Genomic DNA, 54368 nt, shown 5'->3' on the forward strand with positions numbered 1-54368 from the left:
GCGATCATGCGCCGCCGCCGGGCGGGCGGCTTCACCCGGATCAGGTGAGGCCGCCGCCCCAGCGGCCGTCACCGACTGCGATGGCGGTCGGCGGCCCGCCGGGGCTACCGTGGTTCGGGTGGATCTTCGCCGGGCCGGCGGCGGTTCCACCCCGGGCGGCCCCCGCCCCGTCCGTTCCCCGACACCCGCCCCCGGCCGCGGAACCCCCGTGCCGAGGCCGTCAGGCGGTGGCTCCCGATGGTTCACATGCGCAGGACCCCGCTCCCGCCGGTGGAGCTCCCCAACGGCGACCCGGTGCTCGTCACCCGGCTGGAGCCCCCGCTGGCCCCGGCCGCCTTCCTCCGCCGGGACCGCCTCGTCCGGCGGCTCGACGAGGCCGTGCGGTTCCCGGTCACGCTGGTCAACGGACCGGCGGGCGCCGGCAAGACCCTGCTGGTCGCGGACTGGACCGAGCACGGCCAGCCCCCCGGGCGGCCCGCCTGGCTGACGGTGGAGGCCTCCGACGACAGCCCCGGCTGCTTCTGGTCGTACGTGCTCGCGGCCCTGCGCCACGCGGGGCAGCCGCTGCCCGCGCGCATCGGCGCACCGGCCGACGCCGACCGGGTCGAACCCTCCCTGCTGCTCCGCCTCGCCGACTGGATCGGCGGCCGCGACGAACCGGTCGTGCTCGTCCTGGACGAGTTCGAGCAGATCACCGACCCGCGGCCGGCCGAGCAGCTGCACGAACTGGTCCGCCACACCCGCGGCCGCCTGCGCCTCGTCCTGGTCGGTCGCACCGAGCCGCTGCTGCCGCTGCACCGCTACCGCGCCGAGGGCCGGCTCGGCGAGATCCGCGCCGCCGACCTCGCGATGCGGCTGCCCGAGGCCGAGGGCGTCCTGCGCCGCCACGGGCTGGACCTCGGCCCGGACACCGTCGCTGCGGTCCACGAGCGGGTGGCGGGCTGGAGCGCCGGACTGCGCCTGCTGGCCCTGGCCGCCCAGCACGCCGACGACCCCGACACCTACCTGAAGCAGATCGGGGCCGAACACACCGGCGTGCCGGACTTCCTGCTCGCCGAGGTGCTGCGCACCCAGCCGGCGCACACCCAGGACCTGCTGCTGCGCACCAGCCTCTTCCCGCGGCTGCACCCCGGGCTCGCCGACGCGCTCACCGGCCGGCAGGACGGCGGCCGCATCCTGGCCGGCCTGCACCGGGCCAACGCCTTCGTCGACCTGCTTCCCGGCGGCTGGTACCGGTTGCACCCGCTGTTCGCCGAGACGCTCCGGCTGCACCTGCACGCCGCCGACCCGGGCCTGCCGGAGGAGCTGCACCGGCGCGCGGCCCACTGGTTCGACGAGGACGGGCAGCAGCGCGCCGCCCTGGAACACGCCGTCGCGGGCGGGGCCTGGGACTTCGCCGCCCGGCTGCTCATCGACCAGCTGGCCGTCGGCGAACTCTCCGCCGGCCCCTCCGCGGGCCGACTGCGCGCGCTGTTCTCCCGGATGCCGCCCACCGCGCACACCCCGGACGCCGAGCTGGTCCGGGCGGCCGTCCGGCTCTCCGACGAGGACGTGGCCGCCGGTGTCCGGGCGCTGGACCGCGCCGAACCGCGGCTGTCGCCCGAGGACACCACCGCCCGGATCACGGCCGCCGGCCTGCGGGCCGGGGCGGGCCGGCTGCTCGGCTCGGCCGAGCTGGCCGGCGGCGCCGCCCGGCGGGCCCACCGGCTCGGGCGCTCGGCCCCGGCCGGGCCGCTGCACCGGCACCCCGAACTGCTCGGCCAGGCCGACGCCGACCTCGGCTCGGCCCTGCTCTGGGAGGGCCGGTTCGACGAGGCGGGGGAGGCGCTCGCCGCGGCGGCGGCCGCCCCGGCCACCGCCACCACCGCGCGGCTGCGCCACGACAGCCAGTCCCGCCTCGCCCTCATCGACTACCTGCGGGGCCGGCCCGGCCGGGCGGAGCGCCGGGTCCGCCGGGCGGACGAGGAGGCGGACCGGTGCGGCCTGCCCGCGGAGGCCCGCACCGACCTCGGCGACGTGGTGCTGGCGGGCGCGGCGCTCGAGCACGACGACGTCGCGGCGGCCCGTGACGCGCTGCGGCACGCGGAGCCGTCCGGCGACCCGGTGCTCGCCGTCGGCCTCGGCCTGGTCCACGCCGACCTGCGGCTCGCCCAGGGGGACCCGGACGCGGCGCTGAGCGAGCTGGAGCGGACCAGGCGGCTCGACCTCGCCGAGCACCCCTCGCCCTGGTGCGCCGAGCGGATCGCCGTCGCCGCCTGCGCCGCGCACCTCGCCGCCGGACGCGTCGAGGCCGCGGTGGACGCGGTCGCCGAGGTGCCCGGGGGCGCCCCGGACTCCGTCCTCGCGTCCTGCAGCGCCCGGCTGGCGGCCGGCCACGACGCGGACGACGCGCTCTCCCGGCTCGACCTGCTGCGCACCGACGCGGCGATCGGCAGCACCACCAGGACCAGGGCCCTGCTGCTGCTCGCCCGGGCCGGCGCCGCCCACGCGGACGCCGCCGGGCCGCAGCTGCTGGCCCAGGCGCTCCGGGCCGCCGAACCCGAGCGGCTCCGCCGGCCCTTCCGCGAATGCGGCCCCTGGGTCCGCCACCAGCTGCTGCGCCACCCGGGCCTCGCCGAGGCGCACCCCTGGCTCCCCGACGACCTGCTGCCGCCCGCGGGGCCGGCCCGCACGCGCCGGCAGGCCGTCGGCGAGGCGGCGCCGGGCCCCGCCGGGCCCGTCGACCCGCTGACCGAGCGGGAGCGCGACGTCCTGGCCCGGGTCGGGCGGATGATGTCCACCCAGGAGATCGCCGACGACCTCTTCCTGTCCCCGAACACCGTCAAGACGCACCTGAAGAGCATCAACCGCAAGCTGGCGACCACCACCCGCCGGGAAGCCCTGCGGACGGCCGCCCGGATGCACCTGCTCGACGAGGAGTGACGGCCGCTCGCTCCTGCGGTCGGTCGTTCCCGCCGGCGGTCACTCCTGCAGCTGCTCGCTCCCGCGGTCGGTCGTTCCCGCCGCCGGTCACTCCTGCAGCCGGCGGAACTCCGTCACCGTCAGTCCGAGGGCCTGGCAGCGGTTCAGCAGCCCGTACAGGTGGGCCTCGTCGACCACGTCGCCGAAGAGCACCGTCTGGCCGGCGACGACCGTGCTGTCCAGCTCGGGGAACCCCTCGCGCACGGTGATGTCCTGCAGCAGTCCGGCGACACGGATCTCGTAACGCACCGGGCCTCTCCTCCCTCCGGCCGGACCCCGCGGTCGTCCTTCGACCGTCGGACCCAGCCTGCGCCGCCCGGCCCGGGCCCCGCATCACCCCCCCGAGGTGACCGAGGCCCCGGCCCGGCCGGGCGGCGGGCCCGTCCGCCCGCCGCCCCCGCCGGTCACCCCCCGGGGGTGATCCGGGCACCCGCGCGCCGCTCCTACCGTGACCGGGCAGGCAGGTCCACGGCCCCGGCCAGGGAGGTCCCATGAGCCACTACCCCCCGATCGCGGAGCACGGCATGGTGGGCGACCTCCAGACGGCCGCCCTGGTGTCCACCGACGGCGACATCGACTGGTGGTGCGCGCCGCGCTTCGACTCGCCCAGCCTGTTCGCCTCCCTGCTGGACCACGCCGGGGGCGGGCGCTGCCGGCTGGCCGTCGACCGGGGCGTGATCACCGACGCCGCGGTGAAGCAGCTCTACCTGCCCGGGACGGCGATCCTGGTGACCAGGTTCCTGTCGGCCGGCGGCGTCGCCGAGGTCGTCGACTTCATGGTCCCCGACACCTCGCGCACGCCGAGCCCGCGGCACCGGATCGTCCGGGTCGCCCGGGTCATCCGCGGCAGCGTGCCCTTCGTGCTGGAGTGCCGGCCGCGCTTCGACTACGGCCGGGCCCGGCACCGGCTCACCCTGACGGACGAGCGCAACGCGGTGCTGCACGGCCCGGACCAGGACCTCTTCCTCCAGACCACCGCCCCGGTCGTGCTGCAGCCGGACGGCGAGGACGTCACCGCCCGGTTCACCCTGGACGCCGGCGGGACGGCGATCGTGGCCCTCACCGCCGCGCCCGCGGGCGACGCCGCGCCCCCGCCGCCCGGCGACGAGCCCACCACCGCCGACTTCGACCGCTGCCGCGACTTCTGGTACGGCTGGCTGGCGCGGTCCCGCTACCAGGGGCGCTGGCACCAGATGGTGGACCGGTCCGCGGTCACCCTCAAGCTCCTGACCTACCACCCCACCGGTGCGCCGATCGCCGCCCTCACCATGGGCCTGCCGGAGCAGGTCGGCGGCGAACGCAACTGGGACTACCGCTACACCTGGATCCGCGACGCCTCGCTGTCCCTGCACGCGCTGACCGGCCTGGGTTTCGAGGAGGAGGCGCTCGCCTTCCGCCGCTGGGTCCGCGAGCGGGTCGAGGCCTCGGCCGGCCGCGCCGGCGAACCGCTGCAGATCATGTACCGGATCGACGGCGACCCCCACCTCACGGAGGAGGTCCTCGGCCACTGGGAGGGCTACCGCGGCTCGGCGCCGGTCCGGGCCGGGAACGCCGCCTCCGACCAGCTCCAGCTCGACATCTACGGGGAGGCCGCCTACGCCTTCGCCACCGACGGCACCATGGGCACCCTGGAGGGCTGGCGCGCCTTCCGCGGCCTGGTCGACTGGCTCACCGAGCACTGGGACCGCCCCGACGAGGGCATCTGGGAGACCCGCGGCGGCCGTCAGGACTTCACCTACAGCCGGCTGATGTGCTGGGTCGCCTTCGACCGGGCCGTCCGGACCGCCCGCACGTTCTCCCGCCCCGCCGACCTGGACCGCTGGGAGGAGACCCGCGACGCCGTCCTGGACCAGATCGTCGACCGCGGCTGGAACGCCGACCGGGCGGCCTTCACCCAGCACTACGCCACCGACGTCCTGGACGCCTCCCTGCTGCTCATGCCCAAGGTGGGCTTCCTCGCCCCGAACGACCCGGCCTGGCTCTCCACGCTCGACGCGATGGACCGCGAGCTCGTCAGCGACAGCCTCGTCTACCGCTACGACCCGGCCGCATCGCCCGACGGCCTGCGCGGCTCGGAGGGCACCTTCAACCTGTGCAGCTTCCTGTACGTCGAGGCCCTCGCCCGGGCCGGGCGGCTGCAGCAGGCCCGCTACGCCTTCGACAAGATGCTCACCTACGCCAACCACGTCGGCCTCTTCGCCGAGGAGATCGGCCCGTCCGGCGAGCAACTGGGCAACTTCCCGCAGGCGTTCACCCACCTCGCCCTCATCGACGCCGCCATGGCGCTCGACGAGGAGCTCGACCGCCGGCACTCGGCCTGAGGCCGCCGTGGCACCCGCATCCGCACCTGCATCCGTACCCGCCGCGCCCGCCGGGGCGGCCCGCGCGGTCCTGGTGCCGCTGGCCCTGGCCCAGTTCATCTGCAGCTTCGCCGGGTCCAGCATGAACGTGATGATCAACGACATGAGCGAGGACCTCGACACGACGGTCCAGGGCATCCAGGTCGCCATCACGGTGTTCCTGCTGGTGATGGCCGCGCTGATGATCCCCGGCGGCAAGCTCGCCGACCGCTACGGCCGCAAGCGCTGCCTGATGACCGGGCTCGGCGTCTACGGGATCGGCGCGCTGATCAGCGCGCTCACCCCGGGCCTGGCGGGCCTGATCGTCGGCAACTCGATCCTGGAGGGCGTCGGCACCGCCCTGCTCATCCCGCCCGTCTACATCCTGACGACCCTGCTGTTCACCGGGACGGCCGTCCGGGCCCGGGCCTTCGGCGCGATCATGGCCCTCGGCGGGATCGGCGCGGCCGCCGGGCCGCTCATCGGCGGACTGCTGACCACCTGGATCAGCTGGCGCGCCAACTTCGGCTTCCAGGTCCTGGTCATCGTGGTGATCATGTGGCTCAGCCGGAAGCTGAAGGACCCGCGGCCGCCCGATCCGTCCGTCCGCTTCGACGTCGTCGGGGCGGTGCTGTCCGCGGTGGGCCTGGTCCTCGTGGTCACCGGCATCCTCGCCGCCGACACCAACGCCTGGCTGATGATCGCCCTGCTGGTCGCCGGTGCCGCCGTGCTGGCCGGGTTCTTCCTCTGGATCCGCGGCCGGGAACGGGCCGGCCGCGAACCGCTGCTCCCGCTCGCCCTCTTCCGCGACCGCACCGCCAACTTGGGCCTGGTCACCCAGAACGCCCAGTGGCTGGTCCTGATGGGCGCGTCGTTCACCGTCGGCGCCTACCTCCAGGTGGTCCGCGGCTACAGCGCGATCGCCTCCGGCGCCGTCTTCACCGCGGCGACGGTCGGGCTGCTCGCCACCTCCCTCAGCGCCGAGCGGCTGGCCCGGCGCTGGAGCCAGCGCACGCTCATCGTCACGGGGTTCGTCGTCACCGTCGCCGGCATCCTGCTGCTGCTCCTGCTCGTGCGGTCCTTCGACGGGGTGTGGGCGTTCACCCCCGGACTGCTGCTGATCGGCCTGGGGCTGGGCCTGATGCTGACGGCCTCCGTCAACGTGGTGCAGTCGAGCTTCCCTGACAGTCAGCAGGGCGCGATCTCCGGGCTCTCCCGGAGCATCTCCAACCTCGGCTCCTCGCTCGGCACCGCCGTCGCCGGCACCATCCTGGTCGCCGAACTCACCCGCGACAGCTACGGCGCGGCCATGCTGGCGCTCGCGCTGCTGGGCCTGGTCGGGCTCGGCGCCGCCCTGCTGCTGCCGCGCGGCGCCGATCCCGGATCCGGGCCGGCCGGCAGCCGGGAGGGGTGAGCGCCCCGGCCCGGTCGGGGGCGTGCCGGGCGGCGGGCCGGCCCGGGGGTTGGTCCGATGGGGTGAGGCCCCGGCGACCCGCCGGGCACCGGCCGGTGCCCGGCCCGCCGCTGCTGGGAGGGTGACGGGCGGCGACCGGGCTCAGGGGGAGAACCCCGAGTTGAACGCGTTCAAAGGCGTGCGCCATGATGATGCCGAGCGGACGCTCCCGGCCGTGACCGGCGGTGCGGGGCCGTCCCGTGCTGCCCCGCCGCACCCCGGCGCCGTCGCGCCCCGGCGAGGCAGCAGGAGGAAGGGGGAGCCGTGACACCGTGGCAGAACAGGTTCGCCGCCGGGGCGGTGGCGCTGATGTGGGCCTACGAAGGGCTCTGGTGCAAGATCTGGCCGGGCCGGGCGGACCAGCGGGCCATCGTGGAGTCCGTGCCGCTGCTCCCGGGGTGGGCGGTGACACCCCTGCTGCTGGCCATCGGGGCGGCCGAACTCGCCCTCGGCCTCTGGGTGCTGACCGGCCGCCGGGCCCGCCTCGCGGCCCTCGTGCAGACCGCCCTGGTGGTCGCCTTCAACACCGGCGGCCTGCTCTTCGGCTCCGACGAGATCCCCGAACCCGGCCGGCTGATCGTCCAGGACCTCGCCTTCCTCGCGCTGATCTGGACCGTCGCCGCCACCCGGCGCCACCCCGCCCCCCGCGCGGCGGTGACCGCGTGAGCGCCCGGACCCCCTGGGCCGACGGCCGGCTGCTCAGTCTGCAACCCCGCCGGCCCGGCCTGCTGTTCGGCCGGATGTACGAGGACCCCGGCGTCGAACTCGCCGCCTTCCCGGCGCCCGGCGCCCGCGTCCTGTGCATCGCCTCCGCCGGGGACACCGCCGCCGCGCTGGCCGCCGCCGGGCACCGGGTCACCGCGGTGGACCTCAACCCCGCCCAACTCGCCTACGCCCGGGCCCGGCTGACCGCCGGTGCGCCCGCCGCCACCGGCGCCGCGGAACGCCTGCTCGCCCTCGGCAGGGCCGCCGCCGCGACCGCCCTGCCGGCCTGGCGCCCGGCGGCACTGGAACGGTTCCTGCGCCTCGACGACCCGGCGGCGCAGGCCCGCCACTGGCACCGCCACCTCGACGGCCCGGGCCTGCGGCTGCTGCTCGGCGCCGCGCTCCGCCCGGCCGGCGCGCTCGCGGGCGGCCTGCACCCGGCGTTCCGGGCCGTACTGCCGCGCCGCTTCGACACGGTGCTGCGGGCCCGACTGGCCCGCGGCTTCGCCCGCCACCCCAACGCCGACAACCCGTGGGCCTGGCGGCTCCTGCTCGGCCGCGAACTGCCCGTCGGCGGACCGCTCGTCGCCGGACCGCCCGCCGGCGAGCTGCCCGTCGGCGCACCGCCCGGCCACGACCAGGGCGGCGGCGCACCGCCCGTCCGGCTGCTCCGGGGCGACGTCCTCGGCCACCTCGAACGCTCCCCGGCCGGGAGCTACGACGCGGTGACGCTCTCCAACGTCCTGGACGGCCCCGACCAGGCCTTCGCCCGCCGGCTGCGCGCCGCCGTGCGGCACGCCGTCCGGCCCGGCGGCGTCGCGGTGCTGCGCAGCATCCGCGAACCGGGCCCCGCCGGCCCCGGCGCCGCCGCCGAGGACCGCTGCCCGCTGTGGGGCGTCGTCCGGGTCGTCCGCCTCTGAGGTTCCGGCGCAGCCCAGCCCGACACCGGCCGATCCCGGCCCGACACCGGCGTAGCCCACCCCGACACCGGTGCAGCCCGCCCGAACACCGCGACCGACCAACGGAGTCGACCATGCGACACCTCCTCCAGCGCCATCCCGTGCCGATCCGCACCCGCTTCGCGCACTCCCTCGTCCTCACCTACGCGCTGCCGCCCCGGCTGCTGGCCCCGCTGGTGCCGCCCGGGCTCGCCCTGGACACCTACACCGACCCGGCCGGCACCGAGCACGGCTTCGTCGCGGCCGCCGTGGTCGACACCCGCGCGCTGCGCCCGGCCGGGCTGCCGGCCCGGTTCGGCCGCGACTTCATCCTCACCGGCTACCGGGTCTTCACCCGCTTCCCCACCCCCGGCGGGCGGACCATGCGGGGCCTGCGGATCCTGCGCTCCGACACCGACAGCCGGCTGATGACCGTCGGCGGCAACCTCCTCACCCGCTACCACTACCGCCACGCCCGGATCGGCACCCGGGTGGTCGGCGACACCCTGGAGTTCAAGGTCCTCAGCGGCGACGGCCACGCCGACCTGCACGTGCGCGCCGACCTGGGCGGCGCCCCGGCCGCCCTGCCGCCGGGCAGCCCCTTCGCGGACGCCCGGGCCGCCCGCCGGTTCGCCGGCCCGTTGCCCTACACCTTCGAGTACGAGCCGCAGACCCGGTCGGTGATCGTGGTCAAGGCCACCCGCACCGCCTGGCAGCCCGTCCCGGTGAGCGTCGAGGTGCCGCGGCTGACCTTCTTCGACCACGGTCCGCTGGCCGGGAGCCGCCCGGTGCTCGCCAACGCCTTCCACGTCGCCGACCTCGACTACGGCTGGGAGCGCGGCAGCCGCCGCACCCTCGAGGGGGCGGCCCGGTGACCGCCGCCCCGCCGGCGCGGCGCCCCTCCGGCGTCCGCGAGGTGATCCGCTACAACTGGCCGCTGTACACGGCCGGCGTCCTGACCGCGGCCGGCGGCTGGGCGGCGGCCCGCCGCCTGCCGGGGCCGGCCGCCGCGCTCGCCCGGGCCGGTGCCGCCACCGCGGCGGCCCACCTCCTCGTCAGCACCCTCGCCACCTGGTGCGTCTACGACCGCTCCGAGCTGCACACCTACGACTGGCTGCCCGCGCTGCTGCCCGACGGCCCCGGCACCCACCTGGTGGTCTCCGCCGGGCTCGACGAGGTGAGCCGCCCGATCGCCGCCCGCCACCCCGCCGCGCACCAGCGCGTCGCCGACCTCTACGACCCGGCGCTGACCACCGAGGGCTCGATCCGGCGGGCCCGCCGGCACGTGCCGCCCGCCCCCGGCACCGTGCCCGCCCGCCCGGGCGAGCTGCCCGCCGCGACCGACTCGCTGGACACCGTGTTCGCCGTCTTCGCCGCCCACGAGCTGCGCCGCCCCGCGGACCGCCGCGCGCTGTTCGCCGAGGTCGCCAGGGCGCTGCGGCCGGGCGGCACGCTGTTGCTGGTCGAGCACCTGCGCGACGCCGCCAACATCGCCGCCTACGGCCCCGGGGCCTGGCACTTCCTGCCCCGGTCGGTGTGGCTGGGGCACGCCGCCGAGGCCGGGCTGCGGCCCGCCGCCGAACGCCGGATCGCCGGGCTGGTCGCCGCCGTCGCCTTCCGGAGCGCCGAGGGATGAGCGAACTCCTGACCGTGGAAGGCCAGTTGCGCCTGGTCGGGCTGGTCCTGGTCGGGCTCGGGGTGGGCCACGCGGTGCTGCCCTGGGCGGTCGGCTGGCCCGCCGACCTGGCCGGCACCACCCTGCTGACCCGCCAGGTCTCCTACGTCCACGTCTTCTTCATCGGCCTGGTCTGCGCCCTGTTCGGCCTGCTGCCGCTCTGCCTCGCCCCCGACCTGCTGGCCGGCGGCCGGCTGGGCACCGTGCTGCTGGCCGGTCAGACCGTGTTCTGGGGGCTGCGCTGGCTCTTCGAGTTCGTGGTGTTCTCCCCGAAGCTGTGGCGCGGCGACGCCCTGCGCACCGCCGCGCACGTCGCGCTGTCCGTGCTCTGGACGTGGGTGACGGCGGTCTTCGCGGCCGCCCTCTGGCAGGTGTGGTGAGCGGCGCCGGGGCACCCCGGCCCGGACCGGACGGTGTACGACCGGTCCGGTGACCGCCGCCCGTCCGCACCCGGGGCCAGGGCCCGTCCGCAGCTGCGGCGCCGACGGCCGCACCGGTGCGGCGACGGCATCGTGCGTACCCGGCCGCGTCGCTGGACCCCGCCGCCGTCCGCGCGGTCGGTGGCGCCTCCTACGATGGCCGCCATGAACACAGCTGGGGCGGAACAGCGCCTCGTCGACGGCCGCTTCGAACTGCTCCAGCAGCTCGGTGGCGGCGGCATGGGCGTGGTCTGGCGGGCCCGCGACAACGCGCTGCACCGCGAGGTGGTGCTCAAGGAGGTCCGCCCGCCCGACCCGGCGATGGCCGCCGCCGACCCGGACGCCGCCCGCGAGCTGCGCGAGCGGGTGCTGCGCGAGGCGCGGGCGCTCGCCCGCCTCCAGCACCCGAACGTGGTGGTCATCCACCACATCGTCGACACCCCGGAACACCCGCACCCCTGGCTGGTGATGGAGCTGGTCAGCGGCGGCAGCCTCGCCGACCGGCTGGCGCACGGCCCGCTCGGCACCGCGGAGGCGGCCCGGATCGGGCGCGGCGTGCTGTCCGCGCTGCGGGCCGCCCACGCCGTCGGCATCCAGCACCGGGACGTCAAGCCCGCCAACGTGCTGCTGCGCCCGGACGGCACCCCGGTGCTCGCGGACTTCGGCATCGCCGCGATCCAGGACGCCACCGCCCTCACCGCGACGGGTGCGCTGATCGGCTCGCCCGAGTACATCGCGCCGGAGCGCATCCGCGGCCAGGAGGGCAACCCGTCCTCCGACCTGTGGTCCCTCGGCATGCTGCTGTACGTCGCGGTCGAGGGGAGCCACCCGCTGCGCCGGGCGACCACCCTGGCCACCCTGGCCGCCGTCCTGGACGAGCCGCTGCCGCCGCCGGTCCGGGCCGGGCGGCTCGGGCCGCTGCTGTCCGCGCTGCTGGGCAAGGACCCGGCGCTGCGGCCGGACGCCGAGCAGCTCGACCGGGCCCTCGCGGCGGCCGAGTACGAGGCGGCCCACGGGGCGGGGGAGGGCGCGCCGTACCCGACCGGCACCGTGCGGCTCGGCGCCGGGCAGCCCGCGCCCCCCGCCACCGGCCCGTTCGCCACCGGTCCGATCACCGGGCCGTCCGCCGGCGGGTCCTTCGCCACGGGGTCGTTCGCCGGAGGTCCCTCCGACAGCGGGTCGTTCGCCGGCGGTCCGTTCGCGCCGCCGGCGGACCGGGTGCCGACCGGCTTCCAGGCCCCCGCGACGCTCCCGACCGGCCCCGGCCACCCCGAGCCGGCGGGCACCCGGAAGGCCCGGCGGAGGGTGCTCGCCCTCACGGCCGCCGCAGTGCTGCTCGCCGGCGGCGGCAGCGCGCTCTACCTCAGCCAGGGCGACGCGTCCACCGGCCGGACCCCGACCGCCGGGACCACCCCCTCGGCCACCGCCGCGGCCCCGCCCGCCTCCGCGGCGCCCGCCTCGACGACGGCCCCCGGGGCGGCGCCGGACCAGACGGCCCCGGCCCCCACCGCCGCGACCCCGGCCGCCCAGCCCTCGGGCAAGGTCAACCTGCTGACCCCGGACGGCGTGCGCCGGACGGTCGCCGCGCTGCAGCCCTACGCCGCCGGCGGCAAGGTGTACAAGCTCGTCGTCTACCCCGAGTACGCCACCGCCGAGGTCGCCGCCGCGGCCGGCGGAAAGCTCTACGACGACATCACCATCCGGGACGGCAAGGCGACCCGCTCCCCGGGCGGCACGCTGATCGGCGACACCAAGCCGGTCGACCTCGGGCTCTACAACTGGGACGTGATCCCCACGCTGCTCCAGCGCGCCCAGGACACCCTGAACGTCCCGAAGCCGACCATGCGGTACCTGATGATCGACCCCGACATGTTCGACGGCACCCCCAGCATCAAGGTCTACCTGGCCGACGACTACGGCACCGGCTACCTGGAGACCGACCCCAAGGGCGTCAACCGGCGCAGCTACCCGCGCGCCGGCTGACCGGGTCGGGGCCCCGTCAGCCGCGCGGCTGACGGGGCAGCGGGAGGGTGAGGGCCTCCGGCGAGGCGGCCGGCAGCGCGAGGGCGGCGGCGGTCTCGGCGGGCAGCGGGCGCAGCCCGAGCACCGCGGTGGCCAGCCGGGTGGTGGCCCGGTGCCAGTCGGGGATCCGCTGGAGCATCGCGTGGCCGCTGCCGGTGACGCTGTAGCCGCAGACCCGGGCGCCGGCGGCCCGGCTGCGGGCGGCGAAGGCCCGGGTCTCGGCGGGCGGGGTGATGCGGTCCCGGTCACCGTGCAGGAGCAGCACGTCGCGCCCGGCGAGCTGCTCGCAGGGATCCTCGGGCGGGCACCAGGGGGCGAGGGCGACCAGACCGGTGACGCTCGGGTGCCCGCCGGCCTGCAGGGCGGCCCGCCCGCCCATCGAGTGCCCGATCAGGACGGTCGGCACCTCGCCCAGCTCCCGCGCCAGCTCGTCCAGCGCGGCCAGGGCGTCCCGGGCGGCGTCGGCGCGCCCGCCGTTCCAGCCCCGGTGGCGGTAGCGGACGGTGGCGACGGCCACCCCGGCCCCGGCGGTCTCCCGGGCCAGGGACCGCAGGAAGCCGTGCATCCGCAGCAGCGGCAGGTTGACCGGGCCGGGCCGGGAGAGGTTGTGCTCCTCGCCGCCGTGCAGCACGACGACCGCGGCGCTCGGGGCCGCCGGCCGGATCCGCCACTGCAGCGGCCGGTGCAGTGGCACGCCGCCGGCCGTCGTGCCGCCGCCCACCGTCCGGCCGCCCATCGTGTCGCTGCTCATGGCCGCACCCTCCCGTCCTGCCGTCCGTCCCCGACCGTCACTGTACGCGTCGGCTCCGGCCCGCCGGTCGGGCCGTTCAACCGAGGAGGCCGGGCCGCGGTGCGGGGGTGCCGGGTGCGGTGAGGTGGTGCCGGGTGCGGGCCGGTCAGGCCTCCAGCAGGCGCTGCTCGCGCACCAGCCAGCAGATCGCCGTCAGCCGGTGCACCGCGTAGTCGTACCCCACCGGCTCCCGCCAGCCGATCTCGGCGAGCGCGTCCAGGAAGCCCACCGCGTAGTCCGAGAGCTCCGCGCGCTCCAGCCGCTGCGGCGCCAGCTCCGGCCCCTGCGCGTACAGCAGCTCGCGCAGCATCGCGACGTGCTGGTCGACCGCCGCGACCAGGGCGGGCTCGAAGGCGAGCTCGGCCAGCCGGGGCGTGAAGGCGGCGACGATGCCGGGCAGCGGGCAGGCCGCCGGCTCGTCGGGGGAGCGCCGGAAGGACTCGTCGGGGTGGGCGAACATCCGTCCACGGTAGGGGAGCCGGGTGGCGGATCGGCGCCCCGTGACGGTTCCGTGCTGAGAGCTTGGCCACCTTCCGGACGTTCCGTGACATGGCCGGTTCTCTGTGCTGAGCGGCGGGTGGTCCGTACCAGAATGGTCCCCATGGATCTTCGCATCTTCACCGAACCGCAGCAGGGCGCGAGCTACGAGACCCTCCTGACGGTCGCCCGGACCGCCGAGGACCTCGGCGTCTTCAGCGCCTTCTTCCGCTCCGACCACTACCTCAGGATGGGGGACGCCTCCGGACTGCCCGGGCCGACCGACGCCTGGATCACCCTGGCCGGCCTCGCCCGCGACACCCGCACCATCCGCCTCGGCACCCTGATGACCGCCGCCACCTTCCGGCTGCCGGGGGTCACCGCGATCCAGGTCGCCCAGGTGGACGCGATGAGCGGCGGGCGGGTCGAGTTCGGCCTCGGCGCCGGCTGGTACGGGGAGGAGCACACCGCGTACGGCATCCCCTTCCCCAAGGAGCGGTTCGGGCGGCTGGAGGAACAGCTCGCGATCATCACCGGCCTGTGGAACACCAAGCTCGGCGACACCTTCGACTTCGCCGGGCAGTACTACACCCTGACCGACTCCCCGGCGCTGCCCAAGCCCGCCCAGGAGCGCATCCCGGTGCTGGTCGGCGGGCACGGGCCCAGCCGGACCCCGGCGCTCGCCGCCCGGTTCGCCGACGAGTTCAACCTGCCCTTCGCGTCGGTGGAGGACACCGCCGCCCAGTTCGGCCGGGTCCGGGCCGCGGTCGAGCGGGCCGGGCGCCCGGGCGACGCGCTGGTGTACTCCAACGCCCTGGTCGCCTGCGTCGGCCGGGACGACGCCGAGGTGGCCCGCCGGGCCGCCGCGATCGGCCGGGACGCCGACGAGCTGAGGGCCAACGGCCTGGCCGGCACCCCGGACGAGGTGGTCGAGAAGATCGGACGCTACGCCGCCGTCGGCAGCGCGCGGATCTACCTGCAGATCCTCGACCTGGACGACCTCGACCACCTGGAGCTGATCGCCGCCCGGGTCGCCCCGCAGCTCGGCTGAACCGTTCCGGCCCGGCCGGGCCCGGGCCGTCCGTACCCGCCCCGACCTCCGGCCTTTACTCGCCCTTGGGAATGCGTAATGCTCCAGGGGGAGGAACGGCGGGGGGAGGCCCGGTGACCAGGACGAGAACGGCGGAGGCGGCGGCGCCCCGGGTGCCGCCGCCGCGCGCCCCCGCCCACCGGGCGGTCCGGGTGCCGCCCGGTCTGCACGACCTGCGCCGCGGCCCCGGCCCGGCGGCGCTGCACTACCCCGCCGGGGACCTGCTGGTCGTCTCCGGGCTGCCCGGCAGCGGCAAGAGCACCCTGATGCGCCGCTGCGCGCGCGTCCCGCTGGTCGACTCCCAGCTGGTCCGCGAGGAGTACGCGGCCCGGCTGCCCGCCGGCCTCCCGTACGCCCTCTACCGCCCGCTGGTGCGCATCGCGCACTACCGGCGGCTGCGCCGCGCGGTGCTGGCCGGCGGGCCCCTGGTGGTGCACGACTGCGGCACCCAGCCCTGGGTGCGGGGCTGGCTGGTGCGCGCCGCCGCCCGGCAGGGCCGCCGGGTGCACCTGCTGCTGCTGGACGTCGGGCCGGCCGAGGCGCGGGACGGCCAGCAGCACCGGGGGCAGGGGGTCTCCCGCTACGCCTTCGCCCGGCACCGGGTGGCCGTCGGACGGCTGCGGAGCCGGCTCACCGGTTCGGGCCGGCCGCCGGCCGGGTGTGCGTCGACCGTGGTACTCGACCGCGCCGCCGCGCGCGCCCTGCGGGAGATCGACTTCCCGGCGTCGTAGTCTCGGCGGGTCCGCGCCGGGCGGGTCCGGGGCGCGGCCGCCCCCCGTCGACTCCCCGTCAGGAGCGCTGATGCGCCGTACTGTCCGGGTGCGCTCGCGTGCCCCCCGCCTGTTCCCCTGTGCCGCCGCGCTGGTGGCGGCCGCCGGCCTCGGCCAGCTCGCCGCCCCGGCCCCGCACCCGCACGCCACCGCCGCACCGGCCGCCTGCGCGGGCGCCGCCGTCGATGCCGACGCCGCGGCCCGCAAGCCGGCCGGCAGCCAGGCGGGCGGCGACCCGAACGCCGTCACCCACGCCGAGGCCCGGGCCATGCAGGCCGACCTGGAGAACAGGCTCGCCCAGCTCGGCCACCGCCCGCTGATCGGCTCCGCGACGACCGTCCCGGTCTACGTGCACGTCATCCACTCCGGTGCCGCCGGCAACCTCGACGGCGGCACCGTCGCCGCCCAGATCGACCACCTCAACGCCACCTACGGAGGCCAGGGCAGCGGCAACACCCCGACCCAGTTCCACTTCGAGCTGGCCGGAACCGACTACACCGACAACGCCTCCTGGTACACCGGCATGACCCCGGGCTCCGCCGCCGAGAAGGCGATGAAGAAGGCGCTGCGCAAGGGCGACCAGGGCACGCTCAACCTCTACACCGCCAAGCTCGGCCAGTCGCTGCTCGGCTGGGCGACCTTCCCGAACGCCTACCGCTCCGACCCCGTGGACGACGGGGTCGTGGTGCTCGACGCCTCGCTGCCCGGCGGCTCCGCCACCCACTACAACCTGGGCAGCACCGCCACCCACGAGACCGGCCACTGGATGGGCCTCTTCCACACCTTCCAGGGCGGCTGCCTGCCCCCCGGCGACTACGTCGACGACACCCCGCCCGAGCGCAGCGCGGCCTACGGATGCCCCGACGGCCGGGACACCTGCCCGCTCGGCGGCCAGGACCCGATCCACAACTTCATGGACTACAGCTACGACGACTGCATGGACCAGTTCACCCCCGGCCAGGCCCGGCGGATGGCCGACTCCTGGGCCGCGTACCGGAGCTGAGCCCCCGGCCGACCGGCCACCCGGGTCCGGGGCACCGGGCCGGAACACCGAGCAGAGCGGAGCAACGCGATGAGCAGCAAGCCCCGGATCGTCGTCGGCGTGGACGGCTCGCCCGCCTCGGAGCAGGCGCTGCGCTGGGCGGTCGACTACGCAAAGGCCGTCGGCGGGACGGTCAGCGCCGTCACCACCTGGGAGTACCCGGCGTTCTACGGCTGGGTCGGGACGTCCGTGCCGCCCACCGAGAGCTTCAACCCCGAGGAGCTGGCCGGCCGGACCCTCTCGCAGACCGTCGTCCGGGTGGTCGGCGACGACCCCGCCGTCCCGATCAGCGAGAGCGTGATGCCGGGCAGCGCCGCCCGGGCCCTGCTGGAGGCCGCCAAGGGCGCCGCGCTGCTCGTCGTCGGCAGCCGCGGCCTCGGCGGCTTCTCCGGCGTGCTGCTCGGCTCGGTCAGCCGCCACCTCACCGAGCACGCGCCCTGCCCCGTGGTCGTGGTGCGCGAGCCCCGGGACGAAGACGCCCGATGACGCCCGGCCGGGCCGCCGCGTGGAGGAGGATGGAGACATGCCGGAAGGTGACACCGTCTACCGCGCGGCGGCCGGGCTGCACGACACCCTCGCCGGGCAGCTGCTGACCAGCGCCGACCTGCGGGTGCCCGCGCACGCCACCGCCGGGCTGGCCGGCCGCCGGGTGCTGGAGGTCGTCCCGCGCGGCAAGCACCTGCTCACCCGCCTCGAAGGCGCCCTCACCCTGCACACCCACCTGCGGATGGAAGGCCGCTGGGAGGTCTACCGCCCCGGCGAGCGCTGGACCGGCGGCCCCGCCTGGCAGATCCGCGCCGTCCTGGGCACCGAGCGCGGCACCGCCGTCGGCTACCGGCTGCCCGTCGTCGAACTGCTGCGCACCGCCGACGAGCAGCGCGCCGTCGGCCACCTCGGGCCCGACCTGCTCGGCCCCGACTGGGACCCGGTCGAGGCCGTCCGCCGGCTGCTCGCCCGCCCCGCCCGGCCGCTCGCCGAAGCCCTGCTCGACCAGCGCAACCTGGCCGGGATCGGCAACGTCTACGCCGCGGAACTCTGCTACCTCGCCGGGGTCACCCCGTGGACCGAGATCGGCGAACTCCGCAACCCCGACCGGCTGGTGACACGGGCCCGGGACCTCCTGGACGCCAACAAGCTGCGCCCCGGGCACGTCACCACCGGCGACACCCGGCGCGGCCACCAGCACTGGGTCTACGGCCGGGCCGGCCGCCCCTGCCCCCGCTGCGGCACGCTCGTCCTGACCTCCCGCCAGGGCGCCCCGCCGCAGGACCGGGTGGCCTACTGGTGCCCGTTCTGCCAGCGCGGGCCGGCCCCGGCCGGGTCGGCCGTCAGGGCCGCTCGATCAGGGCGGGGTGGCGCGGGTCGTCCACCCGTACGGTGAGGTCGGCGGCGTCGGCGGGCCCGGTCTCCGCCTCGTAGCGGGCGAAGGCGGGCAGTGTCCACCGCTGGTCGGCGGGCGTGCGGCGGGCCAGCGCGGCGGGGGAGAGCGCCAGGTGGACGGTCAGCTCCAGCGGCAGCCAGCGGCCGAGCAGCAGCGGCCCGTCCAGCAGCAGCACCCCGCCGGGCGGCAGCTCGGCGTACGGCGCGCGGGTCGAACGGTCCGTCACCGGGTCGCGCAGCGAGGGCAGCACCCGGCCGCTGCCGCCGGGCTCCAGCGGATCCAGCACCTCGCGCAGCAGGGCGTTGTCGTCCAGCCACAGGTCGTGGAAGGCGTCCGCGTCCTGGTGCCCGTACTCCAGGCGGACCGAGGCCGGGCGCAGGAAGCCCGCCGCCGACACCCGCAGGGCCGGGCGGCCGAGCAGCCGCAGCGGCTCCACCAGCGCGTCGGCGAGCAGGTCGGGGCGGGCCGCCGCGGCGCCGTCCACGGCCACCCGCAGCCACCGCCCGCCGGCGCCGGGCAGGGCGGTGATGCGCTCGGCGAGCAGCTCGGCCAGTCGGTCGGGGGAGATCGGTCGTACCTGCATCCGCCCATCCTGCCCCGGCGCGTCCCGGGTCAGTGCAGGGGGAGGGCGTGCAGGACGTCGTCGTGCCCGGCGTAGAGGCGGTCGGCGTCGGCGGCCAGGGTCCAGACGTCCTTGCCCGGGCCGGAGTCGCGGAAGGTCCAGAGCAGCCGGCCGGTGGCGGTGTCGACCGCACAGACCCCGCCCACGGCGGGGCCGGGGACGAACAGGGTGGTGCCGGCGAGCACCGGGTGGCTGCGGCGGTCCAGCAGGAACGGCAGCCGGCAGGTCCACTGCACCGCGCCGGTCGCCGCCTCGTGGCCGGTGACGAGGCCGTCGTCGCGCGGGACGTACACCCGCGGGCCGTCCGGGACGGGCGGCATCGCGCGCCAGGACTCGCCCCGGGCGGGGGAGTGCGTCCAGGCCCGCCCGCCGTCGGAGCCCAGCGCGCGGACACCGCCGCCGCCGTCGGGGACGTAGACGTGGTCGGGGCCGGCGGTGCACCAGCGCAGGTCCTCGTCGCCGGGGCCGGTCCACAGCTCCCGGCCGTCGGCGGCGTCCCGCACGACCAGCTCGGCGCGGTTGCCGAGGCTGCGCACGCAGGCCACCCGGCCGCCCGCCACGGCGGGCGCGACGGGCTGCTCGATCCGCCCGCTGCGGACGCTCCACAGCAGGGAGCGGTCGGCGACCCGCAGGGCGAAGAGCCGGCTCTCGATCTGGCCGTCCTCGCGGTAGCCGCCCCAGCTGAAGCCGTAGAGGACGCCGTCCGCGTACCCGGTCAGCTCGGGGCCGGGCTGCAGCCCGTCGGGCAGCGGCAGGCTCCAGTCGGCTGACGGGTCGGTGAGGTGGCGGGCGTCGAGGTGCCCCTCGAAGGCGGTGGTGAAGGCGTGCTCGGGGCCGAGCAGCACCTTGCTGCGGGTGCTGAGGTCGCTCGGCCAGCTCCGGCTCTCCGGCGGGTCCACGACGACCAGCCGGGACGCGCTGCCGGTGGCCGGGTCCACGACCTGGAGCCCGGCCCTGGAGAGGAACACCGGGCGCTTCGCCGGGGCGACCAGCCGCTCCGGCGTCATCGGCTCCGGGCCGCGGTACGTCCACACCGGCTGCGGGCCGGACAGCGCGGTGGGCGGCGGCCCCGGCGGCCGGGACGGGCCGGGGGAGGGAGTCGTCCGGTCGGCGCCCGTTCGGCCGAACGCCCACGCCGCGCCGCCGGCCGCCAGCACCCCTGCCCCGATCAGCAGCCGGCGCCGGCTCGGCCGCGGCCCGTCGCCGCCACCGCCGATCACGTCCGCGGCCTCCTGCGCGCCGCCGTCGGCCTCGCCGTCCCACTGCCACGCGCTCTGCCGCGCGGGCTCCTCGGTCGACGGTGACTGCATGGACCCGGCCCCCCATCCCCCCGGGGCGCCCGGTGCGCCGCCGTTCGCCCGGAGGATATCGAACGAGCGCGAACCGTCCGGCGCGCACCGCGCGAGCGTCAGGGCCCGTCAGCCGGGCCCGTGGTCGGCGAGGTCGGCGAGCACGTCCGCGTGGCAGGGCAGCGGCGCGCACCAGCAGCCCAGCCGCCGGCCGCGCAGCGGCGGCACCAGCGCGAGCAGGTCGGGGCGGTCGAGTAGGTACGCGCGGTACTCGACGAGCATCCGTTCCCGGGTGAGGCCGGGGCCGGGGCGGAACGGGCAGTGCAACGGGGACCCGGGCAGGTGCCAGCCGCCGCGGTGCATCGCACGGCCCACGTAGACGACGTCCGTGAAGTCCGGGTCGTCGCGGTGGCCCTTGAGGTTGACGACGGTGGTGCGGCCGGTCGGCATGGCGTCCATGCTGGCGCAAGCGGTGGCCCCGGGCACCCCGGGCTCGCCTTGACACGCCCCTGGGCCCGGCGTAGCAAAAGAGCATGCGCCATCCGCACGCGGCCGGGCGTGCCCGGGCGGAGGGGCCCGACCCGCACCCGCCGCAGCCGCCCGACGCGCCCGCACCGGCCCACCCGACGGGCCACCGGCGGGACGAGCTGCTGAGCAGCGCCGTCCGCGGGGTGCTGCACGACACCGGGGCGTACGGCGCGATGGTGTACCTGCGCTCGCCGGACCGCCGGTCGCTGGTGCTCAGCACGATCGCGGGCGTGCCGCTGTCGATCATGAGTCCGTTCCGGCGGATCCCCGCGGCGGGCCCGCTGCCCGTCGCGGTCAGCTTCCGCACCGGCGGGACCATCACCCTCGCCGGCACCGAGGACACCATGCGGCGCTTCCCGCAGCTCGCCGTCGGCATGCCCTACGACTTCGCGTCCGCCTGCGTGCCGGTGGCCGGCGGCGAGGAGCGGTACGGGGTGCTCAGCGTGCTCTGGCCGGCCTCGGACGAAGGCGTGCCGGAGGACGCCCCGGAGGTCCTGACCGAGGTCGCCGGCCGGCTGGCCGCCGGGCTCGCGGGCCTGGAGGCGGCCGGGCACCCGGCGGAGGCGGACGGCGGCGCCGCCGTGGTGGAGATCCCCGCCGAGTCCGCACCGGCCACCCGGGTCGGCCTCTTCGACTGGAACACGGCCACCGGCGCGCTGGCCGCCGACGAGCACTTCCTGGCGATCTTCGGGTTCCGGCCCGGCGAGTTCGACGGCACGGTGGCCGCCCTCGGCCGCCGGATCGCCCCCGGCGACCTCGCCGCGTTCCGGGCCGCCGCCCGCACCGCCCTGCAGAAGGGCGAGGTGCTGGCCGCCCGGGTGCGGGTGCTCGGACCGCACGGCCACCCGTACCCCGTGGAGCTCTGGGCCAGGGTGCCCTCGGCCATCGTCGACGGCCGCACCCACCTGGTCGGCGCCGTCCTGGACGCCGGGACCCTCACCGCCGCCGCGGCCGCGGTCGAGCGGCTGCGCGACGGCGTGTTCTCGCTCGACCCGGACGGCCGGATCACCTACGCCAACCGGGGCATCGAGCCGCTGCTGCAGGCCCGTCGCGAGGAGCTGATCGGCCACCACCCGTGGGACGTGCTGCCCTGGCTCGCCGACCCCTTCTACGAGGGCCGCTACCGGGCCGCCCTGCTCTCCCAGCGGCCGACCGCCTTCCTCGCCGCCCGCCCGGACGGCTGGCTGGCCTTCTCCCTCTACCCCGACGTGCACGGCGTCACCGGCCGGGTCGTCGCAGCCGAGCCGCCGCCGGGCGCGGCCGAGCCGCGGGCCGCCACCCCGCCGATCATCCGCACCGGCGTCGGGGGCACCTACCACCTGCTGCAGCTCGCCAGCGCGCTCACCGAGGCGGTCAGCGTCCGCGACGTCTGCCGCGCGGTGGCCGACGAGATCCTGCCGGCCTTCGGCGGCCAGGAGCTGGCGATCTACACGGTGCGCGACAAGCACCTCAACCTGGTCTCGCAGAGCGGCTACCCGGACGGCTTTCTGGACCGCTTCGAGGGCACCCCGATCAGCGCCCGCATCCCCGGCGCGGAGGCCCTGAGCACCGGCACGCCGATCTTCTTCGAGTCCGTCCACGAGCTCGCCGCCGCCTACCCGGGCATCGAGCTCGACGAGATGGGCGCCTGGGCCTTCCTGCCGCTGATCGCCTCCGGCCATCCCGTCGGCAGCTGCATCCTGGGCTTCGACCGGGCGCGGCCCTTCACCCTCGAGGAACGCGGCCTGCTCACCGCGCTCGGCGGCTTCATCGCCCAGGCCCTGGAACGCGCCCGGCTGTACGACGCCGAGTTCGCGCTGGCCCGGGGCCTGCAGCAGGCGCTGCTGCCGCACCGGCTGCCGCAGGTCCCCGGCATCGCGATCGCCGCCCGCTACCTGCCCGGCACCCAGGGCATGGAGATCGGCGGCGACTGGTACGACGGGATCGTCACCGGATCGGACCTCACCCTGGTGATCGGCGACGTGGAGGGACACAGCGTGGGCGCTGCGGCCACCATGGGCCAGCTGCGCAGCGCCGTCCGCGCCTTCGCGACCGGCGGCGACCCGCCCGGCCAGGTGCTCGCCCGCACCAACCGGCTGCACCTCGACCTCGACCCGGGCCTGCTCGCCAGCTGCTGCCTGGTCCGGCTCGGCCCCGCCGAGGGCGGCGCCCGGACCGCCCGGATCGCCCGGGCCGGGCACCTGCCGCCGGTGCTGTGCCGCCCGGACGGCCGCACCGAGGCGCTGTACGTGCCGGGCGGGCCGCTGCTGGGGGTGGACGACCGGGCCGAGTACCCGGTGAGCGAAGTGCTGCTGGAACCCGGCGCTGTCCTCGCGCTGTACACGGACGGGCTGGTCGAGGACCCTGCGGTGTCGATCGACCAGGGGGTGGACCGGCTGGCGGCCGCGCTCGGACGCGGCCGCCGGCCGGTGGGCCCGGAGGACCTGGAGGGGCTCGCGGAGCGGCTGCTGCGGGAGGTCGGCTCCTCGCACCGGGTGGACGACGTGGCGCTGCTGCTCACCGCCCTCGGCTGACCGGCCCGGGCCGCGACTTTCGTCGGCGCGGGCGGCGACGAACGGTGGCGGCCGCGGCGCCCGGCGGCCCGGTAGCCTCCACGGGTGGATGCGATGGCACGGGCCTGGAGCAAGGCGGTACGGACGGCGTTCCCGGGGCCCTGGCCGGCCCGCCGGGTGGTGGGCCAGGGGGCCCTGGCGCTGCTGATGGGCGCGGTCGCCGCCCTGCTGGAGCTGGCCTCCGGCGAGGGCACCGGGACGGCGGTGGGGGCCGGCCTCGCCGTCGCGGTGCTCTGGGTGCTGCGGCCGGCCTTCCCGGCGACGGTGCTGGTGCTGACCGCGGCCGCCACCGGCTGGTCCGTCGGGCCGGTGGTGCTGCTGGTCTGCGCGGGCTGGTCGGCCGGGGCGCGGATCCGCCGGGTCGGCCGGCTGATCGGCGCCTTCCTGCTCGGCTGGGTGCTGTTCACCGTCACCGGGGTCTTCAAGGACGCCGCGGTCTCGCCCAAGCTGATCTTCGGCTTCTCGCTGGGCGGCTTCCTGCTGTTCGCCGTGCTGCCCGCGCTCTGGGGCCGCTACCGGGCGCAGCGCCGGGCGCTGCTGGACGCGCTGCGCGAGCGCAACGACCAGCTGCTGCGCGAACGGGTCATGGTGGTGCACCAGGCGCGGCTGCGCGAGCGGCACCGGATCGCCCAGGACATGCACGACAGCCTCGGCCACCAGCTCGCGCTGATCTCCGTCCACTCGGGGGCGCTCGAGGTGGACCGCACCCTCACCGACCGGCAGCGGGAGGCGGTCGGGGTGCTGCGGCAGGCGGCGGTCGCGGCGATGCGCGAGCTGCGCGAGGTGGTCGGGGTGCTGCACGACGAGTCGACGGCGGGGGCTCCGGCGCCCGGCGCGGCGCCGGGCCGCGGCGGGGTGGACGGCATCGGGGAACTGGTGGAGTCCTCGCGGGCGGCCGGGGCGGAGGTCTCCTTCTCCCGGGAGGGCGACGAGCGCCCGCTGGCGGCCGCGGTCGACCACGCGGCGTACCGGATCGTCCAGGAGGCGCTCACCAACGCGCACAAGCACGCCCCCGGCGCACCGATCGCCGTCGCGCTCCGGTACGAGCCGGACGCCCTGGTGGTGGAGGTGGTCAACCCGCGCGCCCCGGAGCTCGTCGGCGCGCGGGCCGGCGCGGCCCCCGCCGTCAGCGGTGGACAGGGGCTGACCGGGCTGCGCGAGCGCGCCCGGCTGGTCGGCGGCATGGTGCACGCGGGGCCGACCCCGGAACAGGGGTTCCGGCTGGCCGGCGTGCTGCCCTACGAGGGGGCGGAGGGCACCGGGGACGGGGCCGACGCCGGGGTCGAGGACTGGCTGCTGGAGGGCCTGCCGCCGGCCGACGGGGCGGAGCGCGGCCGGCGCAGCCCGGCGCTCGGCTGCGCCGTCGGGGTGGCCGTGGTCGGGGTGACGGTGCTGGGCCTGTTGATCTGGGGCGTGGTGGCCTTCGTCCAGGGCACGGACGACGCGACGGTGAAGAAGTCGGTCTACGACGAGCTGCAGGTCGGCACCCCGGAGCCGGACGTGCTGCGCCTGCTGCCCCGGGGCAACGACTTCTTCACCGAGGACTACAAGAAGACCGGGCCGACCCCGCCGGAGGGCGCGCACTGCCGCTGGTACCTCTCCGGTGACCTCAGCGAGGTCTGGGGCGAGGACAACGTGGTCCGGTTCTGCTTCAGGGACGGCGTGCTGGTGGACAAGCAGCACTACCGCGCGAAGAACTGACGCGGGCCCCCTCCCCGGGAGGTGTGAGGATGGTGTTCCAGCCGGAAGACCGTTCGAGGGGAATGACCAGCCGTGATCCGAGTCCTCGTCGCCGACGACGAGCCGCTCATCCGCGCCGGGATCAGGATGATCCTGGGCTCCGCCGCCGACATCGAGGTGGTCGCGGAGGCCGCCGACGGCCGGGAGGCGCTGGAACTGGCCCGGGCGCACCGGGTCGACGTCCTGCTGCTGGACATCCAGATGCCGGTGATGGACGGGCTGACGGCGCTCGGGGAGCTGTCGAGGGCCGCCCCCGGCGCGCGGGCGCTGATCCTCACCACCTTCGGGGAGCGCGAGAACGTCCTGCGCGCCGTGACGGAGGGGGGCGCGGGCTTCCTGCTCAAGGACACCGCTCCGGAGGAGCTGATCCAGGCCGTGCGCGCGGCCGCCAGCGGGAACGCCTTCCTCTCCCCGGCCGCGACCCGGCACATCGTGGACTCGCTGGCGACCGGGCGCAGCGCCTCGGTGGCGGCCCGCGGCGCGGCGGCCAGGCGCCGCCTGGAGGTGCTCACGGGGCGCGAGCTGGAGGTGCTGGCCCTGCTCGGCGAGGGGCTGTCCAACGCGGACGCCGGGGCCCGGATCCACATGAGCGAGGCGACGGTGAAGACGTACGTCAGCCGGATCCTCGCCAAGTTGGGCTGTGAGAACCGGGTCCAGGCGGCCTTGCTGGCGCGTGACGCGGAGCTCGGCGGCCGGGACTGAGGGCAGCCGTCCGGTCGCGGAGCGTCGCGGATGTGGCGCACGCCACTCGCTGGGTGCGCGGAGCCGGGAACTCCGGCTATGGTGGTCACCCTCCGTCGATGATCCGTGACCCTTCGTCGATGGTGTGCTCGGCGTCACGGATGGACAGATGTGAGCGCGGGCACGGAAATTGACCGTTTGATCTTGAAAATGCGGTCAAACCTGGTCGAACTGGACGGCCTTCCTTGATCGATACCGCCGGTAACAGTCAACTGAGCTGCGGGGACCAAGAATTGCTTGCTGCGCCGCTGGACGGCCCGTAGCTTCTTTCGCGGTGCAACGAGCACCACCCGGGTTCACCCCGACGCACGGCCCGCCGACTGACCACCGGCGCGAGGGCCGTGCCCGCCGACGCGACCGGCTCGAACAGGCCGTCGGCGAGCGGAGGTGGCCGGGGCGGCACGGCACGTCCGACACGTGCGCGGCCGCCCGTCGAGCGAGGTGAGCGCGATCGAGCCGGCCCTGTCCCGGGTCTGGTTCCGCACGCCCGCCCGGGGCTTGTCGAGAGGACTTTCATGACTCACCGTCACGAGACCGCCGCTGCCACCCAGACCGCCGTCACCAAGCGCAACCGCGTGCGGATGGCGGTCGTCGCGGGCGCCGCCGTCGCGGCCCTGCCGGTGGCCGGCCTCGTCACGGCCACCTCGGCCTCCGCCGCCACCCCCTCGACCTGGGACTCCGTCGCCCAGTGCGAGAGCGGTGGGAACTGGAGCATCAGCACCGGGAACGGCTTCTCCGGCGGACTGCAGTTCACCCCCTCCACCTGGGCCGCGTACGGCGGGACCGCCTACGCCCCCCAGGCCCACCAGGCGACGAAGGGTCAGCAGATCGCCGTCGCCGAGAAGGTGCTCGCCTCGCAGGGGCCCGGCGCCTGGCCGGTCTGCTCGGCGAAGGCGGGTCTCAGCAAGGGCGGCGCCCCCGCCGCCGTCGACACCTCGGAGGCGGCGCCCGCCAAGCCCGCCCCGAAGCCCGACTCCAAGCCCGCTGCGAAGCCGGCCGCCAAGCCCGCTGCCAAGACCCCGCAGCAGGCCCAGGCGCCGAAGCCCCAGCAGGCGCCCAAGGGCCAGCCGTCGGCAAAGCCGGCCCAGTCGGCCCCGTCCACCGAGAAGAACACCGCCCAGAGCGGCTCCCACGGCGGCTACACCGTCAGGAGCGGCGACACGCTGAGCGGCATCGCGGCCAAGTTCGGCATCGACACGGACAGCCTGTACGGCAAGAACGCCCGCACCATCGGCGGTAACCCGGACCTCATCTTCCCGGGTCAGACGCTGGCCGTCTGACGCCTCCCCGCACCCGCGCCGAGCGGTCGCCCCTCCGGGCGGCCGCTCGGCGCGGTGCGTCGGTCGTGCTCCGGATGCCGGTGGTGATGGGTCCGACGGCAGTGGGCTCGACGGTGGCGGGTCGTGCGCGTCGGGTGGTGCGCGGGCCGGCGTGCAGGGGCGCGGGCGGGCGCCCGGGTGGTAGTTGAAGATTGAACGCGACGTCTGAATACCGCCGGAGCTTCCGGCCGCCGGCGCGCAGGATCGAGTCATGTCCGAGATCGGAACGAGGAGTTCTGGAGATATGACGATGAACGGTGTGGCGGAGCTCGACGGCACGGTGGCCCTGGTGACCGGCGGCAGCCGGGGCATCGGGGCGGCGATCGCGCTGCGACTGGCCGAGGACGGCGCCGACGTCGCCCTCACCTACCGCGACGGCGGGCAGCAGGCCGAGGAGGTCGTCGGGAAGATCACCGCGATGGGGCGCCGGGGCTGGGCGGTCCGGGCGGACGGCGCCGACCCGCGCGCGGTGCGCGAGGCGGTGGCGGCCGTCGTCGAGCGCTTCGGGCGGCTCGACGTCCTGGTGAACAACGCGGGCGTCGGCGTCCTCGGCCCGATCGGCGAGCTGGCGCCGGCCGACGTCGACCGGGTGCTGGAGGTGAACGTCCGGGCGCCCTTCCTGTTCGCCCAGGCCGCCTCCGAACACCTGGCCGACGGCGGACGGATCGTCACCATCGGCAGCTGCATCGCCAAGCGGGTCGCCTTCCCCGGCGCCACCCTCTACGCGACCAGCAAGGCGGCGCTGATCGGACTGACCAAGGCGCTGGCCCGCGAGCTCGGCCCGCGGGGGATCACGGCGAACGTCGTCCACCCCGGCCCGATCGACACCGACCTCAACCCGGCCGACGGCCCGTCCGCCGGGTTCCAGAGCGGCCTGACCGCACTCGGCCGGTTCGGGGCGGGCGCGGACGTCGCGGCGGCCGTCGCCTACCTGGTGGGCGGCGACGGCCGGTACGTCACCGGTGCCGAGCTGGCGGTGGACGGGGGCTTCGCGGCCTGACGGTGTGAGGGCTCGAGGGTTCGCCGGCCTTGGCGCTCGAGTGCTTGAGTGCTTGGCTGCCTGACGGCTCGTGGGCCCGCGGGCTCGCGCGGCGCGGGCGCGGGGCGTGGTGCCGGTCCGGTGGTGCGACCACCGGGTCGGTGTCGCGCCGGGCGGTTGTCGGTGGCGCCGTTTACGATCACCCGGTCCGACCCGTGATCCCGACCTCCGCCGACCGAGAGGCGCGCCATGACCGCCACGGAAGACCCGATCGTGCTGCTCGCCCGGGCCCTCGCACAGACCGCCGGGCTGATCGACGGCACCGGCGTCGAGCTGGCCGGCCACCCGACCGCCTGCCGCTCCTGGGACGTCGGGGACCTCGTCAGCCACCTGCTCTTCGACCTGCGGCAGTTCACCGTCCGGGCCCAGGGCGGGCAGCCGGACTGGTCGCAGTCCTTCGAGCGGGTCGAGGAGGACTGGCTGCACGCCTTCGAGGCCGGTGCCGAGGGCCTCGTCGACGCCTGGCGGGCGGCCGGCGACCTCTCGGGCACGGTGGACGTCCCCGGGTTCGGCACCCTGCCGGCCCGCTTCCCGGTGGACCAGCAGATCGCCGAATTCGCCGTGCACGGCTGGGATTTGGCCCGGGCCACCGGCCAGTCCACGGACGGGCTGGACCACGAGGTGGCGCTGGCCGCCCTCGCCTGGGCCCATGGCGCCCTCAAACCCGAGTACCGCGGCGGCGAGGAGGACCACCACGCCTTCGGGCCGGAGGTCACCGCGCCCGAGGGCGCCCCGCCCTACGACCGGCTCGCCGCCTTCTTCGGTCGCGACCCGGCCACCGCGTAGCCGGTTCCGGCGCGGGTGGTCGGGGATCGCCCGGCGGATCCCGCCGGGGGGGGGGGCGGGGGGCCCGCCGGCCCCCCCCGGCGCCCCCCCCCCCCCCCAACAACACCCCCCCCCCCCCCCCCCCGCCGGCGCCGCCCCGCCCCCGGGGGCCGGGTGTTGGGGGGCGGGGGGGGGGGTCGCGCCGGGGGGACCCCGCGGGGCGCACGACGGCGGACCGGTCCGCCGTCGTGCGCCCGGCAAGATCCGAAACAGCGGGCCTACCGCAGGACGGCGAGGACGGTCCCCCACTGGGAGGTGGTGCGTCCGGCCGCGGCGCAGTGGTCCGGGTCGGTGGCGATCTTGTGGGCGGTGGTGAGGCGGTAGGAGGAGAGGGCGAGCGCGGGCAGGGCCGTCCAGCCGCTGCCGAAGGCCGGCGCCGTCCCGGTGTTGCTGCCGACCGCGCCCACCAGGAGGTCGCCCGGCCGGCAGGCGACGGAGCCGGAGTCGGTGGTGAAGGTCGTCCCGCCGGCGTCCCCGGAGGCGCGGGCGGCGGACCGGGCGGTGGTGACGCCGCGGAACTCGTCGACGGCGATGTGGAACTTGCTCGCCCGCGGGTAGTCGGCGCGGACCGTGTCGGCGGTGGTCAGGCCGGCGGCCCGGAAGGCGGCGAGCACGAGTACGCGGTGGCGCAGCGAGTCGGTCACGTCCCCGAGGACCTGGAAGCGGTCCTGCCCGGTGTCGGTGACCGAGACGGCGCCGGGGCAGGTGCTGGTCAGCATCATCGTGACGACCAGGGCGTCCCCCCGGCGGACGGGGGAGCGCACCGGGAGGTCGGCCCCGGTGCTGGACACGGCCTCCTGGTCGGCGGCGGTGCGGGCGACCCAGGCCGGGCCGGTGGTGCCCGCGGCCCCGGCCGGATCCTCCGCCGGAGCCCCGGTCGGATCCCCGGTCGGACCCTCGCCCGGGCGTTCCGTCGCGGACGGCCGGTCGGAGGCGGCCGGTCCGGAGGCCCCGGCGGGGCAGCCGTGCGCGTCGGGCGGTGCGGCGGCCGGGGTGTCGTGGCCGGTCAGGGCGAGTGTGCCGCCGCTGCCGAGCGCGATGCCGACCAGCAGACTGATCGCATGGGTCCAGATCCGGCGGCGGCGTGGGCGCGGCGTGGCCGACTGCCCGCCCGACTGCCCGCCCGACTGCCCGCCCGGCTGTCCGCCCGACTGCCCGCCCGGCTGTCCGCCCGGCGCCGGACCGGCGGCCGCGGCCGGTGCGGAGGCCGGTGGGGCCGTCGGGGTCGGGGTTGCGGCCGGGGCCGGTGGGGTGGCGCCGGGCTGCTCGGCGCCGACGGCGGCGGTCCACCGGGCGTGCCACTGCGCCTCGTCGCCGCCGCAGGCCCGGACGAACGCCCTGGTGGTGGGCCAGGACGGGACCCGGGCGCCGGACGCCGCTTCGTAGAGCGTGGTGTGCGAGATCGACCCGGCCGTCTTCGCCATCGTGCGGAAGGACGGCTTCCCGGCGTCCAGGCGCAGGCGGCACAGGTCGGCCGCCAGACTCTCGGCGGGGGTGGGCGCCGGCGCCGGCGCCTCCTGCCCCGGTTCGGACTTCTGCTCCGCCACGACGACCCCCGTTGTCAGATGTCGGATCCCTCGGTGCCGTTGCTCGATTGTCGGGTACGGATCATAGCCCTGTGTGACGGCGGTGTTCAGTCCTCCGTCGAAACCCCTTGGGGGGAAGGCGTGTTCGGCCTGTTCGGCGCGTGGTGTCAGGTGTTGTCAGTTTCCGTCAGGTGCTACCGAACAGCCCGTGTCGTCCGGTCAGCTGTGTCCCGCCGGCCGGGGTTGTCCGGGCGGCACGTCAACGGTTCACACCGAACAGGGGAGTTGACATGGGCAAGGGCATTCTCAAGAGGATCGGGCGACGCGGCGCGACCGCGGCGGCCGTGGTCGCGCTGGCGGCCGGCGGGGTCGGTCTGTCCGCCGGCAACGCGAACGCCGACGGGTGGTACTACCTCACCAGCCACGTCTCCAGCGGACACGGCGTGGGCCTGTACTCCATGCCCCAGTCGTACTGGCCGTCCTACAAGCCGTGGGTCTACGACCTCTCCGGTGTCGGCCACACCGGGGACAAGATCGCCCCCGACTGCTGGACGAGGGGCGAGGACATCAACAACCAGGGCAATGTCTGGTACCGGATCCACGCCGCTCACCTGGGCGCCAACGGCGCGGAGTACTGGGACACCGCGTACGTCTACGGGGCTTACGCGGACAGCAACTGGTACTTCCACTTCGCCTGGCAGAACGGCTCGATCGGCGGTTGCTGACAGTGCCCGACCCCGCCCCCGCCCGTCCGCCGGGCGGGGGCGGGATCAGCTGTGCGCCTGCTGCGCGGCCGCCCGCTTGATCGCCTCGCGGATGCGCGGGTAGCTGCCGCAGCGGCAGATGTTCTGGATCTGGTCGATGTCCGCGTCCGTCGGGGCCGGGGTCCGGCGCAGCAGGGCGACGGCGGTCATGATCTGACCGGGCTGGCAGAAGCCGCACTGGGCGACGTCGCAGTCGAGCCAGGCCTCCTGGACGGGGTGCAGCGCGTCGCCGTCGGCCAGGCCCTCGATGGTGGTGACGCTGTGGCCCTCGCAGTCCCTGACCGATCGGGTGCAGGGCTGGAACTCCTGGCCGTCCAGGTGGCTGGTGCAGGCGCGGCAGACGCCCACCCCGCAGCCGTACTTGGGGCCGGTGACGCCGAGCTTGTCGCGCAGCACCCAGAGCAGCGGCATGTCGTCCGGGGCCTCGACGGTGACGGGCTGCCCGTTGAGGACGAAGGTGTGGGTGGGCATGGCGTGGTGGGGTTCCTTGGCTGGGGGAGTCGGGCGGCGGGTCAAGCGGTGGGTCAGAAGGTGACGGGGAAGGAGCGGGGGCTGGTGCCGGTGGCGCGCGCGTAGGCGTTGGCGACCGCGGCGGAGGCTGCCGGAACGCCCAACTCGCCCGCACCACCCGGGGATCCGCTCGGCGGCATGAGGTGGATCTCGACCACCGGCGGGCTGTTCCGCTGCCGCGCGTACCGGAAGTCGGCGTAACTGCCCTCCCGGACGGCGCCGTTGTCGATGTGGTTGCCGGCCTGCAGGATCACCGAGATGCCGTCGATCAGCGCGCCGGTCAACTGGGCTTCCAGGCCACGGGGGTTGATCACCCGGCCGAGGTCGGCGGCGATGACGGCCTTGGTGACCCGGGGGCCGGCCGCGTCGGTGGCGTCGAGTTCGACCAGGTAGGCGGTGCACCCGCCGTTCTCGTCGTGGTAGCCGATGCCCTGGGCCTGCCCCGGAGGCATCGGCCGGCCCCAGGAGCCCTCCCGGGCGACGGTGTCGAGGACGGCACGCCCCGCGGTACTGCGCAGTCGGGCCCGGCGGAAGGCGACGGCGTCCTGGCCCATCCGGCGGGCGAGTTCGTCCATCATGATCTCGTCGGCGACCCGGACGGTGCCGGAGTAGACCGAGCGCCAGCTGCCGGTGTGCATGTCCAGCGGCACCTCGGCGAGGAGCTGGGTGGGCAGCCCGACGTCGTACGGGTTCTTCTCGCTGAGCAGGAAGAAGGCCTGGGCGAGGCTGAGTCCGGCCAGCGAGAGGTTGAAGCCGGCGGCGGTGAGGCTCTCGCCGAGCCCGTGCCGGAAGTCGGTCTTGACGGTCGCGGCACGGTGTTCGTAGCTGAGGACCTGGCCGAGTGCGTACGTCGCCCGGATCCGGTGGTGGCTGGCGGGGCGCATCCGGCCGTGGCGCATGTCGTCGTTGCGGGTCCACATCAGCTTGACCGGGCGGCCGGCGGCCCGGGAGATCTGCGCGGCCTCCAGCGCGGCGTCGAAGAACAGCCGGCGCCCGAACGAGCCGCCGCCGCGCACCACGTGGACGGTGACGGCGTCCTGGGGGAGGCCGAGTTCGGCGGCGATGGTCTGCTGGGCGACGATCGGCGTCTGTGCGGCGAACCAGAGTTCGGCGCGGTTGGGCCGTACGTCGGCGACGGCCGTCAGCACCTCCATCGGGGCGTGGTTGACGAAGGCGAAGTCGAACTCGCCGTCCACGTACCGGGTGAGCAGCGGCGGGACGAGGAACGGCGCGTGGGCGGCGCGCAGCCGGGTGCGGATGTCGGGGTCGGAGAGCCCGGCCAGCGGCCCCGGGTTCCACGCGGTGCGCAGGGCGTCGCGGGCCTTGAGGGCCTGGTCGAAGGTCTCGGCGAGGACGGCGACTCCGCTGGGGATCTGCACCACGCCGAGCACGCCGGGCATCGCGCGGGCGGCGGAGGCGTCCAGGGACCGCAGGGTGCCGTTGATCGTGGTGGGGCGGGCGACAACCGTCGGCACGGCGCCGGGGACGGCGAGGTCGCCGGCGTACACGGCGCGGCCGGTGACGATGTCGCGGGCGTCGATCCGGCCGGTGGGCGTGCCGACCAGGCGCTGCCGCTCGGGCGGCTTGGGGGCGGCGGAGACGGCCGGGACGGCGACGGAGGCGGCCTCGGCGGCGAGTTCGCCGTAGCCGGCCCGGCGGCCGTCGGGGGCGAGGACGGCGGAGTCGGCGGTGGTCAGGGTGTCCGCCGGAACGTTCCAGCGCCGGGCGGCGGCGGTCACCAGCCGGGCGCGGGCGGCGGCGGCCGCGGCGCGCACCGGGTCGTACAGCGAGCGCACCGAGTTGGAGGCCCCGGTCAGCTGGTTGAAGAGCAGTTCGGGGCGGCCGTCGGAGAGCGGGACGTCCACGTCGGCGAGCCGGGCGTCGAGTTCCTCGGCGACCAGCATCGCGATGGCGGTGGTGAGGCCCTGGCCGACCTCCAGCCGGGGCAGGTGCAGCACCGCGCGCCCGGCGGCGGTGAGTTCGAGCACCAGCAGGTGCGAGGTCGGCAGGCCGGCGAGGATCAGTGCGTCGCCGAGGTCGAGGATGTCCGGGATGCCGGGCAGGCCGATCAACTGCGAGGGGGCGGCGGCCTCCTGGGTGGCCGCGGCGGCGCGGACGGCGGCCCGCGCGGTGGCGGGCGCGGCGGCGTCGAGGCCGAGCCGGGCGCCGACGGTGAGGGTCGGCGCGGCCAGCAGGTAGGTGAGGAAGCGGCGGCGGCCGGTTCCGCTGGCGGCCGGTTCGTCGCCGGGGTGGCCGGTGTCGGTGGTGGACGGGGCGTCGCCGGAGTGGCCGGTGCCGGTGGCGGCCGGTTCGCCGTCCGGGTGGTCGGTGTCGCCCGAGGGGGCGAGGGAGGTGGTGATGGGAGGAGTCCTTCGAGCCGTGACGGCGCCGGGAACGGGCGGGCACGGCGGCCCCGGCCCCGGTGCCGGATCGCGAACGCCGTTGAGCATAGGAGGGCGTTACTGACGGGTCAACACGGCCAACATTGGCCCCCGGGTGGGCTCGTCGGGCTCCGGCGGCGGGCCGGCCGGGCGGATTCGGGGCGGGTACGGACGGCGTCGTGACCACGCGGGCGGGGCGCCCCCGGGGGTGCGGGGAACGGGCAACCGGCCACCCTCGCACGGGGGTTCAGCGATCGCCCGCCGGTGCGGCGGCGCCCCGGCCAAGTGGCCCAGGGAATTCCTTGATCACTGGACCTTCCGGGCGGACCGGTTCCTTCCTAGGCTGAGCGGCGAACCGTTGCGAACCGCCGGCCCGCGCGCCGCCCCACGCCAGGAGAGAAGTGCCGACCAGCAGCGCCCCAGCCACCAGACTCCTGCCGCCGGCCGGACCCCAGCGCACCCTCGCCGCCGCCCAGTTGGCGAGCGCCGTCGGCGACGGCGCCTACTTCACCTGCTCCGCGCTCTACTTCACCCACGTCGTCGGCATGTCGGCGACCGCGCTCGGCGCCGGCCTCGCCGTCGCCTGGGCGCTCGGCTCCCTGGCCGGGGTGCCGCTCGGCGCCCTCGCCGACCGCCGCGGGCCGCGCCGCACCGCGGTGGCGCTCGCCCTCGCCACCGCGGTCGTGGTCGCCGCCTTCCTGGTGATCCGCGACTACGGGCCGTTCCTGGTCGCGGTCTGCGTCTACGCGACCACGCAGTCCGGGCTCACCGCCGCCCGGCAGGCGCTGGTCGCCGGCCTGGTGCCGCCCGCCGAGCGCACCGGACTGCTCGCCCACCTGCAGTCGACCCTCAACGGCGGGCTGGCCGTCGGCGCGGCCATCGGCGGCGTCGCGCTGACCATCGGCACCCGGGCGGCGTTCCTCGGCGCCTTCGTCGTCACCGCGCTCGGGTTCCTGGCCGGCGCACTGGTCCTGCTGCGGCTGCCCGAAGTCCCGCCCGCGCCCGCCCGGCCGGACGCCGGACCGCGCCTGGCCGTCCTGCGGGACCGCCGCTACGCGGCCGTCGCCCTGGTCAACACCGTTCTGCTGCTGCGGATGCCCCTGCTCAGCCTGATCCTGCCGCTCTGGATCGCCGACCGCGCACCCGGGATCGGCTGGCTCAGCTCGGCCCTGTTCGTCCTCAACACCCTGGGCGTGCTGGCCTTCCAGGTGCGGGCGGCGCGCGACGTCACCGGACTGGCCTCGGCCACCCGCGCGGTCCGCTCCTCCGGGCTGCTGCTGCTCGCCTGCTGCGCCGTCTTCGGCCTCTCCGCCCTGGACGTGCCGCTGTGGGGCCTCGCCGCGCTGCTGGTGGCCGCCTCGGTGCTGCTGCTGGTCGGCGAGATGCGGCAGTCGGCCGGCTCCTGGCAGATCAGCTTCGACCTGGCCCCGCCGGACCGGATCGGGCAGTACCAGGGCTTCTTCGGCACCGGCGTGGCCGTCGCCCGCACCCTCGGCCCGCTGCTGCTCACCGCCCTGCTGCTGGACGGCGGCCTGGTCGGCTGGCTCGTCCTGGGCGTCCTCTTCCTGGCGGCCGGCCACGCGATGGGGCCGGTCGTGCGCTGGGCCGACCGCGACCGCGACTACCCGTCGCCCGCCGGGCCCTCCCGACCGTCCTCCGCCGTCGGGGCCACGGCCGCCGAGAAGCCGTAGAGGTCGTCGTCACCGCCGTAGCGGTCCTCGTCCCCCGGTGGCGCCGGCCGCGCCCGGTGGGCCCGCCCGGCGAACAGGTCGTCGGGCGCGGTCTCGGCCAGGTCGGCCAACGGGTCGACCGCCGGGCGCGTCCGCTTCTCCCCGGTCATCGCATGCTCCAACCGCCGCTGTTCCGGATACGCCCGATGCTACTCCGCACGCCGCTCCGGGCGGGGCCCGGAAAACGGTGGCCACCGGCCGCCGCCCGCTGGCATGCTGACCGCGTGGACCGACCCCAGATCTGGCTCGACTTCGCCCCTGAGCTGCACCTCTTCGTCTCCGCGCCCCGCCGGGCCGGCCGCTCCTCGCTGCGCACCGACGGCACCTCGACGCTCGGCCACCTCGTGGAGTCCCTCGGAGTCCCGCTGACCGAGGTCGGCGCGCTGCTGGTGGACGGCCGCCCGGTGCCGGACGCGCACGTCCCGGCCGACGGCGAACAGGTGACGGTGGAGGCCGTCGCCAGGCCGCAGCCCTCCGCCGTCCCGCCGCGCTTCCTGCTCGACGTCCACCTCGGCACCCTCACCCGGCGCCTGCGGCTGCTCGGTGTCGACGCCGCCTACGAGAACCCGGACATCGGCGACGCCGCGCTCGCCGCCCGCTCCGCCGCCGAGCAGCGCATCCTGCTCTCGCGCGACCGCGGCCTGCTGCGCCGCCGCGAACTGTGGGCCGGCGCCTACGTCTACAGCCACCGCCCGGCCGAGCAGCTGCGCGACGTGCTCTCCCGCTTCGCGCCGCCGCTCGCCCCGTGGACCCGCTGCACCACCTGCAACGGCATGCTGCGCGACGCCGACAAGACCTCGGTGCTGGAGCAGCTCCGGGACGGCACCGAGCGCTCCTACGACGCCTTCGCCCAGTGCGTCGACTGCGGACAGGCCTACTGGCGCGGCGCCCACCACGCCCGGCTGGACGCGATCGTCGGCGACGCCCTGCGCGAGTTCGGCACGCCCGCGGGCGGCTGAGACCGGCCCGATCGGACGGTCCTTCGCGGCCTCGGCCGCCGGCCGCCGCGGGGTGGTGCCCGTTCCGGGGGCCGTGGTCTCATCGGTGGTGGGTGCGGGGCGAGGTGCTCCACCAGGCGAGAGGGGCCGGGCCGATGAGCGGTCAGCCGGTGCGTGAGCCGTTCGGGACGGCGGACGTCGGAGACGTCCCGCTGGTGACCGCCCCGGACGGGGCCGTGGTCCGGCCGCTGCTGGTGCTCGACGGGGGCGGCAGCCTCGCGGAGTTCGAGCTCACCCCCGGGCAGGTCACCCGCGCGGTCTCGCACGCGACGGTGCAGGAGCTGTGGCAGGTCACCGCCGGCGCCGGACGGCTCTGGCGGCGCCAGGACGGGCGGGAGGAGACCGTGCGGCTCGCACCCGGTACGGCGGTCTCGATACCGCTGGGCACGGCGTTCCAGTTCCGGGCCGACGAGGACGCGCCCGGGCCGCTGCGGATCGTCGCCGTCACCATGCCGCCGTGGCCCGGGACGGACGACGAGGCGCGGCCCGAGGACGGCCCCTGGGAGCCGACCGCCGGCTGAGCGGGGCGGGCTGAGCGGGCGCCGCACCTGCGCGCCGGGCCGCCGATCCGCGGGATCCGGCGCGCCGACCGGGTGCCCGGCGGGTGGCGTCGGCGGAGAATCTCCCCAGGAGCCAGGAGGAGGCCGTGGTGGAGTTCGAGGTGATGATCGAGATCCCGCAGGGGTCCCGGAACAAGTACGTGATGGACTTCGTCGCGGGCCGGATCCGCCTCGACCGCACCCTGTTCACCGCCACCCGCTACCCCGCCGACTACGGCTACGTCGAGGGCACCCTCGGCGGCGACGGCGAGCCGCTGGACGCCCTGGTGCTGGGCGGCGAACCGGCCGTGCCGGGATGCGTCCTGACCTGCCGGGCCGTCGGCATGTGGGTGATGCGCGACGAGCGCGGGCCGGACCAGAAGGTGCTCTGCGTCCCGGCCCGCGACCCGCGCTACGCGGAGCTGCGCGACATCGGGGACCTGCGGGAGTTCGACCTGCTGGAGATCACCCACTTCTTCCAGGTCTACAAGGACCTGGAGCGCGGCAAGTCGGTGGAGGGCTCGCACTGGGCGGACCGCTCCGCCGCGTACGCCGAGATCGCCGAGTCCCGCGCCCGCGCCGCCGGCACCCGCTGGGCCCACCCGGCCTGACCCGGACCCGGTGGGGGGCGGGCAGGCCGGGTGGGGTGGGTCAGAGGTGGGCGGCGTGCAGGATGGCGCGGACCTGGCCGGAGATGGCGGCTTCGTTGCGCTCGAACTCCGGGCTGGTGAGGCGGTCCCGGTCGGCGGGCAGGCCGGTGAGCACGGGGGTGTGGAGGTGGCCGCCGGGCAGGTCGGGGGCGAGGTCCAGGCGCAGCCGGTTGGAGCGGTAGGCGACCTCGTTGGAGAGGTACCCGCCGCCGCCTCCGGCGACCGCGCGGGAGCCGGGGGTCGGTCCGTCCTCGCGGTCGACGGGTGAGGCACCGCCCTCGGGGATCTCGGTGACGGAGGTGTTGAGGAGGACGGGGTAGGGCTGCTGGACGGCCGTCATGGTGTCGGTCGGCAGGGTGGTGCGGATGAACTCGGGCCCGTCGCCGAGCCCCGGGGCGGTGGCCGGGTGTTCGCGGGTGCCGCCGGACAGGGTGCCGGTGTTGTCGGTGGCGGGGTCGGCGGAGCGGGCGCGCCCGGCCCAGGCCTCCAGGGTGAAGAGGCCCGGGTAGCCCTGGCTGATGCTGGTGATCAGGTCGGCGGCCTGTCGGCCGGGTGTCAGGTGGGGGCCGAAGGCGCGCTCGACGATGCCTTCGTCGAAGTCGCCGTAGCGGACCGGGAGGACGACGGCGCGGATCTCGGCGGTGCCGCCGTCGGCGAGGGTGATCCGTCGGCCGTGCAGTTCCAGGACGGCCGCGCCGGAGGGGTTGGCGCGGCGCGGCTCGGTGTCCAGGCCGAACGGGTCGAAGCCGCTGACGAAGATCCGCCGGACGCCGGGCCGACCGCTGAAGCCGTCGTCGAGGCCCCGGGAGGCGTCCTCGAAGCGGGCCCGGAGTCCGGCCCGGTCGATCTCGAACCCGGGCTGCCAATGGGCGAGTTGGACGGTCATGGCGAGCCTGGTCCAGTACAGCGGGCGGTCGTCGCGGGCGGGCAGTTCGCCGTGCGCCCGCCGGCCCTGGGAGCGGTCCACCCCGGCCTGCCACAGGGCCTGGCCCCAGGCGTCGACCAGCTGTTCGGCCTGCTCGGCGTCCCCGGCGGTGCACAGTGCGGCGGGGAAGCGGTGGACGAAGGAGTCCAGGCCGGAGCGCTCGGTGAAGGCCGCGGTCCGCGGGTCCCGCAGTCGGGCCTGTTCGGTGTCCACGGGGGCCGTGGTGACGGTCGGGCAGCCGGCCTGGTCGGCCCGGGCGGTGGCGGGGGCCAGCAGGGCGGCGAGCGTGCCGACGAGGGTGGCGGCCAGGGTGGTGGCGCGACGGAGAGATGTCATGCCACCGACAATAGGTGCGGGGTCGGCGGCCCGCCAGGGCGCCTCCGGCGGGGTTCCGGGCGTCGCCGGAGGGGTCCGCGAAGGGCCGCGGACGGGTGGGAACCGCCGCGGACGGGCGGGAACCGCCGCGAGTTCTACAGCGTTGTCGTAGTCGAACGGAAGAACAGCGGTATATCGGACGGTTGTGGAGGAAGTCCCATGAGTGTGGCCCTGACGAAGGGCGGCAACGTCTCCCTGGGGAAGCAGGCCCCCGGGCTGCGGACCGTACGGATCGGCCTCGGCTGGACGGCCGGCGCCGGGTACGACCTGGACGCCAGCGCCCTGCTCTGCGGCCCCTCCGGGAAGGTCGTCTCCGACCGGCACTTCGTCTTCTTCAACAACCTGCAGAGCCCGGACGGCGCGGTCCGCCACCAGGGCGGCGCCGGCGACGGAACGGGTGGCGACCGGGAGCGGATCGAGGTCCGGCTCGCGGACGTCGACGCCGGGGTCGAGCGGATCGTCTTCGCCGTCGCGATCTACGACGCGGCGCAGCGGCGGCAGAGCTTCGGTCAGGTCCGCGGCGCGTACGTGCGGATCGCCGACCCGGACGGCGGCGCCGAGCTGGCCAGGTACGAGGTCGCGCCCGAGGCCGGCAGCGAGACCGCGATGGTGTTCGGGGAGCTCTACCGCAACGGTGCGGACTGGAAGTTCCGGGCCGTCGGGCAGGGGTACGCGGCGGGCCTCGCCGGCATCGCCGCGGACTTCGGCGTGGACGTCCTGCAGCCCGCTCCCGCAGCGCCGGCCGCCCCCGCTCCGGCGGCCTCCGTGCCGGCCGTCCCCCCGCCACCGCCGGCGCCGCCCGCGCTGCCCGCCGCCGCGCCGCTCGCCCCCGTGACCCAGTCGACCGCAGGGAGTCTCCCCGTGACCTGTTTCTTCGATCCCTCGCACGGCCCCGGTTCCGCGGTGGTGTCGTGGTCGCCGCAGTGGGGCGTGCCGCGCCCGGTCGAGGCCTGCGCTGCCTGCGCCCAGCGGGTGCAGACCACCGTGCCGCCGTTCTACACCCCGCCGCAGGCCGGCTACCCGCAGCCGGTCCAGCAGGGCTACCCGCAGGTGCCCGCTCAGGCCCAGGGGCAACCGGCCCAGGGCGGGCGGCGGTTCGGGACGGGCGCGATGATCGGTGCGGGCGCGGCGGGCCTGGTCGGCGGCGTGCTCCTCAACGAGGCGTTGAGCGACGACGGCCCGGAGGTGGTCGTGAACAACTACTACGAGGATGACGAGGGGTTCTTCTAGACCGGCCCGGTCCGGTCCGGGGCCCACTCCCGACGGCCGCACGGCGCACCCGCGCCGTGCGGCCGTCGGCGTCCCGGGGGGCCTTCTCCTGCGGCGCTGCTCCGGCGCTGGTGCTCAGGCGTCCTGGCGCCGGTGGGCGCCGGCCCGGGCGGCGGCCTCGGCGGCGGCCGCGGCGCGGTCGGCGGCGCGCTCGTCGAGTGCTTCGGCGGTGGTCAGCATCCGGTAGTAGAGCGGTGCGGAGACGGCCCGGATCACCTCGGACTCGTCGGTGCCCGTGGGGAGTTCGCCGCGTTCGACGGCCTCGGTGACGCACGGCGCCCACTCCTCGACCCGGCGTCGGTAGAACAGCCGGAGGGCCTCGGCGGCCTCCGTGTCGCAGGCCGCGGCGACGATCACCGCCCGGAACAGGGCGCCCTGCCGGGGGTCGGCCAGGGTGCGCTGGACGAGCCGGGCGTTGGCCCGGAGGTCCTCGGTGAGGGAGCCGCTGCGGGAGCGCGGCAGCGACTGCTCGGCCATGTCGGCCAGCAGGTCCGCGACCAGGGCGCTGGTGGTGCCCCAGCGACGGTAGACGGTGGTGCGGCCGACCTCGGCCCGCTGGGCGACGTCGCCGAGGTCGAGGCCGCCGAAGCCGCGTTCGACCAGGGCGTCCTCGGCGGCCCGCAGGACGGCGGCGCGGACCCGGGCGGTGCGGCCGCCGGGGCGGACCGTCCCGGGGGTGGGGGAGTCGTGGTTCTCGACGGCCATTAACGGGATTCCTGTTCCATTAGTTCGGGTCGGCCTGCTAGGGTCGAACCATCCTAACGGCATGGGAGTCCCGTTAAGGGCTTTCGAGGGGAGAACCGTCATGACCTCCGCCACCGGCACCGCCATGGAGTACCGCAGGCTCGGCAACTCCGGCCTCAAGGTCCCCGCGCTCAGCCTCGGCACCGGCACCTTCGGCGGCCGCGGGCCGCTGTTCGGCGCCTGGGGCACCACCGACGTCCAGGAGGCCCGGCGCCTGCTCGACATCGCCGTCGACGCCGGCGTCACCCTCTTCGACACCGCCGACGTCTACTCCGACGGCGCCTCCGAGGAGGTCCTCGGCCGCGCCGTCCGCGGCCGCCGCGACCAGGTGCTCATCTCCACCAAGGCCGGCCTGCCGCTGGGCGACGGGCCGAACGACGCCGGCACCTCCAGGGTCCGCCTCACCAGGGCCGTCGACGCCGCGCTGCGCCGCCTCGACACCGACTACCTGGACCTCTTCCAGCTGCACGCCTACGACGCCGGCACCCCGGTCGAGGAGGTGCTGGCCACCCTGGAGGACCTGGTCCGGGCCGGCAAGATCCGCTACACCGGCGTCTCCAACTTCTCCGGCTGGCAGCTGATGAAGTCCCTGGCCGCCGCCGACCGCCACGGCCGCCCCCGCTACGCGGCCCACCAGGTCTACTACTCCCTGGTCGGCCGCGACTACGAGTGGGAACTGATGCCGCTGGCCCGCGAGGAGGGCGTCGGCGCCCTGGTCTGGAGCCCGCTGGGCTGGGGCCGCCTCACCGGCCGGATCCGGCGCGGCCGGCCCCTGCCGGCCGGCAGCCGCCTGCACGACACCGCCGACTACGGCCCGCCGGTCGAGGACGAGCTGCTGTACCGGGTGGTCGACGCGCTCGACGAGGTCGCCCAGGAGACCGGCCGCAGCATCCCGCAGGTCGCGATCAACTGGCTGCTGCGCCGTCCGACCGTCTCCTCCGTCATCATCGGCGCCCGCAACGAGGAGCAGCTGCGGCAGAACCTCGGCGCGGTCGGCTGGGCGCTGACCGAGGAGCAGGCCGCCCGACTGGACGCCGCGAGCGACCGCACCGCGCCCTACCCGTACTTCCCGTACCACCGTCAGGAGGCCTTCGCCCGGCTGAACCCGCCGCTGGCGGGCTGACCCGATGTGTTGTCGGTGCGGCTGATCGGGGGCCTGCGAGTGCGTGCGACCGCGGTGGACTGGTCCGCCCGGCCGGTCGCGTCAGCCGTCCGCCCCGTCAGTCCCGGTGGCCTCGACGTCCTCGTTCGCCGGGGACGAGGTCCGCCGGGGCCGGCCGCGGCCGGCGACCGGAGCCCGCCCGCCGCCGGTGTGACGGTCATGGGGACCGCCTGTGTGACTCAGGTGTGCCTCAGCTGACCCTACGGGGCGGTACTCCCGGGCGCCCGGTCACCGCCGGACGGCGGGCGCGGAGCGCGGGTCCACCGCAGGACGCGGTCGAGGAGGAGGGCGCCGCCGGCCAGCCAGGCCGCGGCGAGGAGCCAGCCGCCGAGCACGTCGAGGGGCCAGTGGACGCCCAGGTAGACGCGGCTGAGGCCGATCGCGGCCGCGAACACCGCCGCGCAGGCCACCGCCCACCGCGCCAGGCCGGGCCGGGCCCGGGCGACCGCCAGCGCGAGCAGCCCGGCGCACACCGCCGAGGTGAACGTGTGCCCCGAGGGGAAGGAGAAGCCCGACGCGGAGACCGCCCGGTAGCCGGCGGGCGGGCGGGGGCGGCCGAAGCCGTGCATCAGGCCCTGGCGCACCAGCTGCCCGAGGGCCAGCCACAGCAGCGGCGCCAGTGCCAGCGCGACGGCGCGCCGCCGCTCCCTCGGCCGGGGCACCGCGCCGAGGAGCACGGCACCGGCGGCGAGCGCCATGACGTACGGGGCGGCGCCGGTGCCGAACCACGTCACCGCGACGGCCGCCTCCCGGGCCGCGGCCGGTCGGTGGGCGGCGCTGCGGGCGAGCGCCCAGGTCTCGAACCCGAACGGGGCCCACCCACGGGTCGCCAGTCCGACGGCGAGCACGACGAACAGGCCGGCCGCCACCGCGGCGGTGGTGCGGGCGCGGCGCGGGCTCGGCCGGCTCATGAGGCGGCCTCCGGGTGCAGCGGCCGTCGGCACCACGGCTGCCGGCACAGCGGCTCACGGCGCAGCGGCCCCCGGCCGGGGCGCGCGGCCGGGGCACCGGCCCGCGCGGCCGGCCCGCCGGGCAGCACGCCGGGGCGGGCCGTCACCGGGTGCCCGCCTTCCGGCGCGAGCGCATCAGCTCCAGCCCGAGCGGCAGCAGCGACACCACGACCACCGCGGCGACCACCGGCAGCAGGTAGTGGTCGACGTTCGGCACGGAGGAGCCGAGCGCGTAGCCGGCGAGGACCAGGCCGAACGTCCAGACCAGGCCGCCGACGACCTGCCAGAGGGTGAAGGTCCGGGCGTCGACGCCGAGCGCGCCCGCCAGCGGGTTGAGGACGGTGCGCACCACCGGGACGAAGCGGGCCAGGACGACGGCTTTGGCGTGCCCGTAGCGCTGCAGGATCTCCTCGGCCCGCGCCGCCCCGTCGTGCAGGCGCTTGTTGCGGGAGCGGGTGAGCAGCGTCCGGCCGCCGCGGCGCCCCAGCAGGTAGCCGACCTGGGCCCCGGTCAGGGCACCGACCGCGGCGGCGGCGAGCACCTGGGCGAGGTCCAGGTGCGGTCCGCCGTGGGCGCTCGTGGTGCAGAGCAGGCCCGCCGTGAAGAGCAGCGAGTCGCCCGGCAGGAAGAAGCCGACCAGCAGGCCGGTCTCCGCGAACAGCACCACGGCGATCCCCAGCGCGCCGAACGCGCCGAGCAGCGATCCGGCGTCCAGCGGGTTGACGGCCAGCGGGTTGACGGCCAGCAGGCCCGACGACAGGTTCACCATGATCTGCGTCCCTCCTCGGGGAGCGGGTTCGGTCGGCTACGGCCGGAGGGCCGTGGTCGCGTCAGGCCAGGGCCCGGGGGGTGCGCCGCTCGGTGGTCGCCAGCCACGCCACGGCCACCACGATGACGGCGGCGAGGGCCAGGCTCACCGGCCCGGTGCCCAGGTCCAGGCCGCCGCGCTCCCGGCTGACCCCGGCCCAGTCGGCGAAGCAGGCGCCCAGCGGGCGGGTGAGCACGTAGGCCCACCAGAACGTGAGCACCGGCGAGAGGCCGGACAGCCGGTGCGCGAGCGCCGGCACGGCGATCAGTGCGGCGAACAGCAGCCCGGAGGGCAGGTAGCCCCAGCCCAGGGTGGCGGCGGTCAGGTCACCGACGGCGGTGCCGAGCGCGAACGTGGCCATCACCGCGCACCAGTAGAAGACCTCGCGCCGGCCGCCGGCGACGGTCTCCACCGCGAGCGTCCCCTCGGTGCGGCGCCACAGGGCGAACACCAGGGCGAGGGCGCCGGCGAACGCCACCGTGGAGACGGCGTACGGCACGCCCAGGGCGACGTGCGCGACGTCGGCGGCCATGGTCCCGAAGACGCTCACCATGACGACCGCGGCCCAGTACACGACGGGGACGTAGCGGCGGGTGCGGGCCTGTGCGAACAGCGCGGCGGCCAGCAGCAGCGCCGCCGAGCCGACCGCCGGCACCGGGCCCAGGACGCGGGCCAGGTAGTCGGAGGTGGTCTCGCCCATGCCGGTGGTGAGGATCTTGACGGCCCAGAACACGGCGGTGACCTGCGGGACCTTGCTCCAGGCGGGCCCTGCGGAGAGGTCCTGGCGTCGGTGGGTCCGCTGGGGGGTAGTCGTGGCGCCCACGAGGACGGCGCTCCTTCCATGATGCGCGGCGCGGGCCGCGCCGACGAGACGAGGGGGTCGGCCGCCGATCCTCGACGGGCCCGGGGCCTTTCCCGGGCGGTACCGCCAGCATGTCCGGGTGTTGCTGAAGATCGGCTGAAGACCTGAAGACGCCTTCAGCTTCCGGTCGGGGGACCTGCCACCCTGGTGGGTATGCGCGTACTGGTGGTGGAGGACGAACGCCGGCTGGCCCAGACGGTCCAGCTCGGACTGACCGCGGAGGGGTTCACCGTGGACGTGGCCCACGACGGGCTGTCCGGCCTGGCCAGGGCCATGGACCACGCCTACGACGTGATCGTCCTCGACATCATGCTGCCCGGCCTCAACGGCTACCGGGTCTGCTCACGGCTGCGGGCCGCCGGCAGCGACGTCGGCATCCTGATGCTCACCGCCAAGGACGGCGAGTGGGACGAGGCCGAGGCGCTCGACACCGGTGCCGACGACTACCTGTCCAAGCCCTTCTCCTTCGTCGTCCTCACCGCACGGCTCCGGGCGCTCGCCCGCCGGATCGGCAGCCGGGCGCCCCGGCGCACCGTCCTGGGCGACCTCGTCGTCGACTCCGCCGCCCGCACCTGCTCCCGGGGCGGTGCCGCCGTCGCGCTGACGCCGCGCGAGTTCGCCGTGCTGGACCACCTCGCCCGCCGGGCCGGTGAGGTCGTGTCGAAGCGGGAGATCCTGGACGCGGTGTGGGACACCGCCCTCGACAGTGACCCCAACACCGTCGAGGTCCACGTCAGCGCCCTCCGCCGCAAGATCGACGCGCCCTTCGGCCGGGCCGCGGTGCAGACCGTCCGCGGCGCCGGCTACCGCCTGGCGTCCGACGGCGGCTGACCGGCTGACGGCGGCTGACCGGCTCGGGGCCGTGCCGGGCCGGGGGCGGGGCTCAGTCCCGGGTGACCGGCAGACGGGCGCGGAAGGTGGTGCCGTCCGGCGCGTCCTGGACGGTGAGGGTGCCGCCGTGGATGGTGGCGATGTCACGGGCGATGGACAGGCCCAGACCGCTGCCGCCGTCGTCGCGGCTGCGGGCCTCGTCGAGGCGGGTGAACCGTTCGAAGATCCGCTCCCGGTCGGCCGGATCGATCGGGGTGCCGTCGTTGGCCACGTCGAGGACGGCCTGCCCGCCGGTGTCGTCCCCGGACAGCCGGACGGTGACGTGCCGGCGGGCGTGGCGCTGGGCGTTGTCGAGGAGGTTGGTCAGCAGCCGTCCGAGCCACAGCGGGTTGCCGGTGACGGTGATCCCCTCCTGGGCGTGCAGGTCGACGGGGTGGGGCTGCGGGCCGCGGCCCGCCACGGTGGCGCGGACGAGTTCGGTGAGGTCGACCTGTTCGTGCGGGCGGTCGCTGCCGGTGGCGTCGAGGCGGGCGAGGAGCAGCAGGTCGGTGGCGAGGGACTGGAGGCGTTCGGTGTCCTCCAGGGCTCCGGCGACGAGACCGGTGCGCACCTGGGGGTCGGGGTGGGTGAGGGCGATCTCCAGCTGGGCGCGCAGGCCGGTGAGGGGGCTGCGCAGTTCGTGGGAGGCGTCGGCGATGAACCGGCGCTGGCGGGTGCCGGCGGTCTCCAGGCGGTCGAGCATGGCGTTCATCGTGCCGGCGAGGCGGGCGATCTCGTCGTCGCTGCGGGGTTCGGGCACCCGCCGGTCGAGGTCGCGGTCGCCGATGGCGGCGACCTCGGCGCGGATCGCCTCCACCGGGCGCAGCGCGCGGCCGGTCGCGCGCCAGGTGAGGGTGGCGACGGTGACCAGCAGGACGGCGCTGAGGCCGGCCAGTGCGGCGGTGGTGAGGTCCTCCGCGGTGTCGGCGGTGCGCAGGGAGGCGCCGACGCGGATGGTGACGGGGCCGGCGGGGGTGTCGGCGGTGAGGGTGGTGACGCGCTGGTGGTGCTCGTCGCCGAGGGCGCGCAGGTCGTAGCTGGTGTGGCCGTCCTCGGTCGTGGTGGGGGTGAGGGCGGGGTGTCCGGTGAGGTTCTGGCTCGCGGCGACGACCTTCCCCGCCGCGTCGGTGACCTGGATGAAGTCGGTGCCGTGGTCGAGGGGGAGCGGTGTGGCGAGGTGGCCGTCGGCGGCGAGCCGGGCGACGGCCTGGGCCTGTTCGCGGGCGCCCGTCTCGACGGTGCGCTCCAGGTTGGCGCGCAGCAGCAGGAGGACGGCGGCGGACGCGGCGAGCATGACGACGGCCACGCTGGCGCAGGCGGCGAGGGTGGTGCGGGTGCGGACGGACCGCGGTGCGAGGCGAGCGACCAGGGGAGCGACGCGGGGGTGCCTGGCGAGCCGGTGCAGTGCGGCCGTGGCGCGGCGGCGGACCGCCCGGGGAGCGGAAGGGCGGGTCCGGTCAGTCACCTGCGGCCACCCCGGGGAAGCCGGCCCCGCCCCGGGGCCCTGCCGACCGCCCGTCGTTCTCCACCAGTACGCGCATGCCCCCAGGGTGGCAGGTCGCCGGGCCCGGCGGCTGAAGGTGCCTTCAGGTCTTCAGCGTTCCTTCAGCAACGCCGCCGGTGCCGCCCGTGGCGTCGCCCGTGTCGTCCTCGCCCTCCCAGCGCAGCAGGTCGCCCGGCTGGCACTCGAGCACCTCGCAGAGCGCGGCGAGGGTGGCGAACCGCACCGCCTTGGCCCGGCCGTTCTTGAGGACCGCGAGGTTGGCGGGGGTGATGCCCACGCGGTCCGCGAGCTCGCCCACGGACATCTTGCGCCTGGCCAGCATCACGTCGATGTCGACGGCGATCGGCATCAGATCACCTCGTCCAGCTCGGCCTGCAGCTGGGTGGCCTCGACGTCGCGCGCGACGGCCTGGGCGAGCAGCATCCGCAGCACCAGCACGATGAGCGCGACGCCCAGGATGGCCAGGCCGATGCCGCCCATGATGACGGTGACCCCCGGGTCCTCGCGCTGGCCGGGCGCGTTGACGGCGGTGACCGAGAACCAGACGAGGGAGGCCGCCACGATGGCGCCGATCACGCCGTCCACGTACCGGAAGGCGGCAGGGGAGAACACCGTCCCGCGCCGGACCATCGCCACGAGCCGCCACACGCAGACCAGGGCGACCTGGGCCGACGCCAGCCCCAGGATCGTCAGCAGGCGCATCGCGGTCAGCGGCAGCGTCCCGTCCTCCGGGTCGGTGGCCAGCGCCCACACCAGCCCGGCCTGTACGAGCACGGTGCCGGCGAGCACCACCAGGAGCACGGCGCGCAGCGCGCGCACGGTCAGATTTCCCACGGTCATCCCTCCATCGAATGACGATGGGAATCTATCGAATCTCGATAGGTGGAGCAAGGTGCGGGGAGCGCCGGGAACGGTGGAGGGCTCCGCGGCTCCCGGCGTGCCACCCCGACGGACCAGTCGGCCGCCCGGTAATCCGGTTGCCCCGCCGACCGGGGTGCGGCAAGGTCCGCACCATGCTTGAACTGCGAGTACTCTCCTCCGACGACTGGCCGCTCTGGCGCGAGCTGCGCCTGGCCGCCCTCACCGAGGCGCCGTACGCCTTCGGGTCCGTGCTCGCCGACTGGCAGGGCGACGGGGACCGCGAGGCCCGCTGGCGATCCCGGCTGGAGATCCCCGGCGCCCTCGACCTGGTGGCCGTCCTGGACGGCACCCCGGTCGCGATGGCCAGCGGCGTGCCCGCCGACGGGGACGCCGCGGCCGCCGAGCTGATCTCGATGTGGGTCGGCCCGGCCGCCCGCGGCCGCGGGGTGGCCGGCGAGCTGATCGACGGGATCGCCCGCTGGGCCGCCGAGCAGGGCCGCACCACCCTGAAGCTGGCCGTGATGCCCGACAACGACGCCGCGATCGCCCTCTACCGCCGGCACGGCTTCGCCGACACCGACGAACCCGGTGACCTCCTCGACGACGGGCTGCGCCGCGAGCTGGTGCTGGCGAAGCGGCTCGAGGAGGCGTAGCTCCCGCCCGGCGGGGCCCACCCGGCGTAGCTCCTGCCCGGCGCGGCCCACCCGGCGCGGCCCACCCGGCGGGTCACGTCCGGACGGGCCCCGCGGTCACTCCACCCCGGCCCTCGCCCGCACCTTGGCCTTGGCGTGGGCCGGGAGCCCGTTGGCGAGGTCCTCGACCAGCAGGCGCCAGGCGACGGCGTCCGCGGCGGTGCGCAGCTGCGGGCTGCGGGGGCGGCCGGCGTCGGCGTCCAGCCGGGCGTTGAGCCAGTCCGACCAGGCGCGGGCGAGGGCGCGGACCTCGCGGGTGCCGGCCTCCGTGTGGGTGAGGCGGTCGCCGTCGCGCGTCAGGTAGCCCTCGACGGTCATCCGGTCGAAGACCGGCTCCAGCACCTCGGGCGGCACGCGCTTGCGGGCGGCGATCAGGCCCAGCGAGGCCTCGCCGAGCGCCTTGTCGTGCCCGGCGACCTCCATCAGCGCCCAGGCGCCGGCGAGGTCGACCGGGGTGTCGGCGTCGGTGACGATCGAGCGGACGGTGTCCAGGTCGACGCCGCGGACGATCTTGCAGACCGCCAGTTCCAGGTGCGGGTCGGGGTCGCTGCTGTTCGGCTGGGCGAAGCCCTCGCCGAGGTCGGTCGAGCCGGCCCGGGCGGTGTCGCGCAGCGGCACCTGCTTGAGGAACAGCGCCACCACGAAGCCGATCAGCGCGACCGGCACCGTCCACAGGAAGACGGTGTGCAGGGCGTCCGCGTACGCCTGGACGATCGGCGCCGCCTGCGCGGGCGGCAGCCGGTGCAGCCCCTGCGGGCTCTCCGCGGCGCGGGCCAGCAGCGCCGGGTCGGCGCCGGTGAGCCGAGCGGACACGGCCACGCCCCTGGCCAGTTCGGTGCTGAGGCTGTTGGCGTAGATGGTGCCGAACACGGCGGTGCCGAAGGAACTGCCGATGGTGCGGAAGAAGGTGACCCCGGAGGTGGCGGTGCCGAGGTCCGCGTAGTCGACGGTGTTCTGCACGGCGATGGTGAGCACCTGCATGCTCAGCCCGATGCCGACGCCGAGGACGAACATGTAGGAGGAGGCCAGCGCGGTGCCCGTGCCCGGTTCCAGCCGGGAGAGCAGGTAGAGGCCGACGGCCATCACCAGGGTGCCGGCGATCGGGAACATCCGGTACCTGCCGGTCTTGCTGACGACGTTGCCGCTGGCGACCGAGGCGATCAGCAGGCCGATCACCATCGGCAGCATCCGCACGCCGGAGACGGTCGCCGAGTCGCCGTCGACGTACTGCAGGAACGTCGGCAGGAAGGTCAGTGCGCCGAGCATGGCGAAGCCGACGATGAAGCTGAGCACCGAGCAGACCGCGAACACCGGGTTGCGGAACAGCCGCATCGGCAGCATCGGTTGGACGGCCCGGGTCTCCGCCCGGCAGAACAGGCCGAGTGCCAGGACGCCGCCGGCGAACAGGGCGATGATCACCGGCGAGCCCCAGGCGTACTGGTTGCCGCCCCAACTGGTCGCCAGGATCAGGGCGCTGGCGCCGACCGAGACCAGGGCGATGCCCAGGTAGTCGATGACCGGCCGCACCGCCGAGCGGACCGCCGGAATGGTCCGGGCAGCCGCGATCACCACGACGACGGCGATCGGCACGTTGACGTAGAACGCCCAGCGCCAGGACAGGTGGTCGGTGAACAGCCCGCCCAGCAGCGGGCCGATCACCGTGGCCACGCCGAACACCGCGCCGATCGCGCCCTGGTACTTGCCGCGCTCGCGCAGCGGGATGACGTCGGCGATCAGCGCCATGGCGGTGACCATCAGGCCGCCCGCGCCGACGCCCTGGAGCGCCCGCCAGGCGATCAGCAGCGTCATGTCGGTCGCCAGGCCGCACAGGAACGAGCCGGTGATGAAGACGATCGCGGACACCTGGAACAGCAGCTTGCGCCCGTACAGGTCGCCGAACTTTCCGGCCAGGACGGTCGCCACCGTCTCCGCCAGCAGGTAGGAGGTCACCACCCAGGACATGTGGGCGGCACCGCCGAGGTCGGCCACGATGGTGGGCAGCGCGGTGCCGACGATGGTCTGGTCGAGGGCGGCCAGCAGCATGCCCAGCACGATGGTGCCGAAGACGACGTTCCGCTGCCGGACGTCCAGCACCGGTGGGGCGGCGGGCGGGGTTTCGGTCGCGGCGTTCATGCCCTCAGCCTCGGGCCCGGCCGCGGGCCGCCGCGATCCGGCTCGCCCGTCCGGGTGAGCGGGGACGGGCCGCGTGGCGCGGTGGGGTGGTCCGGGCGACGATGGCCGGGCAGCGCCCGTCCGTCGACCGGAGCCGACCGGGGCCCGTACGAGGACGCCCCGGACACCGGGAAGAGGCTCCCATGACCGCCCACCCCTCCCGCAGCGCGGTGGACCCCCCGCCGCCCGGCGCGTCCGGCGTCGGCGGGCCGGCCGCCGCGCGGCGCTGGCGGGCGCTCGCGGTCTGCCTGGTCGCCGGGTTCATGACGCTGCTGGACGTCAGCATCGTCAACGTCGCGCTGCCGACCGTCCGGGCCGGGCTGCACATGTCGGAGAGCGGGCTGCAGTGGGTGCTGAGCGGCTACGCGCTGGCCTTCGGCCTGGTGCTGGTCCCGGCCGGGCGGCTCGGGGACGCGCGCAGCAGACGGGCCGTCTTCCTCACCGGGCTGGCCCTGTTCACCCTGGCCAGTGCCCTGGCGGGGGCGGCCCGGAGCCAGGAGTGGCTGGTGCTGGCCAGGTTGTTCCAGGGCGCGGCCGGCGGGGTGCTCGTCCCGCAGGTCTCCGGCTTCATCCAGACGCTGTTCCAGGGGGCCGAGCGCGGCCGGGCCTTCGGCGCGCTCGGCGCGACCATCGGCCTGTCCACCGCCGTCGGCCCGCTGCTGGGCGGCCTGCTGATCCACCTGTTCGGGCCTCAGGACGGCTGGCGCTGGGTGTTCCTGGTGAACCTGCCGATCGGGGCGGCGGCCCTGCCGCTCGCCCGCCGGCTGCTCCCGCCGCCCGCGCCGGCCGCCGAGCGGGCCGGGCACCGCGACTTCGACCCGGTCGGGGTGCTGCTGCTCGGTGCCGGCACGGTGGCGCTGCTGCTGCCGTTCGTCCAGGAGCAGCAGTGGCACAGCGCGGCGCGCTGGCTGCTGCTGCCGCTGGCGGCCGCGCTGCTCGGCGCCTTCGTCGGCTGGGAGCGGTACTACGCGCGGCGGCGGGAGCCGCTGGTCAACATGGCGCTGTTCGCGGTGCGCCCGTACGCGGCGGGCGTGGCGCTGTCGCTGGTGTACTTCGCCGGGTTCACCGCCATCTTCTTCATCTTCACGCTGTACCTGCAGGCGGGCCTGCACTACTCGGCGCTGTCGGCCGGTCTGGCGATCACCCCGTTCGCGCTCGGCTCGGCCGGTGCGGCGGCGGTGGGCGGGCGGCTGGTCGCCCGGCTGGGGCGGCGGCTGGTGGTGGCCGGGCTGCTGCTGGTGCTGTGCGGTCTGGTGGCCTCGGCGGGGGCGGTGCGGCTCTGGTCGGGGGCGGCGACGGGCTGGGCGACGGCGCTGCCGCTGCTGGTGGCGGGGGCGGGCAGCGGGCTGGTGATCGCGCCGAACCAGACGCTGACCCTCCAGCGGGTGCCGGTGGCCCGGGCGGGCAGCGCGGGCGGGGTGCTGCAGACCGCCCAGCGGGTGGGTTCGGCGGTCGGCATCGCGATCGTCGGCTCGGTGTTCTTCGCCCACGCCCGCGGCCGGCACCCGGACTGGGCGCTGGCCTTCCAGCTGGGCGTGGCGGTGGCGGCGGGCCTGGTGCTGGTGGCCCTGGTGGTGGCGGTGGCGGACGTCGCGGCCGGTGACACCCCGTAGGGCGGGTCCCGCTCAGTGGTCGCGGCGCCGGATGACGAGGACGGCGAGCAGCAGCGAGGCGAGCGCCCAGAGCGCGAGGGCGGTCCAGGAGCCGGCCACGGTGGCCGGGTGGTCGGAGGGCCTCGCGTGGGCCAGGCTGAGGGTGGCCAGCCGGCGCCAGGCGGTGAACGGCAGGGCGTGCGAGACGTCGGCCGTCCACCGGTAGGTGTCGGTGAAGAGGGAGGGCAGGAAGAAGAGCACCAGGATCGTGCCGACCACGCTCGCGGCGCTGTGCCGGACGAGCACGCCGACGGCCAGCCCGACGAGGGCGCAGACCATTGCGAGCAGCACCGCCGCGGCGAGGAAGCGCAGGGCGCCCGGGTCGGCGACCGACAGGCCGATGCCCCGGTCGGACAGCAACGCCTGGTCGACGCCGAAGGCGGTGCCGACGGCGGCGGCGGCCCAGGCGAACAGGACGCCGGTGAGCACCAGGGCCTTGGCGAGCAGCAGGGCGCACCGGTCGGGGACGGCGGCCAGACTGGTGCGGATCCGTCCGCTGGCGTACTCGCCGGCCAGGACGAGGGCGCCGAGGCCGCCCGCCACGAGCATCACCACGTCGGCGCCGACCATGCTGAACGAGCTGTCGAGCGCGACCTGTCGCATGGTGTCCGGCCGGCCGGTGCCGGGGACGTAGTGGTCGAGGGTGTCGCGGGCGTTCCGGACGGCGGTGGCGACGATCACCGCGGCGCCGAGGAGCAGCACCGCCGGTGTCGAGCGCAGCGACCAGAAGGTGATCCACTCCGCGGCGAGCAGGTCGCGGAAGCGGGCGCGCGGCTCGGCGGCGTCACCCGGGACGGAGGCGGCGCGGGCGGGGGCGGTCATCGGGTCCCTCCGGAGGGGTGGTCGAGGCTGTCGGCGGTCAGTTCCATGAACGCCTCCTCCAGGGAGGCGGTCCGGGCGGTCAGGCCCTGCAGCGGGAGGCCCGCGGCCAGCGCGAGTTCGCCGATCCGGACGGCGTCCAGGCCGGTCACGGCGAGCGAACCGCCCTGGCCCGGAAGGGCGGTGGCGCCCGCGGCCCGCAACACGGCGGCCAGCCGGCCGGGTTCGGCCGTCCGGACGGTGACGCCGGCCCGGCCGGCCCGGGCCGCGAACTCGCCGAGGCCCTCGTCGGCGATCAGCCGGCCGCGGCCGATCACCACCAGGTGGTCGGCGGTGTGCTCCATCTCGGCCATCATGTGGCTGGAGACGAAGACCGTCCGCCCCTCGGCGGCCAGCCGCCGGAACAGGCCGCGGACCCAGCGCACGCCCTCCGGGTCCAGGCCGTTGAGCGGTTCGTCGAAGAGCAGCACCGGCGGGTCGCCGAGCAGGGCGGCGGCGATGCCGAGCCGTTGTCGCATGCCGAGCGAGTACCCGCCGATCCGGCGCCCGGCGGCCGTGCCGAGCCCGACCTCGGCGAGCACCCGCTCGACCCGGTCGAACGGGACGGCGTTGCCGCGGGCCAGCGCCCGCAGGTGGGCGCGGCCGGTGCGCCCGCCGTGAACGTCGCCCGCGCCGAGCAGCGCGCCGACGTGGCGCAGTCCGCGCGGCCGGGAGCGGAAGGGGCGCCCCCCGACGGTGGCGGTGCCGCCGGTGGGTTCCTGGAGGCCGAGCACCATCCGCAGGGTGGTGGACTTGCCGGCTCCGTTCGGGCCGAGGAAGCCGGTGACGCGGCCGGGGCGGACGGTGAAGGAGAGGCGGTCGACGGCGGTGGTGGCGCCGTAGCGCTTG

51 protein-coding genes (1 of these 51 only partly in view) are annotated in these 54368 nt (G+C 76.1%); 30 read left to right on the top strand and 21 right to left on the bottom strand.

The window, feature by feature from the left end:
• Window positions 1-246: 246 nt before the first annotated feature.
• Window positions 247-2922: a LuxR C-terminal-related transcriptional regulator gene (locus ACFYUY_RS30735; protein WP_387905492.1), complete on the top strand. Its 2676-nt coding sequence runs from the start codon at window positions 247-249 to the stop codon at window positions 2920-2922.
• A gap of 87 nt (window positions 2923-3009) precedes the next feature.
• On the opposite strand, the gene ACFYUY_RS30740 is transcribed toward ACFYUY_RS30735, so the two are convergent.
• Window positions 3010-3210: a hypothetical protein gene (locus tag ACFYUY_RS30740; protein ID WP_387905495.1), complete on the bottom strand. Its 201-nt coding sequence runs from the start codon at window positions 3208-3210 to the stop codon at window positions 3010-3012.
• A gap of 242 nt (window positions 3211-3452) precedes the next feature.
• On the opposite strand from ACFYUY_RS30740, the gene ACFYUY_RS30745 reads away from it, so the two are divergent.
• From ACFYUY_RS30745 to ACFYUY_RS30780, 8 genes are all read left to right on the top strand, one after another.
• On the top strand, window positions 3453-5282 hold the full coding sequence (locus tag ACFYUY_RS30745) for a glycoside hydrolase family 15 protein (protein WP_360209643.1): 1830 nt from the start codon (window positions 3453-3455) through the stop codon (window positions 5280-5282).
• 7 nt (window positions 5283-5289) lie between these two features.
• Complete coding sequence (locus tag ACFYUY_RS30750) at window positions 5290-6714, top strand: MFS transporter (protein WP_360209645.1); 1425 nt, start codon at window positions 5290-5292, stop codon at window positions 6712-6714.
• A gap of 303 nt (window positions 6715-7017) precedes the next feature.
• On the top strand, window positions 7018-7419 hold the full coding sequence (locus tag ACFYUY_RS30755) for a DoxX-like family protein (RefSeq protein WP_360209647.1): 402 nt from the start codon (window positions 7018-7020) through the stop codon (window positions 7417-7419).
• Window positions 7416-8378: a DUF3419 family protein gene (locus tag ACFYUY_RS30760; protein WP_387905498.1), complete on the top strand. Its 963-nt coding sequence runs from the start codon at window positions 7416-7418 to the stop codon at window positions 8376-8378. The genes ACFYUY_RS30755 and ACFYUY_RS30760 overlap by 4 nt, the downstream gene beginning before the upstream one ends.
• A 113-nt stretch (window positions 8379-8491) precedes the next feature.
• The gene (locus ACFYUY_RS30765; protein ID WP_360209651.1) at window positions 8492-9271 is read left to right on the top strand and encodes a DUF2071 domain-containing protein; all 780 of its coding nucleotides are present in this window, start codon (window positions 8492-8494) and stop codon (window positions 9269-9271) included.
• Window positions 9268-10032, top strand: a complete 765-nt coding sequence (locus ACFYUY_RS30770; RefSeq protein ID WP_360209653.1) for a class I SAM-dependent methyltransferase — start codon at window positions 9268-9270, stop codon at window positions 10030-10032. The genes ACFYUY_RS30765 and ACFYUY_RS30770 overlap by 4 nt, the downstream gene beginning before the upstream one ends.
• The gene (locus tag ACFYUY_RS30775) at window positions 10029-10451 is read left to right on the top strand and encodes a hypothetical protein (RefSeq protein WP_360209655.1); all 423 of its coding nucleotides are present in this window, start codon (window positions 10029-10031) and stop codon (window positions 10449-10451) included. The genes ACFYUY_RS30770 and ACFYUY_RS30775 overlap by 4 nt, the downstream gene beginning before the upstream one ends.
• Window positions 10452-10655: 204 nt before the next feature.
• Window positions 10656-12473: a serine/threonine-protein kinase gene (locus tag ACFYUY_RS30780; protein WP_387905502.1), complete on the top strand. Its 1818-nt coding sequence runs from the start codon at window positions 10656-10658 to the stop codon at window positions 12471-12473.
• Window positions 12474-12489: 16 nt separating this feature from the next.
• Here ACFYUY_RS30780 and ACFYUY_RS30785 read toward each other — a convergent pair whose 3' ends face one another.
• Both ACFYUY_RS30785 and ACFYUY_RS30790 read right to left on the bottom strand, forming a co-directional pair.
• Complete coding sequence (locus ACFYUY_RS30785) at window positions 12490-13263, bottom strand: alpha/beta fold hydrolase (RefSeq protein ID WP_360209659.1); 774 nt, start codon at window positions 13261-13263, stop codon at window positions 12490-12492.
• A 145-nt stretch (window positions 13264-13408) separates the two neighbouring features.
• Window positions 13409-13762, bottom strand: coding sequence for a DUF6401 family natural product biosynthesis protein (locus tag ACFYUY_RS30790; protein ID WP_360209661.1), 354 nt, complete (start codon window positions 13760-13762; stop codon window positions 13409-13411).
• Window positions 13763-13903: 141 nt separating this feature from the next.
• Between ACFYUY_RS30790 and ACFYUY_RS30795 the strand changes: the two genes are divergently transcribed.
• The 5 genes from ACFYUY_RS30795 to ACFYUY_RS30815 all read left to right on the top strand — a co-directional run bounded on the left by ACFYUY_RS30795 (window position 13904) and on the right by ACFYUY_RS30815 (window position 18062).
• Window positions 13904-14830: an LLM class F420-dependent oxidoreductase gene (locus ACFYUY_RS30795; protein ID WP_387905505.1), complete on the top strand. Its 927-nt coding sequence runs from the start codon at window positions 13904-13906 to the stop codon at window positions 14828-14830.
• 71 nt (window positions 14831-14901) lie between these two features.
• Complete coding sequence (locus ACFYUY_RS30800; protein ID WP_387905508.1) at window positions 14902-15600, top strand: AAA family ATPase; 699 nt, start codon at window positions 14902-14904, stop codon at window positions 15598-15600.
• A gap of 70 nt (window positions 15601-15670) precedes the next feature.
• Complete coding sequence (locus tag ACFYUY_RS30805) at window positions 15671-16642, top strand: zinc metalloprotease (protein WP_387905510.1); 972 nt, start codon at window positions 15671-15673, stop codon at window positions 16640-16642.
• A 69-nt stretch (window positions 16643-16711) separates the two neighbouring features.
• The gene (locus ACFYUY_RS30810) at window positions 16712-17167 is read left to right on the top strand and encodes a universal stress protein (protein ID WP_360209669.1); all 456 of its coding nucleotides are present in this window, start codon (window positions 16712-16714) and stop codon (window positions 17165-17167) included.
• A gap of 37 nt (window positions 17168-17204) precedes the next feature.
• On the top strand, window positions 17205-18062 hold the full coding sequence (locus tag ACFYUY_RS30815; RefSeq protein WP_387905513.1) for a DNA-formamidopyrimidine glycosylase family protein: 858 nt from the start codon (window positions 17205-17207) through the stop codon (window positions 18060-18062).
• Here ACFYUY_RS30815 and ACFYUY_RS30820 read toward each other — a convergent pair.
• The 3 genes from ACFYUY_RS30820 to ACFYUY_RS30830 form a co-directional block, all read right to left on the bottom strand.
• Window positions 18010-18645, bottom strand: coding sequence for a uridine kinase (locus ACFYUY_RS30820; protein WP_387905516.1), 636 nt, complete (start codon window positions 18643-18645; stop codon window positions 18010-18012). The genes ACFYUY_RS30815 and ACFYUY_RS30820 overlap by 53 nt on opposite strands.
• A gap of 29 nt (window positions 18646-18674) precedes the next feature.
• Window positions 18675-19994: a PQQ-binding-like beta-propeller repeat protein gene (locus ACFYUY_RS30825; RefSeq protein ID WP_360209675.1), complete on the bottom strand. Its 1320-nt coding sequence runs from the start codon at window positions 19992-19994 to the stop codon at window positions 18675-18677.
• 108 nt (window positions 19995-20102) lie between these two features.
• Window positions 20103-20423, bottom strand: coding sequence for a DUF4326 domain-containing protein (locus ACFYUY_RS30830; RefSeq protein ID WP_360209677.1), 321 nt, complete (start codon window positions 20421-20423; stop codon window positions 20103-20105).
• Between the two features lie 83 nt (window positions 20424-20506).
• Here ACFYUY_RS30830 and ACFYUY_RS30835 point away from each other — a divergent pair, with 83 nt between their 5' ends.
• The 6 genes from ACFYUY_RS30835 (at window position 20507) to ACFYUY_RS30860 (ending at window position 28678) form a co-directional block, all read left to right on the top strand.
• Window positions 20507-23014, top strand: coding sequence for a SpoIIE family protein phosphatase (locus ACFYUY_RS30835; protein WP_387905519.1), 2508 nt, complete (start codon window positions 20507-20509; stop codon window positions 23012-23014).
• Window positions 23015-23107: 93 nt separating this feature from the next.
• Window positions 23108-24754 (top strand): histidine kinase, encoded by a 1647-nt coding sequence (locus ACFYUY_RS30840; RefSeq protein WP_387905653.1) that lies wholly within the window; start codon window positions 23108-23110, stop codon window positions 24752-24754.
• Between the two features lie 72 nt (window positions 24755-24826).
• Window positions 24827-25495: a response regulator transcription factor gene (locus ACFYUY_RS30845; RefSeq protein WP_360209681.1), complete on the top strand. Its 669-nt coding sequence runs from the start codon at window positions 24827-24829 to the stop codon at window positions 25493-25495.
• Window positions 25496-26049: 554 nt separating this feature from the next.
• Window positions 26050-26814 (top strand): transglycosylase family protein, encoded by a 765-nt coding sequence (locus tag ACFYUY_RS30850; RefSeq protein WP_360209683.1) that lies wholly within the window; start codon window positions 26050-26052, stop codon window positions 26812-26814.
• Between the two features lie 283 nt (window positions 26815-27097).
• Window positions 27098-27853 carry an SDR family NAD(P)-dependent oxidoreductase gene (locus tag ACFYUY_RS30855; RefSeq protein ID WP_387905522.1) on the top strand — a complete coding sequence of 252 codons (756 nt, stop codon included), beginning with the start codon at window positions 27098-27100 and terminating at the stop codon, window positions 27851-27853.
• A gap of 228 nt (window positions 27854-28081) precedes the next feature.
• Window positions 28082-28678, top strand: coding sequence for a TIGR03086 family metal-binding protein (locus tag ACFYUY_RS30860; protein WP_360209685.1), 597 nt, complete (start codon window positions 28082-28084; stop codon window positions 28676-28678).
• Window positions 28679-28935: 257 nt separating this feature from the next.
• On the opposite strand, the gene ACFYUY_RS30865 is transcribed toward ACFYUY_RS30860, so the two are convergent.
• On the bottom strand, window positions 28936-30264 hold the full coding sequence (locus ACFYUY_RS30865) for a hypothetical protein (protein WP_387905525.1): 1329 nt from the start codon (window positions 30262-30264) through the stop codon (window positions 28936-28938).
• 269 nt (window positions 30265-30533) lie between these two features.
• Between ACFYUY_RS30865 and ACFYUY_RS30870 the strand changes: the two genes are divergently transcribed.
• Window positions 30534-30968 (top strand): hypothetical protein, encoded by a 435-nt coding sequence (locus ACFYUY_RS30870; RefSeq protein ID WP_360209689.1) that lies wholly within the window; start codon window positions 30534-30536, stop codon window positions 30966-30968.
• Between the two features lie 45 nt (window positions 30969-31013).
• Here ACFYUY_RS30870 and ACFYUY_RS30875 read toward each other — a convergent pair whose 3' ends face one another.
• Complete coding sequence (locus ACFYUY_RS30875) at window positions 31014-31478, bottom strand: (2Fe-2S)-binding protein (protein WP_387905527.1); 465 nt, start codon at window positions 31476-31478, stop codon at window positions 31014-31016.
• A gap of 53 nt (window positions 31479-31531) precedes the next feature.
• Window positions 31532-33967: a molybdopterin cofactor-binding domain-containing protein gene (locus ACFYUY_RS30880; RefSeq protein ID WP_387905529.1), complete on the bottom strand. Its 2436-nt coding sequence runs from the start codon at window positions 33965-33967 to the stop codon at window positions 31532-31534.
• A 332-nt stretch (window positions 33968-34299) separates the two neighbouring features.
• Here ACFYUY_RS30880 and ACFYUY_RS30885 point away from each other — a divergent pair, with 332 nt between their 5' ends.
• The gene (locus tag ACFYUY_RS30885; protein ID WP_360209695.1) at window positions 34300-35589 is read left to right on the top strand and encodes an MFS transporter; all 1290 of its coding nucleotides are present in this window, start codon (window positions 34300-34302) and stop codon (window positions 35587-35589) included.
• Here the strand turns inward: ACFYUY_RS30885 and ACFYUY_RS30890 are convergent.
• Window positions 35520-35738 carry a hypothetical protein gene (locus ACFYUY_RS30890; RefSeq protein WP_360209700.1) on the bottom strand — a complete coding sequence of 73 codons (219 nt, stop codon included), beginning with the start codon at window positions 35736-35738 and terminating at the stop codon, window positions 35520-35522. The two genes, ACFYUY_RS30885 and ACFYUY_RS30890, sit on opposite strands and share 70 nt — an antisense overlap.
• A 114-nt stretch (window positions 35739-35852) precedes the next feature.
• Here ACFYUY_RS30890 and ACFYUY_RS30895 point away from each other — a divergent pair, with 114 nt between their 5' ends.
• The 3 genes from ACFYUY_RS30895 (at window position 35853) to ACFYUY_RS30905 (ending at window position 37776) form a co-directional block, all read left to right on the top strand.
• On the top strand, window positions 35853-36587 hold the full coding sequence (locus ACFYUY_RS30895; protein WP_387905532.1) for a Mut7-C RNAse domain-containing protein: 735 nt from the start codon (window positions 35853-35855) through the stop codon (window positions 36585-36587).
• A 134-nt stretch (window positions 36588-36721) separates the two neighbouring features.
• Window positions 36722-37147, top strand: a complete 426-nt coding sequence (locus tag ACFYUY_RS30900) for a hypothetical protein (protein WP_360209704.1) — start codon at window positions 36722-36724, stop codon at window positions 37145-37147.
• A 128-nt stretch (window positions 37148-37275) separates the two neighbouring features.
• Window positions 37276-37776, top strand: a complete 501-nt coding sequence (locus tag ACFYUY_RS30905) for an inorganic diphosphatase (protein WP_360209782.1) — start codon at window positions 37276-37278, stop codon at window positions 37774-37776.
• Between the two features lie 40 nt (window positions 37777-37816).
• Here the strand turns inward: ACFYUY_RS30905 and ACFYUY_RS30910 are convergent, their stop codons facing one another.
• Window positions 37817-39076: a pyroglutamyl peptidase gene (locus ACFYUY_RS30910; RefSeq protein WP_387905536.1), complete on the bottom strand. Its 1260-nt coding sequence runs from the start codon at window positions 39074-39076 to the stop codon at window positions 37817-37819.
• A gap of 198 nt (window positions 39077-39274) precedes the next feature.
• Between ACFYUY_RS30910 and ACFYUY_RS30915 the strand changes: the two genes are divergently transcribed.
• Window positions 39275-40345, top strand: coding sequence for a TerD family protein (locus ACFYUY_RS30915; RefSeq protein ID WP_387905539.1), 1071 nt, complete (start codon window positions 39275-39277; stop codon window positions 40343-40345).
• Window positions 40346-40459: 114 nt separating this feature from the next.
• Here ACFYUY_RS30915 and ACFYUY_RS30920 read toward each other — a convergent pair whose 3' ends face one another.
• Window positions 40460-41089, bottom strand: a complete 630-nt coding sequence (locus ACFYUY_RS30920) for a TetR/AcrR family transcriptional regulator (protein ID WP_387905541.1) — start codon at window positions 41087-41089, stop codon at window positions 40460-40462.
• Between the two features lie 124 nt (window positions 41090-41213).
• On the opposite strand from ACFYUY_RS30920, the gene ACFYUY_RS30925 reads away from it, so the two are divergent.
• Window positions 41214-42251, top strand: coding sequence for an aldo/keto reductase (locus tag ACFYUY_RS30925; RefSeq protein WP_360209784.1), 1038 nt, complete (start codon window positions 41214-41216; stop codon window positions 42249-42251).
• Between the two features lie 239 nt (window positions 42252-42490).
• On the opposite strand, the gene ACFYUY_RS30930 is transcribed toward ACFYUY_RS30925, so the two are convergent.
• The 3 genes from ACFYUY_RS30930 to ACFYUY_RS30940 all read right to left on the bottom strand — a co-directional run bounded on the left by ACFYUY_RS30930 (window position 42491) and on the right by ACFYUY_RS30940 (window position 44871).
• Window positions 42491-43201, bottom strand: coding sequence for a phosphatase PAP2 family protein (locus ACFYUY_RS30930; RefSeq protein ID WP_387905544.1), 711 nt, complete (start codon window positions 43199-43201; stop codon window positions 42491-42493).
• A 142-nt stretch (window positions 43202-43343) separates the two neighbouring features.
• Window positions 43344-44009, bottom strand: a complete 666-nt coding sequence (locus ACFYUY_RS30935) for a DedA family protein (protein WP_360209714.1) — start codon at window positions 44007-44009, stop codon at window positions 43344-43346.
• Window positions 44010-44070: 61 nt separating this feature from the next.
• Entirely contained in the window at window positions 44071-44871 is an 801-nt protein-coding gene (locus ACFYUY_RS30940; RefSeq protein WP_360209716.1) for a hypothetical protein, read from the bottom strand.
• A gap of 192 nt (window positions 44872-45063) precedes the next feature.
• Between ACFYUY_RS30940 and ACFYUY_RS30945 the strand changes: the two genes are divergently transcribed.
• Entirely contained in the window at window positions 45064-45741 is a 678-nt protein-coding gene (locus tag ACFYUY_RS30945) for a response regulator transcription factor (RefSeq protein WP_360209718.1), read from the top strand.
• A 52-nt stretch (window positions 45742-45793) separates the two neighbouring features.
• On the opposite strand, the gene ACFYUY_RS30950 is transcribed toward ACFYUY_RS30945, so the two are convergent.
• The 3 genes from ACFYUY_RS30950 to ACFYUY_RS30960 form a co-directional block, all read right to left on the bottom strand.
• Window positions 45794-47245, bottom strand: coding sequence for a sensor histidine kinase (locus tag ACFYUY_RS30950; protein WP_387905548.1), 1452 nt, complete (start codon window positions 47243-47245; stop codon window positions 45794-45796).
• A gap of 121 nt (window positions 47246-47366) precedes the next feature.
• Entirely contained in the window at window positions 47367-47633 is a 267-nt protein-coding gene (locus ACFYUY_RS30955) for a helix-turn-helix transcriptional regulator (RefSeq protein ID WP_360209722.1), read from the bottom strand.
• Window positions 47633-48118 carry a DUF2975 domain-containing protein gene (locus ACFYUY_RS30960; RefSeq protein ID WP_387905656.1) on the bottom strand — a complete coding sequence of 162 codons (486 nt, stop codon included), beginning with the start codon at window positions 48116-48118 and terminating at the stop codon, window positions 47633-47635. The genes ACFYUY_RS30955 and ACFYUY_RS30960 overlap by 1 nt, the downstream gene beginning before the upstream one ends.
• Before the next feature lie 179 nt (window positions 48119-48297).
• On the opposite strand from ACFYUY_RS30960, the gene ACFYUY_RS30965 reads away from it, so the two are divergent.
• Window positions 48298-48798: a GNAT family N-acetyltransferase gene (locus tag ACFYUY_RS30965; protein WP_360209726.1), complete on the top strand. Its 501-nt coding sequence runs from the start codon at window positions 48298-48300 to the stop codon at window positions 48796-48798.
• A gap of 96 nt (window positions 48799-48894) precedes the next feature.
• On the opposite strand, the gene ACFYUY_RS30970 is transcribed toward ACFYUY_RS30965, so the two are convergent.
• Window positions 48895-50970 carry an MDR family MFS transporter gene (locus ACFYUY_RS30970; RefSeq protein ID WP_387905551.1) on the bottom strand — a complete coding sequence of 692 codons (2076 nt, stop codon included), beginning with the start codon at window positions 50968-50970 and terminating at the stop codon, window positions 48895-48897.
• A 182-nt stretch (window positions 50971-51152) separates the two neighbouring features.
• Between ACFYUY_RS30970 and ACFYUY_RS30975 the strand changes: the two genes are divergently transcribed.
• Window positions 51153-52622: an MFS transporter gene (locus ACFYUY_RS30975; protein WP_387905554.1), complete on the top strand. Its 1470-nt coding sequence runs from the start codon at window positions 51153-51155 to the stop codon at window positions 52620-52622.
• 12 nt (window positions 52623-52634) lie between these two features.
• Here ACFYUY_RS30975 and ACFYUY_RS30980 read toward each other — a convergent pair whose 3' ends face one another.
• Window positions 52635-53483 (bottom strand): ABC transporter permease, encoded by an 849-nt coding sequence (locus ACFYUY_RS30980; protein WP_387905557.1) that lies wholly within the window; start codon window positions 53481-53483, stop codon window positions 52635-52637.
• Window positions 53480-54368 carry the 3' portion of an ABC transporter ATP-binding protein gene (locus ACFYUY_RS30985; protein ID WP_387905560.1) on the bottom strand. It continues 23 nt past the right edge of the window, so only the last 889 of its 912 coding nucleotides appear in the window; the start codon falls outside the window, past its right edge — the gene reads right to left on this strand; it ends in the stop codon at window positions 53480-53482. The genes ACFYUY_RS30980 and ACFYUY_RS30985 overlap by 4 nt, the downstream gene beginning before the upstream one ends.

Source organism: Kitasatospora sp. NPDC004745 (assembly GCF_042873275.1).
Classification (GTDB): domain Bacteria; phylum Actinomycetota; class Actinomycetes; order Streptomycetales; family Streptomycetaceae; genus Kitasatospora.

What these genes read in the sequence shown, in the direction of transcription:
- ACFYUY_RS30805 (WP_387905510.1), top strand. Translation starts at nt 15,671, where the DNA reads ATGCGCCGTACTGTCCGGGTGCGCTCGCGTGCCCCCCGCCTGTTCCCC.
- ACFYUY_RS30745 (WP_360209643.1), top strand. Translation starts at nt 3,453, where the DNA reads ATGAGCCACTACCCCCCGATCGCGGAGCACGGCATGGTGGGCGACCTC.
- ACFYUY_RS30735 (WP_387905492.1), top strand. Translation starts at nt 247, where the DNA reads ATGCGCAGGACCCCGCTCCCGCCGGTGGAGCTCCCCAACGGCGACCCG.
- ACFYUY_RS30860 (WP_360209685.1), top strand. Translation starts at nt 28,082, where the DNA reads ATGACCGCCACGGAAGACCCGATCGTGCTGCTCGCCCGGGCCCTCGCA.
- ACFYUY_RS30980 (WP_387905557.1), bottom strand. Translation starts at nt 53,483, where the DNA reads ATGACCGCCCCCGCCCGCGCCGCCTCCGTCCCGGGTGACGCCGCCGAG.
- ACFYUY_RS30795 (WP_387905505.1), top strand. Translation starts at nt 13,904, where the DNA reads ATGGATCTTCGCATCTTCACCGAACCGCAGCAGGGCGCGAGCTACGAG.
- ACFYUY_RS30815 (WP_387905513.1), top strand. Translation starts at nt 17,205, where the DNA reads ATGCCGGAAGGTGACACCGTCTACCGCGCGGCGGCCGGGCTGCACGAC.
- ACFYUY_RS30935 (WP_360209714.1), bottom strand. Translation starts at nt 44,009, where the DNA reads ATGGTGAACCTGTCGTCGGGCCTGCTGGCCGTCAACCCGCTGGCCGTC.
- ACFYUY_RS30975 (WP_387905554.1), top strand. Translation starts at nt 51,153, where the DNA reads ATGACCGCCCACCCCTCCCGCAGCGCGGTGGACCCCCCGCCGCCCGGC.
- ACFYUY_RS30870 (WP_360209689.1), top strand. Translation starts at nt 30,534, where the DNA reads ATGGGCAAGGGCATTCTCAAGAGGATCGGGCGACGCGGCGCGACCGCG.
- ACFYUY_RS30930 (WP_387905544.1), bottom strand. Translation starts at nt 43,201, where the DNA reads ATGAGCCGGCCGAGCCCGCGCCGCGCCCGCACCACCGCCGCGGTGGCG.
- ACFYUY_RS30830 (WP_360209677.1), bottom strand. Translation starts at nt 20,423, where the DNA reads ATGCCGACCGGCCGCACCACCGTCGTCAACCTCAAGGGCCACCGCGAC.
- ACFYUY_RS30765 (WP_360209651.1), top strand. Translation starts at nt 8,492, where the DNA reads ATGCGACACCTCCTCCAGCGCCATCCCGTGCCGATCCGCACCCGCTTC.
- ACFYUY_RS30785 (WP_360209659.1), bottom strand. Translation starts at nt 13,263, where the DNA reads ATGAGCAGCGACACGATGGGCGGCCGGACGGTGGGCGGCGGCACGACG.
- ACFYUY_RS30970 (WP_387905551.1), bottom strand. Translation starts at nt 50,970, where the DNA reads ATGAACGCCGCGACCGAAACCCCGCCCGCCGCCCCACCGGTGCTGGAC.
- ACFYUY_RS30875 (WP_387905527.1), bottom strand. Translation starts at nt 31,478, where the DNA reads ATGCCCACCCACACCTTCGTCCTCAACGGGCAGCCCGTCACCGTCGAG.
- ACFYUY_RS30825 (WP_360209675.1), bottom strand. Translation starts at nt 19,994, where the DNA reads ATGCAGTCACCGTCGACCGAGGAGCCCGCGCGGCAGAGCGCGTGGCAG.
- ACFYUY_RS30890 (WP_360209700.1), bottom strand. Translation starts at nt 35,738, where the DNA reads ATGACCGGGGAGAAGCGGACGCGCCCGGCGGTCGACCCGTTGGCCGAC.
- ACFYUY_RS30965 (WP_360209726.1), top strand. Translation starts at nt 48,298, where the DNA reads ATGCTTGAACTGCGAGTACTCTCCTCCGACGACTGGCCGCTCTGGCGC.
- ACFYUY_RS30850 (WP_360209683.1), top strand. Translation starts at nt 26,050, where the DNA reads ATGACTCACCGTCACGAGACCGCCGCTGCCACCCAGACCGCCGTCACC.
- ACFYUY_RS30835 (WP_387905519.1), top strand. Translation starts at nt 20,507, where the DNA reads ATGCGCCATCCGCACGCGGCCGGGCGTGCCCGGGCGGAGGGGCCCGAC.
- ACFYUY_RS30915 (WP_387905539.1), top strand. Translation starts at nt 39,275, where the DNA reads ATGAGTGTGGCCCTGACGAAGGGCGGCAACGTCTCCCTGGGGAAGCAG.
- ACFYUY_RS30800 (WP_387905508.1), top strand. Translation starts at nt 14,902, where the DNA reads ATGCGTAATGCTCCAGGGGGAGGAACGGCGGGGGGAGGCCCGGTGACC.
- ACFYUY_RS30810 (WP_360209669.1), top strand. Translation starts at nt 16,712, where the DNA reads ATGAGCAGCAAGCCCCGGATCGTCGTCGGCGTGGACGGCTCGCCCGCC.
- ACFYUY_RS30900 (WP_360209704.1), top strand. Translation starts at nt 36,722, where the DNA reads ATGAGCGGTCAGCCGGTGCGTGAGCCGTTCGGGACGGCGGACGTCGGA.
- ACFYUY_RS30945 (WP_360209718.1), top strand. Translation starts at nt 45,064, where the DNA reads ATGCGCGTACTGGTGGTGGAGGACGAACGCCGGCTGGCCCAGACGGTC.
- ACFYUY_RS30925 (WP_360209784.1), top strand. Translation starts at nt 41,214, where the DNA reads ATGGAGTACCGCAGGCTCGGCAACTCCGGCCTCAAGGTCCCCGCGCTC.
- ACFYUY_RS30910 (WP_387905536.1), bottom strand. Translation starts at nt 39,076, where the DNA reads ATGACATCTCTCCGTCGCGCCACCACCCTGGCCGCCACCCTCGTCGGC.
- ACFYUY_RS30775 (WP_360209655.1), top strand. Translation starts at nt 10,029, where the DNA reads ATGAGCGAACTCCTGACCGTGGAAGGCCAGTTGCGCCTGGTCGGGCTG.
- ACFYUY_RS30780 (WP_387905502.1), top strand. Translation starts at nt 10,656, where the DNA reads ATGAACACAGCTGGGGCGGAACAGCGCCTCGTCGACGGCCGCTTCGAA.
- ACFYUY_RS30790 (WP_360209661.1), bottom strand. Translation starts at nt 13,762, where the DNA reads ATGTTCGCCCACCCCGACGAGTCCTTCCGGCGCTCCCCCGACGAGCCG.
- ACFYUY_RS30855 (WP_387905522.1), top strand. Translation starts at nt 27,098, where the DNA reads ATGACGATGAACGGTGTGGCGGAGCTCGACGGCACGGTGGCCCTGGTG.
- ACFYUY_RS30880 (WP_387905529.1), bottom strand. Translation starts at nt 33,967, where the DNA reads ATGCTCAACGGCGTTCGCGATCCGGCACCGGGGCCGGGGCCGCCGTGC.
- ACFYUY_RS30920 (WP_387905541.1), bottom strand. Translation starts at nt 41,089, where the DNA reads ATGGCCGTCGAGAACCACGACTCCCCCACCCCCGGGACGGTCCGCCCC.
- ACFYUY_RS30955 (WP_360209722.1), bottom strand. Translation starts at nt 47,633, where the DNA reads ATGCCGATCGCCGTCGACATCGACGTGATGCTGGCCAGGCGCAAGATG.
- ACFYUY_RS30840 (WP_387905653.1), top strand. Translation starts at nt 23,108, where the DNA reads ATGGCACGGGCCTGGAGCAAGGCGGTACGGACGGCGTTCCCGGGGCCC.
- ACFYUY_RS30820 (WP_387905516.1), bottom strand. Translation starts at nt 18,645, where the DNA reads ATGCAGGTACGACCGATCTCCCCCGACCGACTGGCCGAGCTGCTCGCC.